The organism is Streptomyces rubellomurinus (assembly GCF_000961885.1).
In the GTDB taxonomy this organism is placed as follows: domain Bacteria; phylum Actinomycetota; class Actinomycetes; order Streptomycetales; family Streptomycetaceae; genus Kitasatospora; species Kitasatospora rubellomurina.
Genome location: NZ_JZKH01000065.1, coordinates 1 through 46,957 on the forward strand (window position 1 = coordinate 1; position 46,957 = coordinate 46,957).

The window sequence follows — 46,957 nt, forward strand, 5'->3', positions numbered from 1 at the left end:
GGCCCGGACACCGCCCCGGACACCCCCGCCACCCCGGACGGCAGCGCCCCCTCGCGCCGCCACCTGCTGCGCCTGGGCGCCGCGGCCGCGGGCGGCGCCGCCCTGCTCGGGGCCGCGGCCGCGGGCGCCGTGCTCGCCGGATGGCTGCCCGGGCAGGTGGCGCTGAAGCGGACGCTGGGCATGACCGGAACGGACGGCACCGTCCCCGCGGTGACACCGGGAACGGTGCACGTCGAGCAGCTGCGCTCCGCGGCCCGGGGCCGCGAGGTCACGCTGGTGACCATGCTCCCGCCCGCCACCGCCGCGAGCCCGGACCTGCCGGTGTGCGTGCTGCTGCACGGGCGCGGCAACGACGCGCAGGGCATGACGGCCCTGGGAGTGCCGCAGTTCCTGGCCGCCGCCGTCCAGGGCGGCGTACCGCCCTTCGCCGTCGTCGCCGTCGACGGCGGGGACGCCACCTACTGGCACCAGCACGCCCCCGGCGGCGACGACCCGCAGGCGATGCTCCGCGAGGAACTGCCCGGCTGGCTGCACGCCCGCCAACTCCCCACGCCACGCGCCGCGCTGGGCATCTCCATGGGCGGCTCGGGCGCCCTGCAGTACGCCATCGGCCGCACCCGCGCCGGCCGCAACCTGGACGCCGTCGCGCTGCTCAGCCCGGCCCTGTTCCGCACCTGGGCGGACGCCCGCACCACCGGCGGCTACGCCGACGAGGCCGACTGGCAGGCCCACGAGCCGACCCTGCAACTGGACCGGGCTCGGATCGGCGCCCTCGGCGTGTGGTGCGGCCAGGAGGACCCGTTCTGCCCCGCCGCCCGCCAGGCCGCCCAGCAGGCCCGGGCCCGACAGGCGCACTTCCCGGACGGCGAACACACGGACGGCTTCTGGCGCCGGGTCATGCCCGACGCCCTGGCCCTGCTCGGGCACACCCTCACCACCGGCTGAGACGCCCGCCCGGCCCGCCCCGGACGACTGGCGCGATCTTGACGACCACAGGCGTCCACGCCACTCGTCGGGCCGGGCGCGGACGCCGCAGGATGGAGCCACCGCCGACCGGGGCACACCCGCCCGGCCCGCCGGATCCCGTCCCCACCAGCAGGAACACGAGGCACCCTGTGACCCCCACCGCCCCCGCCGGCGCCGTCCTGAACGTCCCCGCCGCCACCCCCGCCCAGGCCGCCGCCCACTACGCCGCCCGCCTCGCCTTCGAGGCCGACGTCTCCGACGTCCACGCCGACCTGACCTCCGGCGCCCCCGGCATCGTCGTCGTCGACACCCGCAGCAAGGCCGCCTGGGACCAGGGCCGCATCCCCGGCGCCCTCCACCTGCCCACCGCGCAGATCACCGACCTCGCACCCCGGCTCATCGACCCCGCCCACACCGTCGTCACCTACTGCTGGGGCCCCGGCTGCAACGGCGCCACCCGCGCGGCCCTGGCCTTCGCCCTCCTCGGCTACCAGGTCAAGGAGATGCTCGGCGGCTTCGAGTACTGGGCCCGCGAGGGCTTCGCCTACGACACCGCCGCCGGCCCCCAGCAGCGCCCCGTCGACGACCTGACCGCCCCGCGCTCGGGCATCTCCTGCGCATGCTGAACGACCCCGCCCGGCCGGGCGCCACGATCCGCCCGGCCACCGCGGCCGACCTGCCGGCCATCGCCCGCCTGTGCGCGGCCCACGCCGCCTTCGAACGCGCCGAGCCCGTCCCCGCCGACCTCGCCACCCGCCTCGCACCCGCCCTGTTCGCACCCCACCCCCGGGCCTGGTGCCTCGTCCTGGACCACGGCGGCCAACCCACCGGCTACGCCACCTTCTCCCGGGAGTTCTCCACCTGGCAGGGAGGCGACCACGTCCACCTGGACTGCCTGTTCGTCACCGAGGCGCACCGCGGCGCCGGCTGGGGCCGCGCCCTGCTCGACGCCGTGCGCGCCGCCGCCGCCGACCTGGGCGCCGCCGAGCTCCAGTGGCAGACCCCCGACTGGAACACCGACGCCGTCCGCTTCTACCACCGCACCGGCGCCCGCTCCCGCCCCAAGGTCCGCTTCACACTCCCCACCCGCTGAGCCCGGCGGCCAAAGACCGTCACATGACCGATGCCGGGGCGGGTACGGCCGGGTGACAGTGGAGCCGAGGCCGCGGGGCGCAGCGCCCCGGACCCGACGACCACCCGCCCCACCCCCGGGGGAGAGCATGCCCGCACCCGAGCGCCCGGCCACCGACGAGACACCCGGCCACCGCGCCGTCGAGAACCTGATCGCCCGCTACGCCGAACTCGTCGACGACGGCGACTTCCCGGCCCTGGGCGTCCTGCTCGCCGACGCCGTCCTGACCGGCAGCGGCGCGCCCGTGCGCGGGCGCGAGGCGATCGAGCGGATGTTGCGGCAGACCGTGGTCCTGTACGCGGACGGCACCCCGCGCACCCAGCACGTCACCACCAACCTCGCCGTCGAGGTCGACGAACGGGCGGGCACGGCGCTCGCGCGCTCGTACGTCACCGTCCTGCAGGCCCTGCCCGGCCACCCCCTGCGGGCCATCGCCGCCGGCCGCTACCACGATCGCTTCGAACGCCGGGACGGCCGCTGGCGGTTCACGTGCCGCCGGGTGCGCATCACCCTGGTCGGGGACGTCAGCCGCCACCTGCGCCGCGGCCCCGTCCCCGGCCGCGCCCCGGCCGGGGGTCAGGGGGCGGCGCGGTGGTGGTCCAGCCTGGTCAGGGCGTCGCGCAGGGCCGCGCGGGTGGTGACGCCCAGCTTGGGGAAGGCGCGGTAGAGGTGGGCGCCGACCGTGCGCGGGGACAGCCGGATCCGCTCGCCGATCTCCCGAGCGCGCCGCGGCCCCGACTCCCGCGGGTCGCGGCCGCGGCCGGGCGGCGCGGCGGGGGGCTGCTCCTGGGCGGGGGTGCCGGCGGAGCCGGTCGGGCCGGCGGGGGCCCGGGCGCGGCCTCGCCGCCCGCGGGCCGCACCGGAAGGCCTCGCGGATGCCGCCCACGGGCCGGTCCGCACCCCAACAGGACGCCATGCGCATGTCATGGACTCGTGGCGTCCGGGATGCACGGCGTGGCCCCTGCGGTGATCCTGGAGGTGCCAGGCACTCCCGAGGAGGACGGCCATGTCCATGCTCGACAAGCTCAAGAGTCTGCTGCACGGCCACGAGGACCAGGCCACGCGCGGCGTCGACAAGGCGGGCGACGCCTTCAACGAGCGCACCGGCAACAAGTACGAGGGCCAGGTCGACACCGCGAAGCAGAAGATCGACGAGCAGCTCGGCCAGCAGCAGCCCCCGACCGACCAGCCGTAGCGGCCCCGGCCCGACCACGAAGCAACGGTGGCGCCGGACAGCACTCCTGACGCCACCTCACATCCCGCTCCCCGACACCCCCCCTGCCCCGGCGCCCGCCGCTCGCGCGCGCCGGGGCCCGCGCCTGTGTGCGATCGCGGGCGAGCGCCGCGCCGTCGCCCGCGGCCGCCCCGAAGGCCGCCGCGGCCGGGTCCGTACGGGCCCGAGCGGCACCGGTCGTCCGCTATCCGGCGAGCACGGCCGCCGCGCCCGCCCGGAACCCCGGCGTTCCGGCCAAGTCGGGCCCTTCACAAGTCAAACATCAGATGGTCGCATGATCTCCGCACTAGGGTGAGGCCCGATCAACGCACGGCCCTTCCCCCCGGATCAGCGGGCATCGGGCATGCCCGCCGCCAGGACTGGAGTGAACCGACCATGCACCCTCGCCACCTGTGGAAGCGCCTCACCGGCGCGCTCGTGCGCCGCGGCCTCGGCGCCACCCTCGGCGCGCTCGCGCTCATCGCCTCGTTCGTCCTCGCGGGCACCGCCGCCGGCACGTCCAGCGCCGCCGCCCAGCCCGCCGCCCTCAGCGGCGGCGGCCAGTGGGCCTGCTCCGGCGCCGCCATCCCGGACGGCTACGTCAACACCGCCTTCAACAAGGACGGCTGTAACGGCTGGGGCTCCTGGTTCCAGCAGCCGGACGCGGACGGGCTCTACAGCTGCGGCGGCTCCCCGATCTACGCGGGCTACGTCCTCACCGACTACCTGAGCTACGGCTGCAACGGGATGGGCTCCTGGCAGCACAGCCTCGTCAAGGACGGGATCTGGACCTGCGGCGGCTCCCCGATCGTGCCGGGCTACGTCGTGACCGGCTACCAGGTCCCCGGCTGCCACGGCGTCGGCGCCTGGTTCCACCAGGTCGCCAAGGTCGGCCTGCTCGTCTGCTCCAACTCGCCGATCCCGTCCGGCTACTTCACGGGCGCCCGCTGGGGGTACGGTTGCAGCGGCTTCGGCGGCTTCTACCTCGGCCACTACTGATCCCCACCGATCCCACCGATCCCGCCGGTCCCGCCGGCCGCCGCGCCCCCCGGCGCGGCGGTCAGCGGCCGGTCAGCGGCCGGGGCGCTCGCCGCGGCGTGCGACGGCCACCGTCCACGGCCAGAACTGCGCCAGGGGTATCCCGGGCGAGGCGGCGGGCAAGAACGCCACGTGGCAGCGCCGGCACAGCCAGGTCGCCCGCCACACCTCCCGCAGCTGCTGCCACTGCTCGTAGGTCTGCGGCCACCGGCCCGCCGTGTGACGGTGTTTCTCCCGGTGGTTGGACTGCAGGACGAGCCCGATGCTCAGCAGGACCGCGGCGAAGACGAACGGGCCGAACTGGTACCCGAACTGGTACCAGGGGTCGGGGCTGCGCCCGCCGTAGGAGCCCAGCCCGAACAGCCCCCGGACACCGCAGAGCCCGGCCAGCACGAACAGCGTCACCGCGCCCCCGCTCGTGCGCCGGGGCTCGGGCAGCATCTCCAGCAGCTCCCGCGTCGGCGGGTCGAGCGGGCGGTCGGTGTCCGACAGGGCCTCGGGTACGGCGACGGCCTCGTCGGCCGCGGCGCACGTCGGGCAGGTGGCGATCATCGCGGGATGCCTCCGGAACGGTGCACGGTGTGCACGGAAGAACACGTAGGGCAGCACAGGGAACTGACTGATCATATGATCGGCCGCCCGTTCGTGTGCCGCCCCCCGGCAAACGCGTCAGCCGACCCCGCGCGAGGACGCCGCCGGCGGCACGGACCGGGGCAGGCCCTCGCCGCGGTCCAGGGGCAGCAGCGGCAGCAGCGGGATGCCGTCCTGGCGGGCCACCGCGGCCTGCAGGTCGCGCGTGGCCCGGTCGGTGCCCACCCGGCCCTCGGTCTCCAGCAGGTAGTCGGTGAGGAACACCCGCACCGGCTCCGCCGGCACCGCCCGCACCTCCTCCAGCGACCCGAACCCGCTGCCCACACCCAGGACGAGCAGCAGCATCCCGTAGACCCGGGCGCGGCCGGGCCCGAGCGAGGGCTGGAAGTACGGCAGGTCCAGGGCCCGGGCCCCGTGGCGGGCGTAGAAGCGCAGCCGCGCCACCGCGCGCCCGGTACCGCGACTGCCGTGGTGGGCCCGCGGGTGGGCGACCTCGGCCAGCGTGAGGGCCGGCCGGAACCGCTCCTGCCAGGCCCGGCAGGCCTCCACCAGCAGACGCCCGCCCAGCCCGCGCGAACGCTGGTCCTCCCGCACCGCCAGATAGGCCAGCAGCAGGGTGCGCGCGTGCGCCGACCACTCGCCGCACGCCACCGCCAGCGGCCGGCCCTGCCCGTCCGCGACGGCCGCCACCACCAGCCGCCCCTCGGCCATCGACTCGCGCATCCGCTCCAGGGTGTCCAACTCGTCCGGGGCGAACGACACTTCCAGCAGTTCACGGTAGGCCGCCACCAGCAGCGGATCGTCCGCCCCGACATCGCGCACCACCGCCCGCGCCCCCTCCCCGCCCTCCCCGCCGGCGCGCCGCTCGCCCGACGTGCGGTACACGTACAGGCCGAGCAGGGCGGCGAGCACCAGGACCCCCACGACCGTCAGCACCACCCACAGCGCCTGGTGGTAGTCCAACCCGGCCTCCAACACCTGGCCCAGCCCCGCGATGCTCATCCCCGCGATCACCGCCAGCAGGGTGTCCACCTTCACCCGCTGGCGCCGCTGCATGGCCTCGCGCTCGTCCTTCTCGCTCTCCTTGCGCTCCCGGGCCAGCTTCTCGATCGCGCCCGTCAGCTGCTCCTGGGTCACCTCGGCGATCGACCGCGACAACTCGTCGGCCTTGCGCTGGTAGCCGGACGCCTCCAGCAGCACCCGCAACCGCTGCGCCGCCAGCGGGGAGGCGAGCAGCGACGGCGACTGGAACAGCGCGCTCTTGGCGTGGACGTCGACGGCCAGCCGGTCCAGCTTCAGCTTCTCCTGGTCCAGCTGGTCGGAGAGCCTGCGCAGCGCGTGGCTGCTGGCCTTGTCGCCCAGCGCGTCGGCCTCGTCCTCGCGGGCCTTGGCGTCCCGGTGGTGCTTGGCCAGGTCGGTGGACCAGCCCTCCAGCAGCCCGTCCAGGGAGGAGGCGAACTCCAGGATCGAGCCCCAGGTGTCCCGGACGAAGGCCGGCAGGCCGAGGGAGACCAGGAGCGTGGTGTTGCAGGTCCGCAGGATCCACTCCCCGGTGGTGCCGGTGATGTCCGGCGAGGCCGGGGTGGCCTCCGCGTACCGGATCCACTCCGCCATCGACCCCATCAGGCTCGGTGCCGGACTCGTCAGGATGCGCGCCCCGACCGCCTCGGCGAACTGCCCGCCCGTCAGGATCTCCGAGCGCTTCTTCCCGGCCGGCCCGACGACCGTGTAGGCGGCGGTCACCTCCATGACCACCTGGTAGAGGCCCGGCCGGCACACCACCGCCCGCGCCGCCCCCGGCCGGGTGGGCACCGAGTCCTGGGCCAGCGCCATCGCCAGGTCCGACAGGCGGGGCCACCGCGCCCGGCTACCGCCGCCGTCCCCGCCGCCTCCGCCGCCGCCGTCCGCTTTCGGGTCCGTGCCGTCGAAGGCGATGTCCAGCGCCCCGGCCTCCGGCCCGGCCCAGAACAGCATGGCGAACAGCTTGACCGCCGACACGTCGGTCAGATCCGCCTCGAACCGCACGTAGTGGTTGCCCAGCAGCGACAGGCGCACCTGCACGCCGAGCCGGGCCAGCGCCCGGCCGTCCGGCGCGCGCACGACCGCGTCGGGCATCACCACCAGCGCACCGTCGTAGCGGCGCTCCAGACTGTCGTGGCTCTTCCACACGTCGTCGAGTTCGAGCGAGCCGTGCGCCCGCACCGGGCGGGTGCCGGCCAGCTCCCACCGCGGGGCCTCCTCCTGCCCGACCGCCTCGACCAGGTCGGCGGGCTCCACCCCGCGCACCGCGAACGGGTACAGGTAGACCAGCTTGCCGTGCCCCACCCGCAGCCACCGCTGCCTCGCCCGTTCCTGCAGCTCCAGCAGGCTGTAACGCAGCGCCCGCAGCTCGCTCACGCTGCCCTCGTCACCCGCGATGGCCCCGTCGCCCTCGGCCCGGCGCAACGCCTCGACCGCGTCGTCCAGCGGCGCGCCGCAGGCGTAGAACGCGGCGAGCGCCCGCGTGGCCATGGCCATCGTGCGCTGGTAGCCGTCGTACAGCCGCCCCAGCCGGACGACCTCCCGCGCGACGTCACCGTGAGTGAGGCAAAAGCGCGGTGACACCCCCCGCATCAGCCGCACCGCCCGCCGGGCCCACAGGGCCGCGTCGTCCGCCCGGTCGGCCCGCACGTCCAGCAGGCCGCTGGTCATGGCCTCCTCCGAGCGGATCTGCGCGTCCAGGCTCCACATCAGAGCCCGGACGGCCTGCCGCGCCGCCAGGTCGTCCGGGGAACACGGCGCGTGAACGGCCGCCAGGCACCTCTCGGCCCCGTGCAGGGTGCCCAGCAACCGGTCGAAGGTGTACGAGACCTGCCAGGCCTGCTCCACCTCCTCCAGCACCAGCAGCAGCAGCCGCGCCACACCCCCCGGCACCCCGGCCACCTTCCGCACGCACGGCCCCAGCGTGCGCTCCACCAGCTCCTCGTGCGCCGCCGCCCAGGCCCCGCCCGCCGCCCCCGCCCGCCCGCCACGGCGCCCCGGGCGCCCGTCCCCGTCCGGCGGCAGGGCCGCGTTCCAGCGGGGCAGCTCCCAGATCATCCCGGTGTCCACGCCCCGCCGCGCCAGCCAGTCGTGCAGCGCCTCCACACCGCCATCCTCCCACCGCCCCCACCCCCCGGCAGACCCGAGCACCGGCCCCGCTCACCGAACGTGACAGCCGGCGCCCGCCCGATCCGCCCTGTTTCAACGCCCGTTGAAACAGGGCGACGCGACCGCGGGCGGCCCCGATGCTGGGACGGCAGGGCGGACCGGGCAGCGGACCGCCCCACACCCGAAGCCGTGGACCCACCACGGCACGTGAAGGGGGATCGACCGACATGCGCAAACACCTCGCCGTATCGCTCGCGTCACTGACGATGGCCCTGGGCGCACTGACCGCGGGCGTGGGCGCGGGCACCGCCTCGGCACAGCCGGCCAGGACCTCGTGCTACGCCGAGAGCTGCAGCCACCTGAACCCGTACAAGACCTACTGCTCCTCGGACGGGCGCGAGATCTACAGCGCGCCCAACGAGCTGCGCCACGTCGTCCACCTCTACTACAGCCCGTCCTGCCGGGCGGTGTGGGCCGAGTCCTGGGCACCGGCCGGCGACACGATCAGGGTCGAGCGCGCCGGCAACCCGTCGGTCTACAGCCAGGACGTCACGGACGGCTCGCACGCGTGGACCGGGATGATCAACGACGCCGGGTACACCGCGCACGCCATGATCAACGACGACGGCGTGAACGTCTGGGGCCAGACCGGCGACTACTGACCGCCGCCGGCGGGGCGAGGGCGTCGCGGCCCGCCCGGGGGAGGGGCCGCGACGCGTGCGCCACCTCGGCCGTCCGCTACCCGAGGGCGAGCATCGCGGCGGCGACCTCGCCCGCCGCCGCGTCGGGGATCACGGTGGCGGCCTCGTCGAGGACGAGCAGCCGCGCCCCGGGGATCTCGCGGGCCAGCGCCCGGCCGTTGCCGAGGGGGAAGAAGCGGTTGCGGCGGCCGTGGACGACGAGCGCGGGCACGGCGATCCCGGGCAGGCGCTCGCGCCAGCGGGGCGTGCAGTCGAGCCGGGAGAACACCAGGCCCAGCTGGTTGGCCAGGTGGACCGGGGCAGCGGCGGCGGGGGTGCGCTCCCACACACGGGCGGCGAGGGCGCGCGCCGCCGCCGGGTCGTCGCCCAGGATCCGCGCGCCGGCCGCCGCGAACTCGGCCACCGCCTCGCGGTCGGCCCAGTCGGGCGCCGCCCGCGCGAACAGCCGGCCCATCGTCGCCCCGTCGTGGCCGGGCAGGTCGTCGTCGGGCGGGCCGGGGGCGACGGGGCGGGTGCAGGCGAGGGTGAGCGCGCGGAACGCGCCCGGGTGGTCGAGCGCGGCCACCTGGGCGACCAGCCCGCCCACGCCGATCCCCGCCAGGTGCACACCTGCGCCGCCGCCGAGCGCGCCGGCCAGGGCGGCGGCGTCGGCGGCGAGGGTGCGCAGGGTGTAGGCGGGCGCCCGCGGGTCCGCCGTCGTCGACTCCCCGCTGTCGCGCAGGTCGTAGCGCACCACCCGCCGCCCACCGGCGGCCAGGCGCCCGCACAGCGCGTCGGGCCAGGACAGCATCGTCGGCCCGCCCGCGAGCAGCACGAGCGGCGCGCCCCGGGCACCGAACGACTCGACGCCCACCGCGATCCCGTTGACGTCGACCGTGGTCACCGCGCGCCCATGTCGCCCGTCGCGGGCGTCCCGCCGGCCAGGGCGTAGCGCAGGAACACCGTGCCCTGCGGGCCGGTCACCGCAGGCTCCAGCAGCGTCAGGTTCGTGGGCACCGCGCCGCCGTCGAACACCTTCTTCCCGACGCCGAGCACGACCGGGTGCACCCACAGGTCGAGGCGGTCGAAGAGCCTGTCCCGCAGCAGGCTCTGCACCAGGTCCAGGCTGCCGACGACCGTCACGTGCTCGTGCCGCTCGCGCAGCGCGCCGACCTCGGCGCCCAGGTCCGGCCCCAACTGCACCGACCCGGCCCAGGAGAGGTCCGGCGTGCCGCGGGAGGCCACGTACTTGGGGACGCGGTTGAACAACCCGGCGAACCCGCCGCCCCCGCCCTCCTCCTGGTGCGGCCAGTACGCGGCGAAGATGTCGTACGTGCGCCGCCCCAGCAGCAGCGCGTCCGTGCCCTCGTACGCGGCCTGGATCTGCGCCCCGGTGACCTCGTTCAGCAGGGGCACCTGCCAGCCGCCGAACGGGAAGCCCGCCGGGTCCTCGTCCGGCCCGCCGGGCGACTGCCCGACGAGGTCGAGGGTCGCGAACAGCTCGATGTGGATCAGGCCCATGCCGTACTCCCGATGAATGGATTCGTCCCCGTCGAGAGGTAGACCCCCGCAGGCCGGAAAACTCATCGCCGCGCCGTCACCCGATGTCCTCCCCGGCCCCGGACGTCGACCGGCAACCGCGCCGCCGACGCCGCCGAAGGCCCGCCCCGGTCACTGGCCGCCCTGGCCGGCGCTTCCCATCGGGCCGATCTTCACCGGGGTCCCGCCGGCGTCCGTGACGGGCAGCGAGCCGGCGCCCGGCCAGGCCAGGGTCACGGACTGGGTCTCGTCCGGCGGGGTCACCACCAGGCCGGTGATCCGCACGCCGGATCCGCCCGAGGTGTTGGCCGGGTAGCTGATGCCGAAGTAGGTCGACTTGCCGGCCGCCACCACGCCCGCGACGACCGGCTCGCCGGAGCGCTTCGCGGACACGGTGCCCGCGGAGGTCTTCAGGTCGACGCCCGCGTATCCGGAGAGCGTGCAGTCCTTGCCGCTGTGGTTCTTCAGCTCGACCACGACGGTGTTCTCGGCGTCGCCGGTGATGGTGCGGTCCGCCGCGGTGACGGTCAGGTCCGCGGTCCGGCACTTGGCGCCCTTCCCCGCCCCGGTGGAACCGGCCGGCGCGGCGGTGGGCGGCGCACCGGCCTTCCCCGTGCCGCCCTTGCCCGCTCCACCGGGGGAGGCCCCGCCGGACGCGGCCGGCGCGACGCTCGCCGCCGCGGTCGGCGCAGCGGTCGGGGCGCCCTGCGCGGAGCCCGTCCCGTCGTCCTGACAGGCGGCGAGCGAGCAGGCGGCGGCGACGGCCAGGGCGGCGAAGGCGAACTTGCGGACGCGCACGGCGGGTTCCTCCAGGCGGGGCGAACGGGCTTTCCGAAAACCGGGACCGCCCCACCCGGACGAACCGTTGCACCCGCCCCGCCCCCACAACAGTGCTGTGACACGAACGACCGCACCCCACCCGCCCCGCCGCCCGCCGCACCATACCGCCGACCTGCCCGAACACCGCCCCACCGCACCACCGCGCACCACCGACACCGCCCCCGACCGCCGGTACACACCCGTGACCCGCACCACCTTGACGACCTACGGTCGAGGAGGATGGAGCGACCCGTCCACCACGAACGACACCGGAGAGAACCGACATGACGCTGCGCTGCGCCGTCCTGGACGACTTCCAGAACGCCGCGACCACCCTCGCCGACTGGTCCCCGCTCGCCGGCCGGGTGGACGTCACCTGCTTCCGCGAGCACTTCACCGACGAGAAGGAACTCGCCCGCGCCCTCGCCGAGTTCGACATCGTCGTCACCCTGCGCGAACGCGTCGCCTTCCCCGCCCCGCTGTTCGCCGAGCTGCCCCGGCTCAAGCTCCTCATCGCCTCCGGCATGCGCAACTCGGTGATCGACCACGCCGCCGCCGCGGCCCACGGCGTGACCGTCTGCGGCACCGCCAGCTCCTCCACCCCGCCGGTCGAGCTGACCTGGGCGCTGCTGCTCGGGCTGGCCCGCGGCCTCGTCACCGAGAACACCGCGCTGCGCGAGGGCGGCCCCTGGCAGAGCACGGTCGGCCACGACCTGCACGGCCGAACCCTCGGCCTGCTCGGGCTCGGCAGGATCGGCAGCCGGGTGGCCCAGGTCGGGCTCGCCTTCGGGATGCGGGTGCTGGCCTGGAGCCACCACCTCACCAAGGAGCGGACCGACGAGATCGGCGTGGAACTGGCGGCCTCCAAGGAGGACCTGCTCGCCGGCAGCGACTTCGTCTCCGTCCACCTGGCACTGAGCGAGCGCACCCGCGCCCTGATCGGCGCACCGGAACTGGCCCTGATGAAGCCCGGCGCCTACCTCGTCAACACCTCCCGGGCGGCGATCGTCGACCAGGACGCCCTCCTGGCCGCCCTGCACGGCGCCCGCATCGCCGGCGCCGGCGTGGACGTCTTCGACGTCGAACCGCTGCCCGCCGACCACCCGATGCGCTCCGCCCCCCGGCTCCTGGCCACCCCGCACCTGGGCTACGTCTCCCGCGCCAACTACGCCACCTACTACGGCCAGGCCGTCGAGAACATCGAGGCCTTCCTCGCCGGCTCCCCGGTGCGCACCCTCCCGTAGCCTGGTGCGCATGCCGACCACCCGCCCCCGGGGCCCGGCCCCCACCACCGGCGAGCGCCTGCTCGCCCTCGGCTCCCTGCCCGCCGCGGCGGCCGTGCTCACCGGCACGAACGCGCTCTACCTGCTGCTCGTGGTCTTCGGGAACGTCACCGACTTCGCCACCAACCAGCACTTCGTCCAGCACGTGCTGGCCATGGACACCACCTTCCGGGACGAGCACCTGATGTGGCGCTCCATCACCTCCCCGGCCCTGCAGAACACGGCCTACGTCGCGATCATCGCCTGGGAGGCGCTCAGCGCCCTGGTGCTGACGGCGGGCACGCTCGCCTGGTGGCTGCGCCCGCAGCGGGCACGCCGGCTCAGCAGCCTGGGCCTGCTGCTGATGCTGCTGCTCTTCGGAGCCGGGTTCATCGGCATCGGCGGCGAATGGTTCGCGATGTGGCAGTCCAAGACGTGGAACGGCCTGGACGCGGCGATCCGCAACGTCACCCTGGCGGGACTGGCCCTGGTGGTGGTCAACCTGCCGCACCGCCCGCCCGCCCCGCCGCCGTGAGACACCCCGCCCCGGCGCCCGCAGGCACCGGAGCGGGGACGAACCGTCACGACCGCACCGTCACGGCCGAGCCGTCACGGCCGAGCCGTCACGGCCGAACCGTCACGCGAACCGCGAGCTGCGCACCGGCCCGGCGGAACGGACCCGGTCACGCGGGCCCACCGCCGGCCAGCCGCCCGAGCCGCCCGCGCGGGCGGCGAAGGCCGCCAGGGCCTCGTCCGCGTCCGGCGGCGTCTGCCCGTCCCCCTGCGGCGCCACCGGGGCGGCCGCCAGGATCGCCTCGGCGAGTTCCTCGGCCGAACGCCGATCGCTCTCGCCCTCCACCCGGTCGCCGTCCTCGTCGAAGCGCAGCCCGGCCTCCCACGGAGCGCTCACGATCTGCCCCAGCAGGGTGGACACGTCGGCCGTCACGGCCGGCGGGTCGGTCCAGCACGTGGCGTGCTCGAAGAGCAGCTGCCCCTGCGTCCGCTCGTGCAGCTGCGCGACCACGGCGGGATCGCATGCGTTGAGGTCGTACGCGACCACCAGCACCCCCGGCACCCCCGGCTCGAACGGCGCCGCCGGCACGCCGAGCAGCCGCGCCGCCGCCAGCCCCAGCGCCCGGCTGCCCCGGTCGGCCAGCAGGGCGACCGAGACGGGCGTACGGCCGGTGGCGGCCAGCACGGCCCGCAGCCGCTCCAGGCCGTGGCGGCAGTGCTCGAAGTCGTCCTGCAGGTAGGCCCAGCGGCCGGTCATGCCCTGGTCGAAGCCGTGCGGCGACAAGGTGGTGAGCAGGCCGCCGGTGAGCACGTAGTGCCACCCGCGCAAGTCCCGCTCGTCGACCGGGGGCAGCGCCGCGGCCCGCTCCAGCATCCGCCCGACGCGCTGGCCCGGGCCCGTCCAGACGCCCTCGGGGGCCGACAGCGCCCCGTACACCTCCCGGGCCAGCGCGACCCGGCCGCTCATCAGCGCGTTGTAGACCGTCAGGTACCGCTCCGGCCAGTCACCGAGCAGCGCGTCGTGCTCACGCAGCACGGCCAGTGCCTCGGCGTGCCGCTCGCAGCCCTCCAGGGCGGAGACCAGCTCCAGCAGCACCTTGCGCAGCCCGATCCGGGGGGCGTCCTGCGCCTTGGGCCTGCGGCGGAACAGGCCGCCGCGCGCCGGGGCGGCGGGCGGCGCCTGGACCAGCCGCAGCGCCTCGCGCAGCGCGGGCACGGCCACCGCGTCGATGCCGCGCTCGACGCAGGCGTAGCCGTAGGCGTACAGGTGCTCGGCCTGCCCGGGCCCGGCCGCCAGCGCTGTCGACGCCCGCGCCAGGTCCTCGAAACCGGCGCCCCGGGCCAGCTCGGCCACCAGCGGTGCGACGTCGGCGCTCGGCAGCCGGTCGGCCGCCGAGCGCAGCACCCGCATCGAGCCCTGCGGGTCGCCGGACTCGAAGAGCTTCCAGGCTTCGGACAGTTCGGTGGGCATGGGTCTCCGCAGGTCGGGGATGGGTCGCAGCCCCAGATGATCCCCGCCCGCGCCCCGCCCGGGCAACCGACTTATCCACCCGGCGCCCCTCACCACCTCGCGTCGTGCCGCAGCTCCTGCCCGCGCCGGCGCCAGAACGGGCTCAGCGGCCAGCGCCGCTCCTGGCCGTACGCGTGCGCGTGGTTGTGCCGGTAGGCCGCCGCGATCCCGTCCAGGAACGCCGCGTAGTCGGCGAGCGCGGCGCCCGCCCGGGCCTCGTCGGCGAGGCAGCCGGCCACGGCCCGCCCGGCCCGGGCGCCGGTGTGCAGCGCCGTCAGGATGCCCTGCGAGGACAGCGGGTCGAAGGCCAGCGCCGCGTCCCCGGCCGCCACCCAGCCCGGGCCGGCGCACGGCTCCAGCCGCAGGCCGTGGGCGGGAGCCCAGCGCGGCACGGGAGTTGGATCCGTCTCGTGCCCGGCCACCCGGCGCCGCACGTGCACGGTGCGCCCCAGCGCCTCCCGAAAACCCCGCGGGGTGCGCAGCGCCGGGTCGACCAGGTCGGTGTCGGTCAGATGGGCCACCAGGCGCCCGGCCGGGATGCGGGTGGTGTACCACCAGCCGTTCGCCGCCGCCTCCACCAGGGTGCGGGCCTCCAGGCCGCGCTCGGGCAGGACCACGTACGCGGCGACCAGCCGGTCCTGGCGCCGCCGGTGGCCGCCGCGGCGCCCGATGACGCAGCGCCGGCCGGTCGCGTCCACCACCCAGCGGGCGGGCAGCCGCGTCGTGCGCCCGCGCTCGCGCACCACCACCGGGCCGTGCGCGAGCCGCTCCAGCACCCGCGCCTGCCGCAGTTCGGCGCCGGCCGCCACGGCCGCGTCCCGCAGGAAGGCGTCGAAGCGCAGCCGGTCGAGGTGCCAGCCGTGCCCGTACGGGTCGAACAGGTGGCTGCGCCCGTGCAGCCGTGGCGAGCCCCAGGCCGCGTACGTGCCGGTGGACACCGGGTGTCCCGCGGCCAGGAAGCCGTCCAGCAGGCCGAGGTCGGCCAGCAGCGGGCGGACGGCGGGCGGCAGGAACTCCCCGATCTTGACGGCGGGTCGACCGCGGTTCGGGCCGCCGTCGTCCAGGAGCTGGACGCGGTGGCCGGCCCGGGCCAGGACGAGCGCGGCGACGGCGCCGGCGGGGCCGGCGCCCGCGACGACGGCGTCGGGGTGGCTCACCGGTTCGGCCGCAGCCGCTTGACCTTGTCGACGAACCCGACCGAGACCTCCTCGTCGGGGGCCGGCGCGGTGGTGGCCGCCGAGGCCAGGGCGGCCGCGCCCAGGACGGGGTCGGCGCCGAGGTCGACGTGCACGGTGAGCAGGTTGCGGTCGGCCGGCGGGGCGGGCTCGCGCGGGAACGTCACCTCGGACTCCACCAGGACCTCCGCCGGCAGGCGGGGGTCGTCGGTGGGGCCGGGGCGGCGCTCGACCACGCCGAGTTTGCCGAAGTCGCGCACCATCGCGTTGATGGTGGCCACGTACGGGGTGGGCAGCCAGCGCAGCCAGGTCCGGCGCTTGTGGAACGCGGCCAGGCGCTCGGCGATCGGCCGGGAGGTGTCGACGACGACCTCGTAGTCCTCCTCGGCGAGGACGTGGTTGGGCACCCGGGCCGGCCAGAAGGTGGGCAGGTACGGGTCGTAGGAGCCCAGGCCGACGGTGTACTCGTAGCCGGCCTTGCAGCTGGCGGTGTCGGTCTGCCAGGGCACCGCCATCCACCGGGTCAGGTCGCCCGGGGCCTGGGCGTACAGCGGGCCGTCGAAGGCCAGCGCGATCTCGGGGGTCAGCGTGGGGCCGTACGGCGGGGCGGGCGCCCGGCGGTGGCGGATCCGGAAGGGGGCGCTGTACAGGGTGGTGTGCCGCATCGGCCAGGTGAGTTCGCAGCCGGGGTGGAAGGCGTCGGCGAGGCAGAACGACAGGGCCGCCCGGTCCAGGGTCGCGGGCCGGTCGGCGAACGGGACGTCGTCCAGGGAGGCGGGAGGCGTGGCGTGCGGGTCGTAGTCGTCGGTGAAGTCCCCGCCGGCCCACCGCTTCAGCAGCCGGTACTGGAGCGCGGAGAGCGTCACGTGCTGGCGTACGGACTGGGGCGGCAGGTTCATCGCGTCGCCGTACAGGGCCGGCCAGGGCACCGGCGACAGGCCGTCGCGCTCGTAGTCGCGCACGGCCAGCCACACCTGGCGGCGCAGCTCCTGGTGGACCGGTGAGGGGTCGGCCAGGTCGGCCAGGCGCGCGAGCAGGTCCTCGCGCCCGTCGAAGCCGAACTGGGTGGCCAGGCCCTTGTTGGCCCACTGCAGGCCGCTCAGGCGGCGCAGCACCGGCAGGACGTCGCGGGTGAACGACACCTGCGCCGGCTCGGGCAGGCGCCCCTCGGTGACGAAGGCGTCGCGGACCAGGTCGTACAGGGTGCGCACGGAGGCGAGTTCGGGCGCGTAGTTGGGCGGCGCGGTCACCACCCAGGCCCCGTCGACGGGGATCGGGCGGCCCTCGATACTGACCTCGGCGGTGACGGGGCCGTCGCTGACGTCGTCGTGCCAGCCGTCGTTGTTGGCGAAGGTGTCGGCGGGGGCGCCGGTCGCCGAGGCGGAGACGCCGCGGCCGCCGAGGAAGACCAGCCGGCCGCTGTCGTCGGTGCGCAGTTCGCCGAGGTAGACGGGCTTGCCCAGGAAGGTGCCGGTGTCGAAGCGGTACCGGGGCTCGCCAGAGCGGTTGCGGCCGCGCACCCAGCGCGGGCCGGGGTCGATGACCAGCAGGTCCTGGCGCTGGGCGGCGGGGACCTTGGGGTTGCGCAGGTTGCTGGGGTCGGCCTGGCCCGCCTCGGGGATGTCCAGGGCGATCTGGAACTGGTACCAGGCCGCCTTGGAGTTGACGACGTGGACCTTCCAGCGCAGGTCGGCGTTGTCGGCGGTCAGTTCGGCGACCGGCTCGCCGGCGGCGTTGTAGCCGTAGACCCGGAAGCGGACGGCCTGGCGCTTCAGCGCGCCGGCGGCGTCCTTGTAGCTGCCGGCGGGCAGCGGGGGCGGGTCGTCGACCTCGGGGGCGAGGACGACGTCGTCCATCGCGCTGTCGCCGACCCGGGCCACGCCGATCGCGGGGTGCACGGCGGCCCGCACGATCCGGGTGTCGCGCGCCGGCGGCGGGGTGAGCTGCGGGCGGGCCGGTCCCGGCTCGGCGGCCGGGACGCCGTTGACGTCGCGGCGCTGTTCGGCCGAGGCCAGGTAGACCGTCCGGCGCACGTCGGAGATGCTGCCGACCGGGCGGTGCTCGGCGAGGGCGTGCCAGGGGTTGAGGGAGAGGTTCTCGCCGTACGCGGCCTGGCCGCGGGCGGTGACGTCCTGCTGCGGGAGGGTCAGCCGGGCCACCTTCACGGGCGGGCTCGCGGACTCCTCCCAGCGCACCGTCGCCATGTCCAGCGGCATCGTCGAGTCGTCGGTGCGGAACTGGAGCATCAGGTCGAAGGCGGCCGGGCCGGCCCCGAGCCGGTGCGCCAGGTCGGCGGCGAGGTAGGCCGGGTCCTCGTCGGGCGGCGTCGCGGACGGGTCGGCGCCCTCGCAGCCGGCGGGCACCAGCTTGTACTTGACGAACCGGTCCGGACCGAAGGCGTAGGGGAGCACCCCCCAGTAGACGGCGCTCAGCGCGCTCGCCTCGAACTTCGCCATCTCCGCCAGGACCCGGCGGGTGACCGGGTGGGCCTCCAGGTACCGCTCGTAACTGCCGTCGACGACACCGGCCCTGGTGAACTCGCACATGTCCTGGGCGGTGTCGACGAAGAACACGTCGTGGTTCTGCAGCAGCAGGTCCTGGGTGCCGGCCTCGGTACAGCCCTCCAGCAGCTTCGGGCCGGGCACGCCGAACAGCTTGACGCCCACGCCCAGGGTGGTCCTGAGGTCGGGAAGGCCGGGCACGGTGTCGCTGGAGAAGCGCACCCAGGCCTCCAACCCGCCGGGCCGGGTGCGGGCGGCCTCCAGGAAGCCGACGCGCAGCTGCGCCGGCAGGTCCTCGGCGACGGTGAGCGCGGCGCGGGCCACGCCGTGCGGCTTGAGGAACACCGGCCGCTTGACCGGGTCCTGGCCGCGCGCCATCCGGGACCCCTGGGTCAGGTCCACGAACATCTGCCGCAGCGCGGCGCCCGCGTCCTCGGCGCAGCCCGGCAGCGCCGCCGCCCGCACGGCGTCGTCGAAGGGCTCGGGGGTCCCGGTCATGCTGTGCTCCCGTCGGCGCGGTGATGGGCCCGCGGGGCGGCGCACCGGCACGGTCGACACCGGGATCGGCTTTTCGGGCCCCGGTCAAGCGTGCACAGACCCGCGACGGGCGGCGCGGCGAACTACGCCCGAAACGAGCAGGCCCCGGGCCCGGCGCGCGCCCTCTCACTCCAACCGGCCAGCACCGCTCGCCCGGGCCCGGGCCGCGGTGGCAGCGTCGTGGGGCCGGGCCGGACGCCGGCCCGACGCCGGCCCGCGAGGGGCCGCGCCCCGCTGGTCCTCGTCGCCGCGGCCGGTGCCGCCGTCCACGCCCCGCCCGGACGGCGTTGATCGGATGTCAACGCGCCGCTGTTCCACTGCGACCAGCACCGCGCGGGGCCCGCTGCCCGCACCCACCCACCAGCCCGTTGGCGTCCGACCATGAACACCACCTCCGCCCACGCGCCCACGGCGCTGCCGGTCCTGCGGACCGCTCTCGTGCGGCTGCGGGACCACCGCGCCGACGACCTCGCCGCCATGCGCCCGGTCTGGGGCGACGCGGCCGCGATGCGCCACCTCTCCACCGGCGTCATGGACGACGACCGGATCCGCCGCAAGCTCGCCCAGGCCCTCGCCACCGCCGCCGAAGTGCCGCGCCGCCACTACCAGTTGGCCGCCTGCCTGCGGGGCGAGGACGCTCCTGCGGCGGCTCCCAGGGCCGGTCCGGGTGTTGGACGACGTCGTGGGTGTGGACGGGGGCCTCCACGACGCCCATCACGGCGAAGCCTTCGGGGTCGCGGGCCCCGACAAGGCCGTCAGGCGTCGAGGACCTGGCTGTCGCGCCGCACGACCGGCGGTTCCGTCGACCACGGGAAGTTGATCCAGTCGTCGGTCTTCTTCCACACGTACTCGCACTCCACCAGGGAGTGCGACTTCTCGTAGATGACGGCGGAGCGCACCTCGGCGACGTGGGCGAGGCAGAAGTCGTGGACCAGCTTCAGCGTCTTGCCGGTGTCGGCGACGTCGTCGGCGATCAGGACCTTCTTGCCGGAGAAGTCGATCGCGTCGGGGACGGGCGCCAGCATGACGGGCATGTCGAGCGTGGTGCCCACCCCGGTGTAGAACTCGACGTTCACGAGATGGATGTTCTTGCAGTCCAGCGCGTACGCCAGGGCGCCGGCCACGAACACACCGCCCCGGGCGATGCTCAGGATCAGGTCGGGCTCGTACCCGTCGTCGGCGATCGTCTGCGCGAGTTCGCGCACCGCCCGGCCGAAGGTCTGGTAGTCCAGCGTCTCGCGCACGTCAGTCACAGCGCCCAGTCTGGCCGCCCGCCCGCCCGGCGGCCAGCACCGGCACGCACGCCGTCCCCGCGCCGCCCGTGCGCGTCCCCCCACGCGTCCCCCGATGGCCTGCGCGGCCGCGGCCGCCATGAGACTGATGTGCGACGAAAAATGCGAGCCATAAGCGGTGATCTATGCTGCCTACCTGGAGAGGAGGTGGGCGATGTCCGAGATCTTCGCGGCGGTGGACGCGCTGCTGGCCAAGGCCCGGGACGGCGGTGACCTGCCGTCACCGGCCGAGCGGGAGCGGCTGCGCAAGGCGGCCGGCCTGACCCAGGTCGAGGTGGCCCGGGCGCTGAAGACCCGGCGGGAGACGCTCGCCAAGTGGGAGAACGGCACCGCGCGGCCCCGCGCGCCCAAACGCGGCGCCTACGCCTTCCTGCTCGCGGGCCTGGCCGACATCCACGGCACCCGGGGCCCGGACGGCTGGCTCACCCTCGCCCGCCGGGCCCGCCCCCTCGACACCGCCACCACCACCGCCGAGGAGGAGCAGGCCTGATGGACCGCACGACGTACACCGCCGAGCTCGCCGGCCTGCGCGGGCTGCGCGCCGAGATCACGGCCGCCGAGAAGGCCGTCGCCGCCGCGCAGAAGGAGCTGGACAAACTCACCGCCCAGCGCTCGCGCCGGGTGGCCGGGCTCGCGGGGTACGAGGGCGCCCAGGCGCCGGCCGTCGCGAAGGCCGCCGGGCTCTCGGTCGGCGACGTCGTGCGGATCGCCCCGCTGCTGGACCCGACCCCGGCCGCCGTCCGCGCCACCCGGACCGACGACCACGCCGCCCCCGCGCCGGCCCCGGCGCCCGCGGCCGAGCCCGCGCCGATCGAGCCCCCCGCCGTTGCGCCCTCGCCCGAGGCCGAGCAACCCGCCCCCGCCACCGCCCCCGCCCCCACCCCCGCGTCGGCCGACGCGGCCGGCCCGCGCGAGCTGCCCACTCTCCCCGAAGGCCCGGCCGGCGCCCGCTTCGAGGCCGTCACCACGGGCCTGGTCTCCAAACGCCCCCACTTCACCCAGCAGACCCGCCCGACGGTCTTCCTGGACGCCGCGACCGGCGCGCTGGCCGTACGCGACCAGACGGTGCGCCTCGACCTCGGCACCCGCACCCCCGGCGAGATCCTGGACGCCGTCCTGCACGCCGCACCCGGCACCGAGCGCGTCTACATCACCGCCGGCGCCCCCTGGCACGACGGCGCCGAGCGCTACAGCACCCTCAAGGACGCCGTCGCCGCCTGGCTGAACACCCCGTCCGAGCGCTGGACCACCGCGACCGGCTCCGGCCGCGACAAACTCGCCGGCCACTTCGTCCACCAACGCCAGCCGGTCGGCCGCTACGCCCCCGCCGCCGCCCCGGACAGCACCACCACCGAGATCCGCTCCATGGGGGAGTGGTTCGACCCGGACGGCGCCGACGTCCTCACCTGCCGGGACGCCTTCCGGCTGCTGTGGCAGGCGCTGCGCCGCCACTGGGACGACGCCGTCCTGATGGGCTCGCCGTCGCAGACCGGCCGGGACCTGTGGTCGCGCACCATCCCGACCAGCGGCAAGTGGGCCGGCGGCTACCCGGTCCTGTCCGAGGAACTGCGCGCCCTGCTGCACGCCACCGCCGGCCAGGGCCGCACCGAACTGATCCTGCCCCCGCGCGTGCCGGAGCAGCTGCCCGCCCTGGTCGAGTACGACCGCACCTTCGCCTACGCCAAGCACCTGTGGAAGTCCCCGGTCGGCACCCCGCGCCGCATCACCGCGCACGCCTTCGCGGCGATGAGCGAGCAGGAGCAGACCAAGGCCCTGATGTCCTGCTCGCACTGGAACATCCGCGTCACCGTCCCGCAGGGCTGGAACCACGTCGGCCTGCTCCCGGCGCCGGTCACCGGCGACCGCGCCTGGACCTACCCGTCCGCCCCCGGCACCACCTTCACCACCTGGGCGGGCGGCGCGGAGATCCACCTCGCCCTGTCCAACCACCTGACGCCGTGGAAGATCGAGGTCCTGGACGGCCTGCTCTTCGAGGACGGCAAGCCGCTCGACGAATGGGGCAAGCGCCTCAAGGCCGCCTGGGCGGACCTGACCAACCTCTCCCGCATCCACGCGGACGAGCGCCAGCGCACCGCCGCCCACCTCGCCGGCCGCGCCGTCCGCTCCGTGCTGCTGTTCGGCCTCGGCGGCTTCGCCCAGCGCCCGCGCCTGGTCTCCGGCACCACCCCGCTCGGCGAACCCCTCCCCGCCGGAGCCGAGATCCTCGGCCAGAACGACCAGACGGTGACCTGGCAGCGCCAGGCCGGCTTCTCCCGCGACCCGTACGCCCACCCCGAATGGGCCGCCTACGTCTGGTCCGGCGCCCGCGCGGCCCTGCTGGACATGAAGCACCGCCAGGGCAAGGAGGTCACCGGCCACGCCGGCGCCCTGCACGCCAAGCCCGGCACGGTCGTCTACTTCGGCACGGACGCCATCGCCCTGACCGAACGCCAGCCCTGGCCCCATCGCGGCGAACCCGGCGACTACCTCCTCAAGGGCCACCTCACCGGCCCCCTCCAGCACCCCACCACCCAGGAGCAGTACCTCACACTGCGCGCCCGGGGCCGCGCCGAACTCGCCGCCCGGGGGAGCCACCAGTGAGCCCCGCCGACCCGACCACCCCCAACGAAGCCGCCCGCCTGACCCAGGAACTCATCGACCAGGGCTACACCAGACGCCAGGTCGCCACGATGCTCGGCCGCGACGCCTCCCTCGTCTCCCAGTTCTTCACCCGCGGCAAAGGCGCGAGCATGGTCGGCGCGCTGCGCCAGCTGGTCCAGGCCGTGCGCGGCGGCGAGCGCGACACCGAGGCCCTGGCCGCGATCGCCGAGGCGAACACCAGCCGCCGCCGCACCAGGACCGGGCACAGAGCCCGGGTCCGCGGCAAGGACACCGTCGGCGAGGCCGGCGGCTCGATGGCCGGCCGCGCCGGGAAACAGGCCATCCGCTCCGGCGCCGCCCACCTCGCCCCGGTGGTCCACGCCACCGGCCGGGCCGGCGGCCGCCTGGCCTTCACCGTCCGGATGAAGGCCGACCAGTACGTCTACTCCGCCGGGTCCGAACAGGACTCCGGCGGCATCCGCCGCGGCTTCGTCCCCCGCGCGGACGGCACCGAGGAACGCACCTACGGCTCCGCCTCCACCGGCGGCTTCGACGCCGCCGAGTGGTCCCGGCGCGTCGCCGACCACCACGGCGACGTCACCGAGGCCATGAAGGCCTGGCTGGTGGAGACCGGCCGCGCCGTCGCGGACGCCGACATCGCCTACCTCGAAGTCCGCGGCTGGGTGCCCCCCGGACAGCGGTAGGGGAGCCCGCCCCGGCCCTCCCGCAGCCCCCGGCCGCGCGGCCCGCCGCCTCGGCACCCCAAGGAGAAGTACCCCCGTGCAGACCACCACCACCACCACCGCCCAGGCCGCGCCGCCGCCCCCGACGCAGCCGCCCGGCACCACCGAGGCCAACCCGCTGCCACTGCACCCGTTCCAGAAGGACGCCGTGGCGGCCGCGGTGCGCGAGCTGAAGAACGGCGGCCGCGCCACCGTCGTCGCCGCGACCGGCTCCGGCAAGACCCTGATCGCCGCCGGCTGCGCCCGACGCCTCGCGGCGAAGGGCTCCGTCCTGGTGCTGGTACCGACGATCGAACTGCTGGAGCAGACCGCCGAAGCCTGGTCACTGCGCGGCGCACGCCGGGGCCTGGCCGTGGCGGCGTGCTCGCGTCAGGAAGCACTGGAGAGCGCGGAGGCCGGCGGCCGCGTCCACGCCCGCGTCACCACACAGGCCCCCCGCATCGCCGACCTGATCACCGCCGAGAAGCCCGGCGAACCCGTCACCGTGTACGCCACCTACGCGAGCCTGCAGCGCATCGCCCAGGCCCACCACGACTTCGGCCTACCCGCCTGGGACCTGGTCGTCGTCGACGAGGCCCACCGCACCGCCGGCGCCCAAGGCAAAGCGTGGGCCGCCGTCCACGACGACACCCAGGTCCCCGCCCGCAGGCGCCTGTACGTCACCGCCACCCCCAGGATCGCCGACGACCGGCGCGCGAACGACGGCCTGACCGACCTCGCCGACACCGACGGCCAGGCACTGCCCGCCCTCTGCTCCATGGACGACGAGACGATCTACGGCAGGACCGTCTTCACCTGGACCCTCTCCCAGGGCATCGAACACGGCTACCTCGCCGACTACCGCGTCCTGGTCCCCGTCGTCACCGACGCCGACCTGCGCGACCTCCTCAACCTCCCCGCCGTCGCCGACCTGCGCACCCAGCGCTCCAACGAGGAACTGCTGCGCCTCGCGTTGCAGACCGCCGTCCTGCGCGCCGTCAACGACCTGCGGCTGCGCCGCGTCATCACCTTCCACTCCCGGGTCTCCGCCGCCCGCGACTTCGCCGCCGGCCTGCCGGCCGCCACCGAACTGCTGCCCGACGCGCAGCGCCCGCAACGGCTGACGGCACTCGCCGTCGCCGGCACCGACCGCCTCAAGGACCGCCGCGCCGCCTTCGCCACGTTCAAGGCCCCCACCGGCGAGCGGCCCGGCGAGGAAGGCGAGGAGTGCCGCATCATCTGCAACTCCCGCCTCCTCAACGAGGGCATCGACGTCGCCGCCGTCGACGCCGTGTGCTTCGCCGACCCCAAGAGCTCGGTCATCGACATCGTCCAGGCCGTGGGCCGGGCGCTGCGCCAGACCTACCGCCAGGGCAAGGTCTCCTGGGTCGTCGTCCCGGTCTACCTGCCCACCCCCGGGACCGGCGACGACACCGCCACCGCCGACCCGCCCCAGGTCCCCGACGCCGAGATCGAAGCGTCGTCGTTCCGCACCATCTGGCGCGTCCTGCGGGCACTGGCCGCGCACGACGCCCGGGTGGCCGGCCGGATCACCGAACTGCGCGCCCACCGCCCCCGGGGCGCCGCGCACACCACCACGCCCGAGCCGGCCGAGGCCGGGCACGGCGAACAGCCCGCAGCGCCGGTCGAGTCGCCGGTCGAGTGGCTGCTGATCAACGCCCGCCGCCACGCCGCCCAGATCCTGCGGAGCGTCAAGCTGCGCGCCTTCCACCCGCGCGCGCTCGAGTGGCAGCGCATGCACGCCGTCGCAGCCGGCTTCCACCACCGGCACGGCCACCTCGACCCCACCGACAGGACCGAGCACGCCGAGCTGATCTCCTGGCTCACCCGCCAGCGCCACCTGAACGCCCAGCACCTGCTCGACGCGGCCCGCGTCTTCGAGCTGGACGCGCTCGGCATGATCTGGTCGAAGAACGCCAACGCCTGGGAACGCGGCTACGCCTACGCCGCCGCCTTCCACCACCAGCACGGCCACCTCGCCATCCCCGCCACCGCGAAGCTCGACGACTACGCGGTCGGCGCGTGGATGCGCCGCCAGCGCAGGGCCGCGGGCCTCACCGGCGACCAGGTGGCCAAGCTGGCCGTCCTGGACGAGCTGTGGCACCTGGAGCCGGACTGGAACCGCTCCTACCGCCGCCTGCTCGCCTACCTGGAGGCCGGCGGCACCCTCACCGGCCCGGCCAACCGCACCGGCGGCGAAGCCGACCCCACCTTCCGCCCCGGCGCCTGGCTGCGCAAACAGCACAAGGCCCGCACCGACGGCAAACTGACCGACCACCAGGGCGCACTCCTGGACGCCCTCCACCCACCCGCCGACACCGTCGCCGGCTGACCCCTCGAGCCGCAGCACTCCGGCAACCGGCTCGCGGTCGCGCAGGCCGCCCACGCCAACTCCACCGTGGCCCGGTCCTCCTACCGCGCGACGGCCTTCACCCTGCGGCGGCTGAACCCGTGAGCCCCCCGCCCGCCGGCCCGGACGGCGGCCGGCGGGCGGTCACGGGGGCCGACGTCCGGCCGGCTGTCGCGTCCGGAGGCCGCTCGGATCCGCTCAGGAGAGCGTGAACTGCTGGTTGGGTCTGCCGGTGCAGATCCACTGGATGATGTTGACCCCGTCGTTGACGTTGGCGTCCCAGACGTCGAGGCACTTGCCCGCGAAGGTGCGGATGTCGGTCTGGTGGTTGGGGTGCGGCACCAACGTGAACTCCTGGTTGGGGCTGCCGGTGCAGGTCCACTGGATGATGCTGGCCCCGTCGTTGGTGCCGGCACCCCAGACGTCCAGGCACTTGCCCGCGAAGGTGTGGATCTCGTACCCGTCGTTGCCCGGCACGATCGTGAACCGCTGGTTGGCCTGGCCGTTGCAGGTCCACTGGTCGATGCCGGCCCCGTCGTTGGTGCCGGCGCCCCAGACGTCGAGGCACTTGCCCGCGAAGGTGCCGATCTGGAAGCTGCCGTTCGAGTCGGTCGGCGCGGCCGTGGCGCCGCCCGGAGCCACGGAAACGGCCGACACGGTGAGGGCCAGAACAGCCAGGGCACGCAGCCCGGTCTTGGCGGCGGAACGCATGACCTTCTCCTCATTCCTGGAAGGGACGTGCTGACACGGGACACCGGGGCCGAGCGGTTCCAGCCCAGGGGACCGCGGTGCGGCGAACCCGGACAGCATTTCGGCCATGACCATGCCAATAGCCGCGGTGAAACAGTCGCGCCGGATGTGATCATCGGGATGCCAGGCAACTATGCAGAGCATCCGTCAGATGCGCAAGAGCGAACCGGCGGTGGCCGAACACGCCCGTCCCACCGACATCCCGTTGGTGACCCTCCGTCTGATCGGTACGGTCACGGGCATGGCCATCCCGATCGTGTTCGCCGTGGAGACCGGCGACCCCGACGACGTCTTCACCCTGTGCGACCGGGGCCCCTGAGCGACTCGGCCCCCGGCCACCGGCCCCCGGACGCGGGCGCAGGCCTTTCGTGAACGCCCTGTTGACTCGCCGTCGACGAAACGTCTACGCCCGAACGGCATCTTCGTCGCTGACCGTTCAACCAGCACGAAGGAGTCGTCATGGTCAAGAAGTCCATCCGGAAGATCGCCGTGGCCGCGGTGTCCGCCGCGGCCGCCGGGGCCGCGATGCTCGGCACGGCCGGTACCGCCCACGCCGCGGAAGGCGACCGGATCGACGTCGGCTTCACGGTGGTCAACCAGACCGACGCGTACCAGAAGGTCTCCGGGTCGGGGAGCTACACCAACGCCGGCGGCATCTCCAGGGTGTGCATCAGCATCCAGCGCAGGTACGTCGGCTACGGGTGGGACACCGTCTCCACCGCGTGCCGTTCCGTCCAGGACTGGGGCAACACGAGTGAGTTCAGCGCCCCCGACTTCTGGGTGCTGTCCAAGAACGCCAAGTACGCCGCCGACTTCAAGACCAAGGTGGAGGCGTTCGACCAGGCGGGCAACAGCGCCCTGGTCAAGTACTCGAACCAGGTGGCGGGCCGCTCCAACTGATCACCGCTCGTGAGGGCGGCCACGGCGGCGGCCGGCGAACCCGCCCGCCACCGTGGCCGCAGCCGTTCGGGGCCCGTTCACCCGGGGAGGCCAGCCCGGTCCGGCCGTTCGACCGTCTTCCGTCCCCGTTCGGGCCCCGCCCGGATGCCCGGGGCCAAGGGCCGCCCCACGGTGAGCACGGGGCCGATGCGGCACGGAGAGTGAGGGCGGATGAGACGCGAGCGAGGCGGCGCACGGTGGCGCGGCCGGGCCGTACGGGCCGTGGCGGTGCTCGGCCTGGCGCTGCTGGGAGCCGGGACCGGGTTCGGCACGGCGCCGCCGCCGGCCGAGGCGGCCGTCCGGGCGGCCCGCAGCACCACGATCGTCCTCAACAACACCAGTGACCGGGCGCTCGTGCTGACCAACCACTACCTCGACCACGGGATCTGGACCCACGAGCCGCCCGCCCGCATCGAGGCCGGGGCGACGGCCAGCTGGGAGTCCGAGTCCAACGGCTTCATGACCGGCACCGAGGGGTCGGCCTTCTTCGCGATCGACGGCGAGCGCGGCCCCGACCTGCGGATCCACTGGGACAACCCGTTCTACCTCTCCAACAGCTACAGCGAGACGGTGCCGAGCGGCTACAAGATCAACCGTGACGGGGGCGACGGCAACAACGCCACCGCCACCTACACCTTCGACTGCAACTCCAAGATGTGCGACGGCATCGCCGACGAGTGGAAGCAGCACGGCGTCAGCCTCGACCCGGGCGACGGCAGCGGCCAGCAGTTCATCGACCTGCCCGCCATGGGCGCCGACGTCAACAGGCCGGACATCTTCGTCCAGGTCGACTGGATGGCGGACACCAGCCCCGGCAACGCCCACAGCCACCAGTTCGATCCGGCGGCGGCCAAGCTGCTCGTCGACGCCTTCGCCAACGCGCCGTTCCAGCGTCGCGGCGCGACCAGCCCCGGCATCAACCTGCACATCGATGCCGGGCCCGGCAGCATCATGAACCACGCCACCCAGCAGACCTGGGGCGGGTACAGCCGCGCCCGGCAGCTGACCGAGACCGCCAGCCTCGGCACCTGCGACGGCGACGGCAGCTGCCAGAACAACAGCAGGTACACATGGGACGCCCTCGACGCCATCAAGAAGGCCCCGGGCGGCTTCGTCAGCTCCGGCCGCGCACCGGTGTTCCACTACGCCGTGGCCGCCCACCAGCTCATCCCCGGCACCTCCTGGACCGGCATCTCCCCGGACGGCGCCAGCGACCTCATCCTCTCCCTCGGCCTCCAGAGCGGCCAGGTCGGCGACAAGAACCAGCAGGCCACCGACCTGATGCACGAACTCGGCCACAACCTGGGCCTCAAGCACGGCGGCTTCGAGGACCTCAACTTCAAGCCGCACTACTTCAGCGTCATGAACTACCTGTACTCCGACGACGGCCTGCCGCACGGGAGCGACCGGTTCGTCGACTACTCCCGGATCGCCACCACCGTCGACGAGACCCACCTGGACGAGGCGTCCGTGCCGGCCAGCGGCAGCGGCGTGCGCTACGACGTCAAGCGCAACTGCGCCGGCTCGTTCATCGCCGCGCGGGTCGACAGGGCCGGCTACATGGACTGGAACTGCAACGGTTCGAAGGACCCGGGGACCGTCGCCTCCGACGTCAACAACGATGGCACGAAGAGCGTCAGACTCGACGGGTACGACGACTGGGCGCACATCCGCCTCAAGGGCGGCGCGATCGGCGGCGCCACCGTCCCCGGCCTCCCGCAGCCGCAGGAGATCCACGAACCCGACGCGCAGGTCTTCCAGCAGATCCAGCCGGTCGACACCGCCGCGCCCGTCACCACCGCCACCGCCGACCCGCCGCCGAACGGCGCCGGCTGGAACAACGGGGACGTCGCCGTCGCCCTGAGCGCCACCGACGACCTCAGCGGGGTCGCCCGCACCGAGTACACCCTGGACGGCGGCGGCTGGACCACCTACACCGGCCCGGTGCCGGTGACCACCGCGGGCGTCCACACGATGTCCTACCGCTCCGTCGACCGCGCGCAGAACACCGAGGACGCCAAGGACCTCACGGTGCGCATCGACCGGACGGCGCCGGTCACCACGGCCGCCCTCGGCCCGACCCCCGACCCGGCCGGCTGGATCACCGCGGACGGGCACGTCACCCTGACCGCGGTGGACGAACCCGGCGGCTCGGGCGTCGCGAGCGTCAGCTACCGCACGAGCGGCGCCCAGAGCACCCCGCAGACCACCGTGCCCGGCGACACGGCCGCCCTGACGATCACCCAGGAGGGCGAGAGCGTCATCACCTTCCACGCCAGAGACCGGGCGGGGAACCAGGAGAGCGAGAAGACGTACACCGTCCGGCTCGACCGGACCCCGCCGCGCTCGGCCTTCACCACCGCGTCCGAGGCGATCTTCGTGGCCGTCCCGGCGGGCGGCCCGCACGACGACCAGTACGTCACCGGCACCGCCGGCGACAACGCCTCCGGCGTCGACCACGTGGACGTCGTCTTCACCCCGAAGGTCCCCGGCCCGACCCTGGTACGGCGCGCCGAGCTCACCTGCACGGACGGCACGCACCGGCACTGCACCTGGCGGGTGCGGCCGCCGTCCGGCCTCGGCATCCACCGGGTGACGTCCACCGCCACGGACGCGGCCGGCAACGTCGAGACGCCGCCGGGGCCGGGCATCGACGTGATCGTCGTCCGGACGTAGCCTCCGGCGACCACACGCCGCCGGCCGCCCGACCGGCGGCGACACCGAGCCGTCGTCGGCGAGGCCCGGGGTGACGGTGGAGTTCCGCAGGTACGTCATGCCCCACTGCCCGGTGGGTCCACCTGCCCTACGACCCCTCAGCCTCGATCGGTGAGGATCCCCGAGAGCACACGTCGCGCGTCACGGGCGTCAGCGCCGTCCTCGCCCAGGCTGTCGGCGCACGAGACGAGCGTCTTCCACAGCGCCCAGCCCCGTCCGCGCGCCCACGTCGCATCGTCGACGCCCAGCCGCTTCCGGAACACGTCGCGGCCGTCGACCGAGAGCAGGGTCCACGCGATCGCGAGGTCGCAGGCGGGGTCCCCCACGCCACACGTACCGAAGTCGATGACGGCGCAGAGCCGTCCGTCCCGAAGGAGGAGGTTTCCCCGGGCAAGGTCGCCGTGGAACCAGACGTCGGTCCCGTCCCACCGCGCCCGGAGCGCCCGCGTCCACAACTCGTGGGCCGGCGCGACGTCGATGTGGCCGCGCAGCTCCTCCAGCGCGCCGAGCGCCCGCGCCTCGTAGGTCCGCAGCGTCGCGCCACGGAACCAGTTGTGCTTGCCGGGCTGTGGCCCGTGCGAGGCATCGACGCTTCGCAACGCGGCGACGAAGTCGGCCAGGTCCTCGGCGAAGCGGATCGGATCGGCGACGGACTCGAACGTCGCCGGCGTGCCGTCGATCCACCCGTAGACCGACCACGCGAACGGGTAGGTCGCACCGGGGCTCCCCTTCGCCAGCGGCACCGGGATCGGCAGCGGGAGAGCGGGTGCCAGCTCGGGCAGCCAACGGTGCTCCTTCTCCACGGCCAGGGCGTACTCCTGCGCGCTGGGCAGGCGGAGCAGCATGTCGTCGCCCAAGCGGAAGGTCCGGTTGTCCCAGCCGCCGTTCTCCACCGCCGTCACAGGCAGCGCGGCCCAGTGCGGGAACTGCTCGGCCACGAGCCGCCCCGCCTGTTCGGCACTGACGGTGATCCGCCGGGGCACGGGCCCGAGATCCGGAACATCGTTCACCACGTACCCCCTTGTCCGGGTTCCTCCCCGCGCCGGTCGGCCCGCGGGACGCGACCGCACCCGACCCGGGCCGAAATTCGGCTGCCACCGCAGTTCGCGAGCGGAGGCCCGGGCGTGGGCGGCCGGCCGACCCTCTTTATGATCACGCCCATGGCACTCGCATGGGAACAGATCATCGTCGACTCCTCCGACCCCATCGCCCTCGGGCGCTGGTGGGCCGAGGCCCTGGGCTGGGTCGTGGTCGACGAGGACGAGGAGATCATCGAGATCCGGCCCGAGCCGGACCGGATGCCGGGGCTGCTCTTCGTGCCCGTCCCCGAGGGCAAGACCTCGAAGAACCGGCTCCACCCCGACTTCCGCCCGGACGACCAGGAGGCCGAGGTCGCCCGGCTGCTCTCCCTCGGTGCCCGGCTCGCCGACACCGCGCAGGACGAGCAGCACTGGGTGACCCTCCTCGACCCGGAGGGCAACGAATTCTGCGTCCTGGGCGCGCGGAAGAGCTGAGCGGGGCCCGGGCGGCTGCGGCCGGGACGGTGGCCGGCATCTCGGCGACGGCCGGGTTCTCCTCGGCGGCCGCCGTGCCGACCAGCACCACCAGCAGCCAGGGTCGACGGGACACCCCGCGGACAACGGCGCATCGCGACCGGCCGCGAGACGGCGTGACCGGTCACGGACCAGAGCGGGAACTTCCGTCGCCCGCCCCGCAGACAGCGCGCCCGGCCGTCGCCATGATGGTCTCCGGGACGCCGGCTACCTGTTGGTAACACGCGTCCTGCGACAGGCCATCAGGAATCCCAGCCACCCGGGGGAGTCATGCGCAAACGCACGTCCAGGCTGCTCGCCGCCGCGGTCACCGCCGCCCTGACCGCCACCACCCTGACCGCCACCGCCACGGCCGCCACGGCCGGCCCGGCCTCGGCGAGCTCCGCCGCCGCCGCGAGCGACCCCTTCTACTCCTACGACGGCAGCACCCCGCTGGACTCGCTCGCACCGGGCACCGTCCTCAGGACACGGACCCTGCCGTACCACGTCCTGGGGCTGCCCACCCCGGTGACGGCGGTTCAGCTGCTCTACCGCACCGCCGACGCCCAGGGCCGCCCGGCCGCCAACGTCACCACCGTGCTCCGCAGCCTGACCGGGGACAGCGGCCGAGCCGTCTCGTACCAGTCCTTCTACGACTCGCTCGACCCGGCGGACGGCCCCTCCCGGGCGGTGGCGGGCAACCTCAGCCTGGGCGGCGCGATCCCGAGCGCCGAGGCGATCTTCCTGGTGCCGCTGCTCGCCCAGGGCTACAACGTGGTGATCCCGGACACCGAGGGCCAGAGCGCCGACTTCGGAGCCGGGCCGGAGTACGCCATCACCACCCTGGACTCGATCCGGGCCGCGACCGGATCCCCGGCGACCGGCCTGACCCCGGACACCCGGTTCGGGCTGATGGGGTACTCCGGCGGCGCCGTCGCCTCCTCCTGGGCGGCGGCCCTCGCGCCCGGCTACGCGCCCGAGGTGAACGCCAGGCTGGTTGGCTACGCCGAGGGCGGGCTGCTGGTGGACCCGGCCCACAACATCAGGTACATCGACGGCTCGCTGATGTGGAGCGGGATCATCCCGATGGCGCTGATCGGGGTCTCGCGCTCCTCCGGCATCGACCTCACGCCCTACCTGAACGACTACGGCCGCTCGGTCTACCGGCAGCTGGAGCACGCCTCGCTCACCGACGCCCTGGGCCACTACCCCGGGCTGAGCTGGAAGGCGATGGCCAAGCCCCAGTACGCCGACCCGAACTCGGTGGAGCCCTACGTCGCGGCCGTCAACCGGACCAACCTCGGTTCGGCCCCGACCCCGACCGTGCCCGGCTACCTCGCCCAGGGCAACGCCGGCGTCCTCGAAGGCACCTTCGCCAACCCGCCCGGCATCGGCACGGGCGACGGCGTGGCGGTCGCCGGGGACGTGCGCGCGCTCGCCCGCCAGTACTGCGCGAGCGGCACCGCAGCCCTCGCGTACCAGCAGTACGACGCCCTCAGCCACTTCGGTGTCCCCGCCGCCTGGGCCCCGCAGGCCCTCGCCTGGCTGAACGACCGCTTCGCCGGCCGCCCCGCCCCCTCCGACTGCGGCCACATCCCGGCCGGCAACTCCCTCGCCCCGCAACAGCCCGTACCGGCCTCCTGACCCCGCCCGGGCGCCGACAGACGCGCCGGGGCACCCCAAGAGGCACAGGGCCTGGTGACCGCGGGGCCGCGACGCTCCGCGATCACCGGGCCCGCGCGAAGCGCACCGAGGTCGAAGCGCCGAATCCGGCGCCCTCGCCCGGGCCGTCCAGGAGCCGCGCAAGCGCCTGGACACCCCGCAGCCGCCGAACCGCTGGGCCGCCGGCCGCGACGACCTCCCCACGCCCTGACCCGCCGTCACACCTTCGAGCGGACTTCCCGGCACCGGGGCCGGGAACACTCTCCGCCATGACCGACACCGTCCTGTTCGAGCCCGGCACCACCGCGATCCGCCGCGACGTCCACGCCGACCGGGTGTGGACCGCGATGCCGCAACGGGTGATCGACGACACCGACCACGTGCTGACCCTGGCCTACTGGCCGGGCATCGAGAGCCTGGCCCCGACGACCTGGATCACCTCCACGCGCACCGGCGACGACACCGCCCGCCGGCAGGGCCTGGACGACCTGGCGGCCGGCGCCTGGACCCTCGGCCCGTACCGCTGGCAGAACACCGAGCTGCTGAGCCACTTCCTGGCCGGCGAGTGGTTCTCCGTGCACTGCTTCCAGGACGCCACCACCCACGAGCCGCTGCGCTGGTACGTCAACTTCGAGCACCCTTACCGGCGCCGCCCCGGCCTGGGCATCGACACCATGGACCTCGCCCTCGACCTGGTCATCACCCCCGACCTGTCGGGACACCACTGGAAGGACACCGAGGAGTACGCCCAGCTGCGCCGCCTCGGCGTGGTCGACGACCACACGGGCCGCCAGATCGAGCGGGCCCGAGGCCGGGCGATCGGCATGCTGGACGACCGCACCGGACCGTTCGCCGGCGGCTGGCCGACCTGGGCACCGGATCCGTCCTGGCCGCTGCCGACCCTGCCGCCCGGCGCCGACGAAGCTGCCACGGCGACGACCCCGCACCGGCCGTGACGAGCGGCGGTACGGCAAGCGGGCCGGTCCGGGTGCGGGTGTGCGTCAGGGCGAGGACCCCGGCAGGGCCCGACTCCTCGTCGTGAACGCACCGTGGGCCGTGCCCGGTGGACGCGAGCCCGGCGTTCAACCCGCGAACGAGGCGGCTGCGAGGGCCAGCAGCGAGCGTACGGCCGGGTCGACGTCGGGCCGGTGCAGGGCCGCGATGGTGGTGGTGAGTTCGGGAGCCTCGTCGGTGAGGGGGAGGAAGCGCACGCCCGGGAAGGAGAGCGCGGCGGTGTGCTCGGGGGCGAGGGTGACGCACAGGCCGGAGGCGGCGTAGCTGAGCAGGCCGGGCAGGTCGTCGGCGTGGGCGCGGACGGTGGGGACGAAACCGGCGCGGTCGCAGGCCAGGAGCATGCGCTGGGCCAGTTGCCGGAGCGGCCCGTCGCCGGGGAGGGCGAAGGAGTCCTCGCGCAGGTCGGCCAGGCACAGGCGGTCGGCCCCGGCGAGGCGGTGAGCTGCGGGCAGGGCGGCGCAGAGGCGTTCCTCGGTGAGCCGGTGGACGGTCAGGTCGTCGTCGAGCGCGGGCTGGCGTACCAGCGCGAGGTCCACGGCGCCGCTGCGGACGAGCTCGGTCAGCTCGGCGGTGGATGTCTGCCGCAGGTGCAGGCGCAGGCCCGGCAGTTGCTCGGCGGCGTCGGCGAGCAGACGCGGCAGGTGCCAGTGGCCGAGGCTGTTGACGAAGCCGACACGCAGCTCGCCCTCTTGGCCGGAGGCGATCCGGCGGGCGCGGGCGAGGGCGCACTCCTGCGCCTCCAGTATCCGCCGGGCGTCGGCCGCGAAGGCCTCACCGGCGGGTGTGAGGCTGACGCCTTGACTGTTCCGCTCCAGCAGGCGGGTGCCGACGATCCTCTCCAGGCGCTGGACCGCCTGGCTGAGCGGGGGCTGGCTCATCATCAACCGGCTTGCCGCGCGGCCGAAATGCTTCTCCTCGGCCAGGACGGTGAACTGTTCCAGCAGGCGGGGCGTGAGATCCATGAGGCGAGCGTAGATCGGCTGGGGGGGCGGGGGCCCCGGCCCGGCGGGCCGGGGCCCGGGTGACGGGCGGGTCAGACGGCGAGCAGCGCCCAGACGTCGTCCGCGGCGAGCGCCTCGCGGCCCAGCCGGGCGGCCCAGGACGACTCGTCGCCGTCCTCGTCGCGCCAGGACCACAGCCGGGTGGTGGCAAGGCGCACGTCGCCGAGCTCGGTGAAGCCGATGGCGCCGTGCAGCTGGTGGGCGATGCGGGCGATCTCGGCGACCGAGGCGGAGGCCTGCGCCTTGGCGGCGGCCACGGAAACCAGCGACAGCTCGCGGGCGGCGGCGTCCACCGCGGCGCCCACCAGGGCGGACTCCTCGATCAGGCGAGCCTCCTCCTGCTTGACGGCCTGGAAGCGGCTGAGCGGGCGCCCGAACTGGGTGCGGGTGGCGGTGTGCCGGACGGTCAGTTCGACGCAGCGCTCGGCGGCGCCCGCGATCAGCGCGGCGCGGGCGAGGGCGGCGCGGAGCCCGGCCTCGGCGAGCTCGGCCGGGCTGAGGGGGTGGACGTCGTCGGCGGCCACCGCGTAGTCGTGCAGGTGGAGGGTGTCGCGGGGCTCGCCGGCGAGGTTGGTGCCGGGCACGACGGTGGTACGGGCCGGGTCGAGCGGGAACAGGACGGGCCCGCCCGGGCCCTCGGCCAGGACGAGGACGGTGGCCGTGGCGCCGTACGGCACCCGGGGCAGGGCGCCCGACACGCGCAGGGCGGCGTCCTCGCCCGAGGTGCCGGCGGGGCCGACCCCGGTGACGGCGGGGCGGGCGTACGCGAGGGTGAGGCCGTCGGCGAGCGCGACGGTCAGCGGGGCCCGGGGGAGCGCGAGTGCGAGGTGCCCGAGCACGGTCTCGGCGAACGGGCCGGGCTCGGCGAGGCGGCCCGCCGCGCGCAGGGCGGTGACGTGGGTGGCGAGGGCGGTGGTCATGACTGCTGCTCCAGACCGCGGGTGATGATGCCGCGAAGGATCTCGTTGGCGCCGCCGCGCAGGGTGTAGCCGGGGCTGTGCAGCAGCGCGTAGGCGAGGTGGTGGGGGTACGAGCCGGGCGTGGCCCCGGTGTCGGCGGTGACGGGCAGGATGCGCCGTACCTCGTGGACGATGTCGCCCTCCAGACGCGTCCCCAGGTCCTTGACCAGCGCGGCCCGCACATCGGCCGGGCGGCCCGCGTCCAGCGCGTCGGCGACGCCGAGCGAGAGCTGCCGTACCGCGAAGACCCGGGCGAGCAGGGCGCCGAGCCGGGCCTGCTGGTCGGGGGTGGCCGCGCCCCGGCGCAGTTCGCGGGTCAGCGAGACCAGCAGCGGGAAGGTGGAGAGGTACCGCTCGGGCCCGCTGCGTTCGAAGGCCAGCTCACCGGTGACCTGCTTCCAGCCGTCGCCCTCCTGGCCGAGCAGCATGCCGTCGGGGACCTCGACGCCGTCGAGGTGGAACCAGTTGAAGGTGTGCTCGCCGCTGATCAGACGGATCGGCTCGGTGCGCACGCCGGGGGCACGCAGGTCCACGATGAACTGGCTGAGCCCCTGGTGCCGGTCCTCGTGCTCGCTGGTACGGGCCAGCACGATCGCGTAGTCGTTGACGTGCGCGCCGCCGGTCCACTTCTTCGTACCCGTCAGCCGCCAGCCGCCGGGCACCCGCTCGGCGCGGGTGCGCACATTGGCCAGGTCGGAGCCGGCCTCCTGCTCGCTCATGCCGATGGAGAAGTAGCAGCGCCCGGCGGCGATGGCGGGCAGGAACCGCTGCTTCTGCTCCTCGGTGCCGTGGGCCAGGACCGAAGGGCCGATCTGGCGGTCGGCGACCCAGTGCGCGGAGACGGGGGCACCGGCGGCGAGCAACTCCTCGATCACGACGACCCGGGCGGCGAATCCGAGCCCGCCGCCCCCGTACTCGGGCGGCAGCGCCATGCCGACCCAGCCGCGCCCGGCGAGCCGGCGGCTGAATTGCGGGTCCCAGCCGGTCAGCCAGGAGTCGGGGCGCCCGAGCACGGTGCCGCGGGCGCGCTCCTCGGCGAGGAAGTCCCGTACCTCCCTGCGCAGTTGCAGGGTGTCGGTGGTCGCGGTCATGGAACTACTCCTTGTTCAGCAGGGCGGGGTCGAAACCGGCCTCGCGCAGCACCTCGTCGGTGTGCTCGCCGAGGGCGGGGCAGGGGCGCACGGTCGGTACGGGATCGGCGGAGTAGCGCACCGGACGGGCGATGGAGCGGTAACGGCCCTCGGTGGGGTGCTCGGCCTCGGCCAGCAGGCCGCCCTCACGGGCGTAGGCGGTGGCGACGGCCGAGGCCAGGCTGTGCACGGGCGAGGCCGGGATGCCGGCACGGTCGCAGAACTCCTGCCACTGCGCGCAGGTGCGTGTCACCGTCATCTCCTCCAGCACCGGGTACATCGCGTCGGCGTTGCGGGCCCGCAGCGCGCGGTCGGCGAACCGCGGATCGGCGGCGAGCCCGGGGCGGCCGGCGAAGGTGCAGAAGTCCCGCCAGTTGCGGTCGCTGTGCGGCAGGATGCACATCCAGCCGTCCGCCGTCCGCTGCGCCCGCCGGGTGCGGCTGAGCGAGCGCGGCGCGCCGAACTCGCCTTCCATGACCGCCCCGGCCAGGTGCTCGACCAGGTTGAAGGCGAGCATGGTGTCGGCCATCGGCACCTCGATGTGCTGACCGCTGCCGCCGCGCTCGCGGTGCAGCAGGGCGGCGAGTACGGACTGGCTGATCTGCAGTCCGCAGATCTTGTCGGCGATCAGGCTGGGCACGAACCGCGGTCCGCCGCCCGCCTGCTGGTTGAGCCACACCAGCCCGGAGACGGCCTGGATGATGTCGTCGTACGCGGCGCGGGTGCCGAGTGCGGAGTCCGAGCGGAAGCCCTGCGCGTTGACGTACACCAGGCCGGGGTTGACGGCCCGCAGCTCCTCGTACCCGAGCCGCAGCCGGGCCAGGGCCTGCGGGCGGACGTTGGTGAGGAACACGTCCGCCGTACGGATCAGGGCGAGCAGCGCGTCGCGGCCGTTCGGCGCCTTGAGGTCGATGACCGCACTGCGCTTGTTGCGGTTGAGATTGAGGCCGGCGCCACCCATCCCGCGATGGCGGGCGGGCGGGTAGTGGCGGGTCATGTCCCCGCCCGGGGGCTCGACCTTGATGATGTCCGCGCCCAGGTCACCGAGCTGCTGGGCGGCGTACGGAACCATGATCACGCTGCCCAGTTCGATGACTCTGACCCCGGAAAGCATTCCTTTCACGGCATTCCCTTCGCGGTATCAATTCCGGTCGTCGCGACGCCTTCAAGGAAAACCCCGCACCGCAGGCCGCGTCCAATACCGGCCGCCCGGGAAGCCGATAGCAAACCGGATATGACAACAGGTCAGAACACATGCATAGGGCATCGCATATCCCTGCCCGCTGCCCTTGGTATTGGACACCCGCCCATTCCCGCCGCTGTCCTGGAAAAACGAACCCGGCCACCACGGAAGGACGAGGGACATGACCCAGGGCACGACCGGGACCGCGACCCCCTACGACGCACTGCACGGCCTCTACCACCAGCTCGGCATCACCGGCGAGGAGGCCGGCGGGAAGGTGACCATCACCGGCGCCGACCCGCTGACCCCCTCCGTGCACCGCATCGGCGAAGCCGGCGCCGCCGCCCTCGCGGCGCTCGGCACCGAGACCTCGGCACTGTGGCGCCAGCGGGGCGGGGACGGGCAGGACGTGACGGTCTCCGTCGAGTCCGCGATCCACCAACTGATGGCGGTCTTCCTCACCCGGGCCGGCGGCGTGCCGGTGAGCGAACTGGGGGAGGACCCCAACCTGCTGGGCAACAGCGACTTCTACCGCGCCGGCGACGGCCGCTCCATCTACGTGCTGCTCTCCTACCCGCAGCTGCGCGACATCGCCTGCGAGGTGCTGGACTGCCCGCCCGACCGGCAGCGCATGGCGGACGCGATCGCCCACTGGGACGCCTTCGACCTCGAAGAGGCGATCTGCTCCCGCGGCGGCACCGCGGTCGCCGTACGCACGCAGCAGGAGTGGCGCGCCCACCCGCAGGGGCAACTGCTGGACGGCCAGCCGCTGATCCACCTGGAGAAGGTGGGCCACAGCGCACCCGAGCCCTTCCCGGCCACCGGGGACCTGCCGCCGGCCCTGCCACTGACCGGGCTGCGGGTGCTGGACAACTCGCACGTCATCGCAGGCCCGATGGCCGCCCGGATCTGCGCCGAGCTGGGCGCCGACGTCCTGCACATCTCCTCGCCCACCCACCCCGACCCCAACGGGATGATCATCGAGACCGGGATCGGCAAGCGCGCCGCCTTCTGCGACCTGCTCGACCCCGCGCAGGCCGCGGCCTTCCGACGGGTGCTCACCGGCGCGGACGTGTACGTCAGCAACTACCTCAACCTGGACACCAAGGGCTTCGGCCCCGAGGCCCTGTTCGAGCAGCGGCCCGGCCTGGTGGTGCTGGACTACCACGGCTGGGGCACGACCGGCCCCTGGTCGCGGCGCGGCGGCTTCGACCAGCTCGCCTGCGCGGCCACCGGGTTCGCCGCCGAGGAGGGCACCTTCGACGGTCCGCGGCTGCCGCCGACCTACCTGCTCAACGACTACCTCGCGGCGATCCTCGGCGCGGCCGCAATGATCGAGGCGCTGCGCCGGCGAGCGAGCGAGGGCGGCAGCTGGCGCGTGCACATCGACCTGGCGAAGGTCTGCATGTGGGTGCAGGACCTCGGGCTGTTCCAGCGCGCCGACGTCGCCGCGCTGCCCGCCCCCGACCCGATCCGCGCCGCAGGTGAACTGGCCACCGTGCACGGGCCGTTCGGCGAGGTCAGCTACCTGCCCACGCGCATCGCCTACTCGACCCTGCGCCCGCACCTCGACCGCTCCGCCGAGCCTCTCGGTGCCTCCCCTCTGACCTGGCGGGCAGGAGAACGTCCGGGGGCGTAGATCCCGCCCGGTACGGGGGTGCTGGCATCCGGATGTGGAGACTCCAGAGGCCCGGCCGGTGGCCCGCGCAACTGTGCGATCCGCCATCAGGACGGATCGCCCGGCCGCCCCTGGCCGTAGGTTCCCACGCATCCGGCAGCCGGTGCGGTGGTTGTGACAATCCGTCAAACTCCCCGAAACAAACCATTGCTCCCATGGGCAGACGATTCCGGCGGGCTGCCTGCACCGCCGTGCTCACCCACCCTGAAGCTCTTGAAGGAGGGGCCGATGAACCTCGCCCCGCGGGAGATCGACAAGCTGTACGTCTATGTGGTGGCCGATCTGGCCCGCCGCCGTCGCGCGCGTGGCCTGAAGCTCAACTACAGCGAGGCCGTCGCGTTGATCAGCGAAGCCCTCATGGAGGGCGCCCGGGACGGCCTCTCGCTCGCCGAGTGCATGGAGCTCGGCAGGAAGGTCGTCAGCGCCGACGACGTGATGCCCGGCGTGCGCGAGATGCTCCCGCTGCTCCAGGTCGAGGCGGTCTTCGTGGACGGCACCAAACTGGTCTCCTGTCACGACCCGGTGGGCGCCTGAACAGTGAGGTGCTGCACGCCCGTGCCGCCGCGGCCCTGCACCTGCTCGGCCACGGCGAGGACGGCATCACCGCCGCCATCGCCGTCCGCACACGACCCACCGGCACTGACCACACCCCCGCGCGCCCCACCACACCGACGCACGCCCGAAGGAGAGACGCCATGGCAGGCAAACCCGCCTACCTGTACGGAGACGACCCCGTGGAGATCAACGCGGGCCGGGACAAGGTGCGCCTGCCGGTGAGCAACACCGGCGACCGCGCCGTCCAGGTCGGGTCGCACTACCACTTCTTCGAGGTCAACCGGGCGCTGGAGTTCGACCGCGAGCAGGCGTACGGGATGCACCTGGACCTGCCGGCCGGCACCGCGGTCCGTTTCGAGCCCGGCGACACCCGCGAGGTCGAGCTGACGGCGTACGCCGGGAACCGTCGCCTGGTCGGCTTCAGCGGCCTGGTGAACGGCGGGCTCGGTTCGGCACACACCCGCGCCGCGGCGCTGCGCCGCGCGGGCGAACTCGGTTTCCGGGGCACACGGATCGAGCACACGGAGGGCGAGCTCTGATGGCGATCATTGCGCGCAAGCAGTACACCGACCTGTTCGGCCCCACCGTCGGCGACCGCTTCCACCTGGCGGACACCAACCTGGTGGTCGAGATCGAGCAGGACCACAACCAGGGCCACTACGGCGACGAGGCCGTCTACGGCGGCGGCAAGGGCATCCGGGACGGCATGGCCCAGGACCCGGCCGCCACCAGCCTCCAGGGCGCCCTGGACCTGGTGATCACCAACGTGATCGTGCTGGACGCGGTGCTCGGCGTGGTCAAGGGCGACATCGGCGTCAAGGACGGCTTCATCACCGCCGTCGGCAAGGCCGGCAACCCGCGCCTGCAGAGCGGCGTGCACCCCGAGCTGGTGATCGGCCCGGGCACCGAGGTGATCTCCGGCGAGCACCTGATCGCGACCGCCGGCGGTATCGACACGCACATCCACTTCATAGCGCCGCAGCAGGCCCAAGAAGGCCTGACCAACGGCATCACCACGCTGATCGGCGGCGGCACCGGCCCCTCCGACGGCACCAACGGCACCACCTGCACGCCCGGCCCGTGGAACACCGCCCGGATGTACCAGGCGGTGGAGGACCTGCCGGTCAACGTCGGCCTGCTCGGCAAGGGCAACGCCTCACTGCCCGAGGCGCTGCGCGAGCAGGTGGAGGCCGGGGTCTGCGGACTGAAGGTGCACGAGGACTGGGGCACCACCCCGGCGGCCATCGACGCCGCGCTGCGGGTCGCCGACGAGTACGACGTGCAGGTGGCGATCCACACCGACACGCTCAACGAGTCCGGCTTCTACGAGGACACCCTGTCGGCGATCGACGGCCGGACGATCCACACCTTCCACACCGAGGGCGCCGGCGGCGGCCACGCCCCGGACATCATGCGGATCGCCGGCGAGCCCAACGTGCTGCCCTCCTCGACCAATCCGACCCTGCCCTACACCGTCAACTCGATCGACGAGCTGCTCGACATGGTGATGGTCTGCCACCACCTGAGCCACGACAGCCCCGAGGACGTCTCGTTCGCGGACTCGCGGGTGCGCTGCGAGACCGTGGCGGCCGAGACCGTGCTGCACGACGAGGGCGTGATCAGCATCTTCTCCTCCGACTCGCAGGCGATGGGCCGGATCGGCGAGTCCTTCGCCCGCGCCTTCCAGACCGCGCACCACTGCAAGGACCAGCGCGGCAAGCTGGCCGGCGACAGCGAGCGCAACGACAACTCCCGGGTGCTGCGCTACCTGGCCAAGCTCACCATCAACCCGGCGATCGCCTCCGGCACCGCCGACCACCTCGGCTCGCTGGAGCCCGGCAAGCTGGCCGACATCGTGCTGTGGCCGATCAACTCCTTCGGCGCCAAGCCGAAGCTGGTGATCAAGGGCGGGATGATCAACTGGGCCCTGATGGGCGACCCGAACGCCTCGCTGCCCACCACCCAGCCGATCCACTACCGCCCGATGTACGGCGCGATGGGCCGGGCCCGGCAGGCCACCCGGGTCTCCTTCATGTCCCAGGCCGCCGTCGACCTCGGCGTGCCCGCCCAACTCGGCCTCCGGAGCAAGGTTCTGCCGGTGCGGCGCTGCCGCACCGTGGGCAAGCAGCACATGGTGCGCAACGACGCGACCCCGCGGATCGAGGTCGACCCGCAGACCTACCGGGTCACCCTGGACGGCGAACCCGCCACCATCGCCCCGGCCGAACGCCTGCCGCTCAACCACCTCTTCTACCTCGCGTGACCGCGGCCCTCGACAGCCTGCTTCTCTGCCTCCAGCTCACCGACTCGGCCTTCCCCAGCGGCCTCTACACCCTTTCGCACGGACTGGAGGGCTTCCACCAGGCCAAGGCGGTGGACCCGGACAGCATGCCGGCGCTGCTGACCGACCTGCTGCGCCACTCGGTGGGACCGGCCGATGCCACCGCGCTGGCGCTGGCGCACCTCGCGGCGGGCGCCGGCGACTGGGACGCCGTGGTCGAGGTGGACCAGCGGCTGCACGCGAGCAAGCTCAACCGCGAGCTGCGGCTCGCCGCCACCCGCACCGGCCGGCAGATGCTGGAGACCGCCCGGCCGGCGATCGGCGGCGAGGCACTGGAGCACTACGCCGAGCTGGTGGCCGCCAAGCGGACGCCCGGCTGCCAGGCGGTCGCGGCCGCCGTCGTCTACGCGTCCGGGCGGGTGGCCGCCGAACAGGCGGTGGCGAGCGACCTGTTCGCCTTCGCGGTCAGCTTCACCGGCGCCGCCCTGCGGTTGCGGCTGACCGACCACCGCCGGGCGCAGGCCACGCTGCGGGCGACGGCCCCGGTGATTCGCGAGGTCACCGAGGCCGCGCTGGCACGGGAGTTGGCCGACCTGGGCGGGTGCGTCCCGGTGGCCGACGCCATGTCGGGCCGCCATGAGCGGTCCGAGGCACGGATGTTCGCCACCTGAGCGCTCCGGCGCAAGCAGGCAAGGCACAAGGCAAGGGAGGAAGGCGGGACATGACCGACCACGTGTTGCGGGTGGGGTTCGCCGGACCGGTGGGATCCGGCAAGACGGCGCTGATCGAGGCGCTGGTCCCGGTGCTGATCGACCGGGGCCGGCGCCCCGCGGTCATCACCAACGACATCTACACCCAGGAGGACGCCCGGCACGTGCGCCGCAACCTGGCCGGCCTGCTCGACCCGGCCAAGGTGGTCGGGGTGGAGACCGGCGCCTGCCCGCACACCGCCGTCCGCGACGACCCGACGATGAATCTGGCCGCCGGCGCCGAACTCCTGGAGCGCTTCCCGGACATCGACACCCTGCTCTACGAGTCGGGCGGCGACAACCTCACCCTGACCTTCAGCCCGGTGCTGGTCGACATGTTCTTCTTCGTGCTGGACACCGCCGAGGGCGAGAAGATGCCCCGCAAACGCGGCCCGGGCATCACCGACTCCGACGTGCTGGTGATCAACAAGATCGACATCGCCCAGTACGTCCGCTGCGACCTGGACGTGATGACCGCCGACGCCGACCGGGTGCGCGAGGGCCGCCCGGTGGTGCTCACCAACAGCCTGACCGGCGAGGGACTGGAGAAGGTCGCCGAGCTGCTCGAGTCGTACCGCGGAGTCACGGCGTGACCACGGCGGCCAGGCTGGCCCCGGCCCACTACGAGCCCCCGCGCGTCCCCGGCGCCGTGCTGCGGCACGCCGGCCGGCCGGCTGCGCTCGGGGTCGGCCGACCGGGCAAGATCGGCCTGCTGGAGCTGGGCTTCGAGCAGGCCGGCGGGCGGACCGAACTGGTCACCCGCTACCAGAAGTCGCCGCTGCAGATCATGCGCCCGCTCTACTTCGACCCGCTCCGCCCGGACCTGGCCGTCACCTTCCTGATGTCCACCGGCGGCGGCATCGTGCAGGCCGACCGGCTGCGGCTGGACCTGCACTGCGGTCCCGACACCGCCGTCCACCTCACCACCCAAGCCGCCACCAAGGTGCACCGGATGGACACCGACTACGCCACCCAGCAGGTCTTCCTCACCGCGGCGCAGGACAGTTACGTCGAGTACCTGCCCGAGCCGACCATCCCGCACCGCCACTCGCGGTTCTACCAGCGCACGGTGATCACCGCCGCGCCCTCGGCCACCGTGCTCGCCGGGGAGACCGTGCTGGCCGGCCGGCTGGCCCACGGCGAGCGCAACGCCTACCAGGTGTTCGCCACCGACCTGGAGTGGCGCAGACCGGACGGCCGGCTGTTCGCCCTGGACACCGTCCGCCTGGAGCCCACCGGCTCCGGGACCACTGGCCCCGCCGTGCTCGCCGGGCACGACCTGATGTCCACCTTCTACGCCGTCACCCCGCTGGTGTCCGCCGACGAGATCGCCGATGCCCTGCACGAGGCGCTGGCGGACAGCGGCCTGCTGTACGGCGTGAGCGTGCTGCCCGAGGACGCCGGCGCGTGGCTGCGCGTGCTCGGCAGCGACCCCCCGACCGTCACCGCGGCGCTCCACCGAGCCTGGGACACCGTCCGCAGACTGCTGATCGGCGCACCGGCCCCGGCACTGCGCAAGTCCTGACCGCCGGACTGCGACCCGAGGACGGGCATCACCCGGGATCGCGTGCGGGAGATCGCCGAGGCCGTCCTCCGCGTCGCCGACGACGGTTCCCGACCATGCCGACAGGGTGGTCCGGGCGCCCTCACCCGAGCAGGTGACAGGCATGCACGCAGCGGTGCGGCGCCAGGGCCCGCCAGCGTGGGCGGGTCGGCGACAGCTCACGACACGCTAATTTGGGGTATCCCCCAACAGAGGAGCGCCCCGTGGGCAAGGTAGTCATGTACGCCTCGGTGTCGGTGGACGGCTTCATCGCGGACGAGAACGACCAGCCCGGACCGCTGTTCGACTGGTTGACCAGCGGTGACGTCCCGTTGGACGAGAGCGGCGAGCTGAAGGTGGCGCAGACGTCCTACGACTACATCCGGCCGTACTGGGACCGGATCGGGGTGACGATCGCCGGCCGCCACGTCTTCGACCTGACGGACGGCTGGGACGGGAAGCCCCCGAGCGGCATCGACCACGTGGTCGTCGTGACGCACCGGCCGGCGCCCGAGGGCTGGGACCCCGAGGCGCCGTTTCACTTCGTCGACGGCGTCGAGGCGGCCGTGGCCAAGGCGCAGGAGCTCGCGGGTGAGCGCATCGTCGAGGTCGCCGCCGGCGACGTCGGCGGCCAGGTGCTTGCCGCGGGCCTGGTCGACGAGGTGCGCATGGACGTCGTACCCGTCGTGTTCGGCTCCGGCAAGCGCTACTTCGGGTCGGTCCACGCGCAGCACCTGTTGGAGGACCCTGACGTGGCGATCCAGGGCAACCGGGTGCTTCACCTGCGCTACCGGGTGCGCCGCTGACCGACCGAGCGGCCCGCGCACCGCCGTCCCCGCCCGGGCGGCCGCGGGGAGCAGCGGGCGGCCGGGGGAGTCCGGGGTCGTGACGCGGGCCGTCCGGCCAGGCCGATGTCCCGTCGGACGCAACTTCTTCGCGTTAAGCTGTGCGCATGAGTGCCCGAGCGACCACACGCCCCGGCGGGCGCAGCGCCCGCGTCCAGCAGTCCGTGCATCAGGCGGTCCGTGACCTGGAGGCGGAGGTGGGGCGGGACGCGCTCACCGTGCCGCTGATCGCCGCCCGTGCGGGAGTCACGCCGTCCACCGTCTACCGGCGCTGGGGGGACCTGCGGGAACTGCTGTCCGACGTGGCCGTGGAGCGGTTGCGCCCGGAGGCCCCGCCGGCCGACCACGGCAGCCTGCGGGCGGACCTGGAGGCGTGGGCGGTGCAGTTCGCCGAGGAGATGTCCTCGACGGCGGGCGCGGCCTACATCCGTGACGCCCTGCTGGGCGACCCCGAGCAGGGCAACGCGGCCCGCTGCTCCGACTACGCCGCCGAGCAGTTGAAGGCCATCGGCGTGCGCGCGGCCGGGCGGGGGGAGGCCGTGCCCGGCGTGGAGACCCTGTTGGACGTCGTCGTCGCCCCCCTGATGTACCGGATCCTGTTCCGCCCTGGCGACCTGTCGGAGGATTACACCGGTCACCTGGTGGCGGCGGCGCTCGGCCGTCTCGCGCCTCCTCCCGCTCCTCCCGCCGCGTCTCCTCCCGCCGAGGCGCACAAAAGCTAAATATTTGCGTTTTGGTGGAGGGCGAGCCTAGAGTGCTAAACGCAAAGCATTTGCCTTAAGGCTCAGAGGTGCTTCCATGCCCAGCGTCACAGCCCTGCCCTCCCGCCC

At 74.2% G+C, this 46,957-nt stretch carries 42 protein-coding genes and 2 pseudogenes; 28 read left to right on the top strand and 16 right to left on the bottom strand.

From position 1 onward, the window contains the following. The 4 genes and pseudogenes from VM95_RS26425 to VM95_RS44670 all read left to right on the top strand — a co-directional run. Positions 1-945, top strand: a 945-nt coding sequence (locus VM95_RS26425) for an alpha/beta hydrolase (RefSeq protein WP_052707591.1), incomplete at its 5' end; no start/stop codon positions are given. A 170-nt stretch (positions 946-1,115) separates the two neighbouring features. Continuing rightward, entirely contained in the window at positions 1,116-1,592 is a 477-nt protein-coding gene (locus tag VM95_RS26430) for a rhodanese-like domain-containing protein (RefSeq protein WP_045701092.1), read from the top strand. Beyond that, a complete protein-coding gene (locus tag VM95_RS26435) occupies positions 1,586-2,059 on the top strand; it encodes a GNAT family N-acetyltransferase (protein WP_045701094.1) in 474 nt (157 codons plus the stop codon). Before VM95_RS26430 ends, VM95_RS26435 begins: the two co-directional genes overlap by 7 nt. 127 nt (positions 2,060-2,186) lie before the next feature. Further along, a pseudogene (locus VM95_RS44670) lies at positions 2,187-2,585 on the top strand (nuclear transport factor 2 family protein); the annotation flags it as partial. An 89-nt stretch (positions 2,586-2,674) separates the two neighbouring features. Here the strand turns inward: VM95_RS44670 and VM95_RS44675 are convergent. Further along, a pseudogene (locus tag VM95_RS44675) lies at positions 2,675-2,818 on the bottom strand (LuxR C-terminal-related transcriptional regulator); the annotation flags it as partial. A 286-nt stretch (positions 2,819-3,104) separates the two neighbouring features. Here VM95_RS44675 and VM95_RS26450 point away from each other — a divergent pair. Next, positions 3,105-3,293 (top strand): antitoxin, encoded by a 189-nt coding sequence (locus VM95_RS26450; protein ID WP_045701098.1) that lies wholly within the window; start codon positions 3,105-3,107, stop codon positions 3,291-3,293. 414 nt (positions 3,294-3,707) lie between these two features. Further along, positions 3,708-4,310: a hypothetical protein gene (locus VM95_RS26455; protein WP_045701100.1), complete on the top strand. Its 603-nt coding sequence runs from the start codon at positions 3,708-3,710 to the stop codon at positions 4,308-4,310. 72 nt (positions 4,311-4,382) lie between these two features. Here VM95_RS26455 and VM95_RS26460 read toward each other — a convergent pair whose 3' ends face one another. Then, positions 4,383-4,901: a hypothetical protein gene (locus VM95_RS26460; protein ID WP_045701102.1), complete on the bottom strand. Its 519-nt coding sequence runs from the start codon at positions 4,899-4,901 to the stop codon at positions 4,383-4,385. Between the two features lie 117 nt (positions 4,902-5,018). After that, entirely contained in the window at positions 5,019-8,066 is a 3,048-nt protein-coding gene (locus tag VM95_RS43800) for a GNAT family N-acetyltransferase (RefSeq protein WP_052707592.1), read from the bottom strand. A gap of 230 nt (positions 8,067-8,296) precedes the next feature. Between VM95_RS43800 and VM95_RS26470 the strand changes: the two genes are divergently transcribed. Further along, complete coding sequence (locus VM95_RS26470) at positions 8,297-8,731, top strand: DUF2690 domain-containing protein (RefSeq protein ID WP_045701104.1); 435 nt, start codon at positions 8,297-8,299, stop codon at positions 8,729-8,731. 76 nt (positions 8,732-8,807) lie between these two features. On the opposite strand, the gene VM95_RS26475 is transcribed toward VM95_RS26470, so the two are convergent. The 3 genes from VM95_RS26475 to VM95_RS26485 form a co-directional block, all read right to left on the bottom strand. Continuing rightward, on the bottom strand, positions 8,808-9,653 hold the full coding sequence (locus VM95_RS26475; protein ID WP_045701106.1) for an alpha/beta fold hydrolase: 846 nt from the start codon (positions 9,651-9,653) through the stop codon (positions 8,808-8,810). Beyond that, positions 9,650-10,270, bottom strand: a complete 621-nt coding sequence (locus VM95_RS26480; RefSeq protein ID WP_045701108.1) for a dihydrofolate reductase family protein — start codon at positions 10,268-10,270, stop codon at positions 9,650-9,652. The genes VM95_RS26475 and VM95_RS26480 overlap by 4 nt, the downstream gene beginning before the upstream one ends. A 150-nt stretch (positions 10,271-10,420) precedes the next feature. Beyond that, complete coding sequence (locus tag VM95_RS26485; protein WP_045701111.1) at positions 10,421-11,086, bottom strand: DUF4232 domain-containing protein; 666 nt, start codon at positions 11,084-11,086, stop codon at positions 10,421-10,423. Positions 11,087-11,391: 305 nt separating this feature from the next. On the opposite strand from VM95_RS26485, the gene VM95_RS26490 reads away from it, so the two are divergent. Both VM95_RS26490 and VM95_RS26495 read left to right on the top strand, forming a co-directional pair. Continuing rightward, entirely contained in the window at positions 11,392-12,351 is a 960-nt protein-coding gene (locus VM95_RS26490; RefSeq protein ID WP_045701113.1) for a D-2-hydroxyacid dehydrogenase family protein, read from the top strand. 10 nt (positions 12,352-12,361) lie between these two features. After that, positions 12,362-12,904 (top strand): DUF2165 domain-containing protein, encoded by a 543-nt coding sequence (locus VM95_RS26495; RefSeq protein ID WP_045701116.1) that lies wholly within the window; start codon positions 12,362-12,364, stop codon positions 12,902-12,904. A 102-nt stretch (positions 12,905-13,006) separates the two neighbouring features. On the opposite strand, the gene VM95_RS26500 is transcribed toward VM95_RS26495, so the two are convergent. The 4 genes from VM95_RS26500 to VM95_RS26515 form a co-directional block, all read right to left on the bottom strand. After that, entirely contained in the window at positions 13,007-14,353 is a 1,347-nt protein-coding gene (locus VM95_RS26500) for a tetratricopeptide repeat protein (RefSeq protein ID WP_045701118.1), read from the bottom strand. A gap of 89 nt (positions 14,354-14,442) precedes the next feature. Continuing rightward, positions 14,443-15,549 (bottom strand): tryptophan 7-halogenase, encoded by a 1,107-nt coding sequence (locus tag VM95_RS26505; protein ID WP_045701120.1) that lies wholly within the window; start codon positions 15,547-15,549, stop codon positions 14,443-14,445. Next, a complete protein-coding gene (locus tag VM95_RS26510; protein WP_052707593.1) occupies positions 15,546-18,566 on the bottom strand; it encodes a LodA/GoxA family CTQ-dependent oxidase in 3,021 nt (1,006 codons plus the stop codon). Before VM95_RS26510 ends, VM95_RS26505 begins: the two co-directional genes overlap by 4 nt. A 794-nt stretch (positions 18,567-19,360) precedes the next feature. Continuing rightward, positions 19,361-19,858: a phosphoribosyltransferase gene (locus VM95_RS26515; RefSeq protein ID WP_045701123.1), complete on the bottom strand. Its 498-nt coding sequence runs from the start codon at positions 19,856-19,858 to the stop codon at positions 19,361-19,363. 193 nt (positions 19,859-20,051) lie between these two features. Here VM95_RS26515 and VM95_RS26520 point away from each other — a divergent pair, with 193 nt between their 5' ends. The 4 genes from VM95_RS26520 to VM95_RS26535 all read left to right on the top strand — a co-directional run bounded on the left by VM95_RS26520 (position 20,052) and on the right by VM95_RS26535 (position 25,573). Beyond that, entirely contained in the window at positions 20,052-20,387 is a 336-nt protein-coding gene (locus tag VM95_RS26520) for a helix-turn-helix transcriptional regulator (RefSeq protein ID WP_045701125.1), read from the top strand. Next, positions 20,387-22,498 carry a hypothetical protein gene (locus VM95_RS26525; protein WP_045701126.1) on the top strand — a complete coding sequence of 704 codons (2,112 nt, stop codon included), beginning with the start codon at positions 20,387-20,389 and terminating at the stop codon, positions 22,496-22,498. The genes VM95_RS26520 and VM95_RS26525 overlap by 1 nt, the downstream gene beginning before the upstream one ends. Continuing rightward, complete coding sequence (locus VM95_RS26530) at positions 22,495-23,202, top strand: hypothetical protein (protein WP_045701129.1); 708 nt, start codon at positions 22,495-22,497, stop codon at positions 23,200-23,202. The genes VM95_RS26525 and VM95_RS26530 overlap by 4 nt, the downstream gene beginning before the upstream one ends. Positions 23,203-23,278: 76 nt before the next feature. Continuing rightward, on the top strand, positions 23,279-25,573 hold the full coding sequence (locus tag VM95_RS26535; RefSeq protein ID WP_052707594.1) for a DEAD/DEAH box helicase: 2,295 nt from the start codon (positions 23,279-23,281) through the stop codon (positions 25,571-25,573). Between the two features lie 216 nt (positions 25,574-25,789). On the opposite strand, the gene VM95_RS26540 is transcribed toward VM95_RS26535, so the two are convergent. Beyond that, entirely contained in the window at positions 25,790-26,302 is a 513-nt protein-coding gene (locus tag VM95_RS26540; RefSeq protein WP_052707595.1) for an RICIN domain-containing protein, read from the bottom strand. A gap of 190 nt (positions 26,303-26,492) precedes the next feature. Between VM95_RS26540 and VM95_RS42800 the strand changes: the two genes are divergently transcribed. From VM95_RS42800 to VM95_RS26555, 3 genes are all read left to right on the top strand, one after another. Continuing rightward, positions 26,493-26,660, top strand: coding sequence for a hypothetical protein (locus VM95_RS42800; RefSeq protein ID WP_157882221.1), 168 nt, complete (start codon positions 26,493-26,495; stop codon positions 26,658-26,660). Between the two features lie 140 nt (positions 26,661-26,800). Further along, positions 26,801-27,241, top strand: a complete 441-nt coding sequence (locus VM95_RS26550) for a hypothetical protein (RefSeq protein WP_045701133.1) — start codon at positions 26,801-26,803, stop codon at positions 27,239-27,241. A gap of 210 nt (positions 27,242-27,451) precedes the next feature. Further along, a complete protein-coding gene (locus VM95_RS26555) occupies positions 27,452-29,956 on the top strand; it encodes an OmpL47-type beta-barrel domain-containing protein (protein ID WP_157882222.1) in 2,505 nt (834 codons plus the stop codon). Positions 29,957-30,093: 137 nt separating this feature from the next. Here VM95_RS26555 and VM95_RS26560 read toward each other — a convergent pair whose 3' ends face one another. Continuing rightward, the gene (locus VM95_RS26560) at positions 30,094-31,005 is read right to left on the bottom strand and encodes an aminoglycoside phosphotransferase APH(3') (RefSeq protein ID WP_045701177.1); all 912 of its coding nucleotides are present in this window, start codon (positions 31,003-31,005) and stop codon (positions 30,094-30,096) included. Between the two features lie 150 nt (positions 31,006-31,155). On the opposite strand from VM95_RS26560, the gene VM95_RS26565 reads away from it, so the two are divergent. The 3 genes from VM95_RS26565 to VM95_RS26575 all read left to right on the top strand — a co-directional run bounded on the left by VM95_RS26565 (position 31,156) and on the right by VM95_RS26575 (position 34,145). After that, positions 31,156-31,509, top strand: a complete 354-nt coding sequence (locus tag VM95_RS26565) for a VOC family protein (RefSeq protein ID WP_208615534.1) — start codon at positions 31,156-31,158, stop codon at positions 31,507-31,509. Between the two features lie 309 nt (positions 31,510-31,818). Continuing rightward, complete coding sequence (locus VM95_RS26570) at positions 31,819-33,171, top strand: lipase family protein (protein ID WP_045701140.1); 1,353 nt, start codon at positions 31,819-31,821, stop codon at positions 33,169-33,171. A 287-nt stretch (positions 33,172-33,458) separates the two neighbouring features. Beyond that, positions 33,459-34,145: a DUF402 domain-containing protein gene (locus VM95_RS26575; RefSeq protein ID WP_045701142.1), complete on the top strand. Its 687-nt coding sequence runs from the start codon at positions 33,459-33,461 to the stop codon at positions 34,143-34,145. 126 nt (positions 34,146-34,271) lie between these two features. Here VM95_RS26575 and VM95_RS26580 read toward each other — a convergent pair whose 3' ends face one another. From VM95_RS26580 to VM95_RS26590, 4 genes are all read right to left on the bottom strand, one after another. Next, the gene (locus VM95_RS26580) at positions 34,272-35,165 is read right to left on the bottom strand and encodes a LysR family transcriptional regulator (RefSeq protein WP_045701143.1); all 894 of its coding nucleotides are present in this window, start codon (positions 35,163-35,165) and stop codon (positions 34,272-34,274) included. A 71-nt stretch (positions 35,166-35,236) separates the two neighbouring features. After that, positions 35,237-36,124 carry an acyl-CoA dehydrogenase family protein gene (locus VM95_RS39140; RefSeq protein ID WP_052707596.1) on the bottom strand — a complete coding sequence of 296 codons (888 nt, stop codon included), beginning with the start codon at positions 36,122-36,124 and terminating at the stop codon, positions 35,237-35,239. Then, positions 36,121-37,254 (bottom strand): acyl-CoA dehydrogenase family protein, encoded by a 1,134-nt coding sequence (locus tag VM95_RS39145; protein ID WP_052707597.1) that lies wholly within the window; start codon positions 37,252-37,254, stop codon positions 36,121-36,123. The genes VM95_RS39140 and VM95_RS39145 overlap by 4 nt, the downstream gene beginning before the upstream one ends. A gap of 4 nt (positions 37,255-37,258) precedes the next feature. After that, entirely contained in the window at positions 37,259-38,407 is a 1,149-nt protein-coding gene (locus VM95_RS26590; protein ID WP_045701145.1) for a CaiB/BaiF CoA transferase family protein, read from the bottom strand. A 250-nt stretch (positions 38,408-38,657) separates the two neighbouring features. Between VM95_RS26590 and VM95_RS26595 the strand changes: the two genes are divergently transcribed. From VM95_RS26595 to VM95_RS26635, 9 genes are all read left to right on the top strand, one after another. Then, positions 38,658-40,115, top strand: a complete 1,458-nt coding sequence (locus VM95_RS26595; protein ID WP_045701147.1) for a CoA transferase — start codon at positions 38,658-38,660, stop codon at positions 40,113-40,115. 267 nt (positions 40,116-40,382) lie between these two features. After that, a complete protein-coding gene (locus tag VM95_RS26600; RefSeq protein WP_045701149.1) occupies positions 40,383-40,688 on the top strand; it encodes an urease subunit gamma in 306 nt (101 codons plus the stop codon). A 161-nt stretch (positions 40,689-40,849) separates the two neighbouring features. After that, positions 40,850-41,248, top strand: coding sequence for an urease subunit beta (locus VM95_RS26605; protein WP_045701180.1), 399 nt, complete (start codon positions 40,850-40,852; stop codon positions 41,246-41,248). Next, on the top strand, positions 41,248-42,972 hold the full coding sequence (gene ureC, locus VM95_RS26610; RefSeq protein WP_045701151.1) for an urease subunit alpha: 1,725 nt from the start codon (positions 41,248-41,250) through the stop codon (positions 42,970-42,972). Before VM95_RS26605 ends, ureC begins: the two co-directional genes overlap by 1 nt. Further along, positions 42,969-43,661 carry an urease accessory protein UreF gene (locus tag VM95_RS26615; RefSeq protein WP_045701153.1) on the top strand — a complete coding sequence of 231 codons (693 nt, stop codon included), beginning with the start codon at positions 42,969-42,971 and terminating at the stop codon, positions 43,659-43,661. The genes ureC and VM95_RS26615 overlap by 4 nt, the downstream gene beginning before the upstream one ends. A gap of 50 nt (positions 43,662-43,711) precedes the next feature. Beyond that, positions 43,712-44,332, top strand: a complete 621-nt coding sequence (gene ureG / locus VM95_RS26620; RefSeq protein ID WP_045701156.1) for an urease accessory protein UreG — start codon at positions 43,712-43,714, stop codon at positions 44,330-44,332. Then, a complete protein-coding gene (locus VM95_RS26625; protein ID WP_045701158.1) occupies positions 44,329-45,264 on the top strand; it encodes an urease accessory protein UreD in 936 nt (311 codons plus the stop codon). The genes ureG and VM95_RS26625 overlap by 4 nt, the downstream gene beginning before the upstream one ends. A 242-nt stretch (positions 45,265-45,506) precedes the next feature. Continuing rightward, positions 45,507-46,088, top strand: coding sequence for a dihydrofolate reductase family protein (locus VM95_RS26630; protein WP_045701160.1), 582 nt, complete (start codon positions 45,507-45,509; stop codon positions 46,086-46,088). Positions 46,089-46,234: 146 nt separating this feature from the next. Continuing rightward, positions 46,235-46,849 carry a TetR/AcrR family transcriptional regulator gene (locus VM95_RS26635; protein ID WP_045701162.1) on the top strand — a complete coding sequence of 205 codons (615 nt, stop codon included), beginning with the start codon at positions 46,235-46,237 and terminating at the stop codon, positions 46,847-46,849. The last annotated feature ends 108 nt before the right edge of the window (positions 46,850-46,957 follow it).

Coding starts and splice junctions, on each gene's coding strand:
- VM95_RS26435 (WP_045701094.1), top strand. CDS start 1,586: ATGCTGAACGACCCCGCCCGGCCGGGCGCCACGATCCGCCCGGCCACC.
- VM95_RS26450 (WP_045701098.1), top strand. CDS start 3,105: ATGTCCATGCTCGACAAGCTCAAGAGTCTGCTGCACGGCCACGAGGAC.
- VM95_RS26455 (WP_045701100.1), top strand. CDS start 3,708: ATGCACCCTCGCCACCTGTGGAAGCGCCTCACCGGCGCGCTCGTGCGC.
- VM95_RS26460 (WP_045701102.1), bottom strand. CDS start 4,901: ATGATCGCCACCTGCCCGACGTGCGCCGCGGCCGACGAGGCCGTCGCC.
- VM95_RS26470 (WP_045701104.1), top strand. CDS start 8,297: ATGCGCAAACACCTCGCCGTATCGCTCGCGTCACTGACGATGGCCCTG.
- VM95_RS26480 (WP_045701108.1), bottom strand. CDS start 10,270: ATGGGCCTGATCCACATCGAGCTGTTCGCGACCCTCGACCTCGTCGGG.
- VM95_RS26490 (WP_045701113.1), top strand. CDS start 11,392: ATGACGCTGCGCTGCGCCGTCCTGGACGACTTCCAGAACGCCGCGACC.
- VM95_RS26495 (WP_045701116.1), top strand. CDS start 12,362: ATGCCGACCACCCGCCCCCGGGGCCCGGCCCCCACCACCGGCGAGCGC.
- VM95_RS26500 (WP_045701118.1), bottom strand. CDS start 14,353: ATGCCCACCGAACTGTCCGAAGCCTGGAAGCTCTTCGAGTCCGGCGAC.
- VM95_RS26510 (WP_052707593.1), bottom strand. CDS start 18,566: ATGACCGGGACCCCCGAGCCCTTCGACGACGCCGTGCGGGCGGCGGCG.
- VM95_RS26520 (WP_045701125.1), top strand. CDS start 20,052: ATGTCCGAGATCTTCGCGGCGGTGGACGCGCTGCTGGCCAAGGCCCGG.
- VM95_RS26525 (WP_045701126.1), top strand. CDS start 20,387: ATGGACCGCACGACGTACACCGCCGAGCTCGCCGGCCTGCGCGGGCTG.
- VM95_RS26540 (WP_052707595.1), bottom strand. CDS start 26,302: ATGCGTTCCGCCGCCAAGACCGGGCTGCGTGCCCTGGCTGTTCTGGCC.
- VM95_RS42800 (WP_157882221.1), top strand. CDS start 26,493: ATGCGCAAGAGCGAACCGGCGGTGGCCGAACACGCCCGTCCCACCGAC.
- VM95_RS26550 (WP_045701133.1), top strand. CDS start 26,801: ATGGTCAAGAAGTCCATCCGGAAGATCGCCGTGGCCGCGGTGTCCGCC.
- VM95_RS26555 (WP_157882222.1), top strand. CDS start 27,452: ATGAGACGCGAGCGAGGCGGCGCACGGTGGCGCGGCCGGGCCGTACGG.
- VM95_RS26565 (WP_208615534.1), top strand. CDS start 31,156: ATGGCACTCGCATGGGAACAGATCATCGTCGACTCCTCCGACCCCATC.
- VM95_RS26570 (WP_045701140.1), top strand. CDS start 31,819: ATGCGCAAACGCACGTCCAGGCTGCTCGCCGCCGCGGTCACCGCCGCC.
- VM95_RS26575 (WP_045701142.1), top strand. CDS start 33,459: ATGACCGACACCGTCCTGTTCGAGCCCGGCACCACCGCGATCCGCCGC.
- VM95_RS26580 (WP_045701143.1), bottom strand. CDS start 35,165: ATGGATCTCACGCCCCGCCTGCTGGAACAGTTCACCGTCCTGGCCGAG.
- VM95_RS39140 (WP_052707596.1), bottom strand. CDS start 36,124: ATGACCACCGCCCTCGCCACCCACGTCACCGCCCTGCGCGCGGCGGGC.
- VM95_RS39145 (WP_052707597.1), bottom strand. CDS start 37,254: ATGACCGCGACCACCGACACCCTGCAACTGCGCAGGGAGGTACGGGAC.
- VM95_RS26590 (WP_045701145.1), bottom strand. CDS start 38,407: ATGCTTTCCGGGGTCAGAGTCATCGAACTGGGCAGCGTGATCATGGTT.
- VM95_RS26595 (WP_045701147.1), top strand. CDS start 38,658: ATGACCCAGGGCACGACCGGGACCGCGACCCCCTACGACGCACTGCAC.
- VM95_RS26600 (WP_045701149.1), top strand. CDS start 40,383: ATGAACCTCGCCCCGCGGGAGATCGACAAGCTGTACGTCTATGTGGTG.
- VM95_RS26605 (WP_045701180.1), top strand. CDS start 40,850: ATGGCAGGCAAACCCGCCTACCTGTACGGAGACGACCCCGTGGAGATC.
- ureC (WP_045701151.1), top strand. CDS start 41,248: ATGGCGATCATTGCGCGCAAGCAGTACACCGACCTGTTCGGCCCCACC.
- ureG (WP_045701156.1), top strand. CDS start 43,712: ATGACCGACCACGTGTTGCGGGTGGGGTTCGCCGGACCGGTGGGATCC.
- VM95_RS26635 (WP_045701162.1), top strand. CDS start 46,235: ATGAGTGCCCGAGCGACCACACGCCCCGGCGGGCGCAGCGCCCGCGTC.